This is a genomic window from Lactiplantibacillus dongliensis (genome assembly GCF_005405105.1).
Taxonomy (GTDB): domain Bacteria; phylum Bacillota; class Bacilli; order Lactobacillales; family Lactobacillaceae; genus Lactiplantibacillus; species Lactiplantibacillus dongliensis.
In genome coordinates this window covers 1-45,867 of record NZ_BJDK01000026.1, presented here as the reverse complement: position 1 = coordinate 45,867, position 45,867 = coordinate 1, and the positions used below count along the sequence as shown (strand labels likewise).

The 45,867-nt window shown below is 46.3% G+C and carries 44 protein-coding genes; 28 read left to right on the top strand and 16 right to left on the bottom strand.

The window, feature by feature from the left end; translation table 11 throughout:
- Positions 1–383: 383 nt before the first annotated feature.
- Positions 384–935, bottom strand: a complete 552-nt coding sequence (locus FFM80_RS10455) for a GNAT family N-acetyltransferase (RefSeq protein WP_137640742.1) — start codon at positions 933–935, stop codon at positions 384–386.
- Positions 936–1,221: 286 nt separating this feature from the next.
- Between FFM80_RS10455 and FFM80_RS10450 the strand changes: the two genes are divergently transcribed.
- Together FFM80_RS10450 and FFM80_RS10445 are read left to right on the top strand one after the other, a co-directional pair.
- Positions 1,222–2,073 carry a metallophosphoesterase family protein gene (locus FFM80_RS10450; protein WP_137640741.1) on the top strand — a complete coding sequence of 284 codons (852 nt, stop codon included), beginning with the start codon at positions 1,222–1,224 and terminating at the stop codon, positions 2,071–2,073.
- Between the two features lie 58 nt (positions 2,074–2,131).
- Positions 2,132–2,359 (top strand): PLD nuclease N-terminal domain-containing protein, encoded by a 228-nt coding sequence (locus FFM80_RS10445; RefSeq protein ID WP_137640740.1) that lies wholly within the window; start codon positions 2,132–2,134, stop codon positions 2,357–2,359.
- A gap of 49 nt (positions 2,360–2,408) precedes the next feature.
- Here FFM80_RS10445 and FFM80_RS10440 read toward each other — a convergent pair whose 3' ends face one another.
- Genes FFM80_RS10440 through FFM80_RS10430 form a run of 3 tightly spaced genes read right to left on the bottom strand, consistent with a single transcriptional unit; the run spans position 2,409 to position 5,199 of the window.
- On the bottom strand, positions 2,409–3,407 hold the full coding sequence (locus FFM80_RS10440) for a FecCD family ABC transporter permease (protein WP_137640739.1): 999 nt from the start codon (positions 3,405–3,407) through the stop codon (positions 2,409–2,411).
- Positions 3,404–4,402 (bottom strand): FecCD family ABC transporter permease, encoded by a 999-nt coding sequence (locus tag FFM80_RS10435; protein ID WP_137640738.1) that lies wholly within the window; start codon positions 4,400–4,402, stop codon positions 3,404–3,406. Before FFM80_RS10435 ends, FFM80_RS10440 begins: the two co-directional genes overlap by 4 nt.
- Complete coding sequence (locus tag FFM80_RS10430; protein WP_137640737.1) at positions 4,399–5,199, bottom strand: ABC transporter ATP-binding protein; 801 nt, start codon at positions 5,197–5,199, stop codon at positions 4,399–4,401. Before FFM80_RS10430 ends, FFM80_RS10435 begins: the two co-directional genes overlap by 4 nt.
- 250 nt (positions 5,200–5,449) lie before the next feature.
- Here FFM80_RS10430 and FFM80_RS10425 point away from each other — a divergent pair, with 250 nt between their 5' ends.
- Positions 5,450–6,388: an ABC transporter substrate-binding protein gene (locus tag FFM80_RS10425; RefSeq protein WP_137640736.1), complete on the top strand. Its 939-nt coding sequence runs from the start codon at positions 5,450–5,452 to the stop codon at positions 6,386–6,388.
- A gap of 108 nt (positions 6,389–6,496) precedes the next feature.
- Here the strand turns inward: FFM80_RS10425 and FFM80_RS10420 are convergent, their stop codons facing one another.
- A complete protein-coding gene (locus tag FFM80_RS10420) occupies positions 6,497–6,979 on the bottom strand; it encodes a Fur family transcriptional regulator (protein ID WP_137635913.1) in 483 nt (160 codons plus the stop codon).
- A 190-nt stretch (positions 6,980–7,169) separates the two neighbouring features.
- On the opposite strand from FFM80_RS10420, the gene FFM80_RS10415 reads away from it, so the two are divergent.
- On the top strand, positions 7,170–7,850 hold the full coding sequence (locus FFM80_RS10415) for a hypothetical protein (RefSeq protein WP_137640735.1): 681 nt from the start codon (positions 7,170–7,172) through the stop codon (positions 7,848–7,850).
- Positions 7,851–8,399: 549 nt separating this feature from the next.
- On the opposite strand, the gene FFM80_RS10410 is transcribed toward FFM80_RS10415, so the two are convergent.
- The gene (locus FFM80_RS10410; RefSeq protein WP_223877340.1) at positions 8,400–9,650 is read right to left on the bottom strand and encodes a hypothetical protein; all 1,251 of its coding nucleotides are present in this window, start codon (positions 9,648–9,650) and stop codon (positions 8,400–8,402) included.
- Between the two features lie 307 nt (positions 9,651–9,957).
- Between FFM80_RS10410 and FFM80_RS10405 the strand changes: the two genes are divergently transcribed.
- The 9 genes from FFM80_RS10405 to FFM80_RS10365 all read left to right on the top strand — a co-directional run bounded on the left by FFM80_RS10405 (position 9,958) and on the right by FFM80_RS10365 (position 19,448).
- Positions 9,958–10,509, top strand: coding sequence for an NADPH-dependent FMN reductase (locus tag FFM80_RS10405; RefSeq protein ID WP_137640734.1), 552 nt, complete (start codon positions 9,958–9,960; stop codon positions 10,507–10,509).
- Between the two features lie 56 nt (positions 10,510–10,565).
- A complete protein-coding gene (locus FFM80_RS10400) occupies positions 10,566–10,808 on the top strand; it encodes a hypothetical protein (RefSeq protein WP_137640733.1) in 243 nt (80 codons plus the stop codon).
- Positions 10,809–10,907: 99 nt separating this feature from the next.
- Positions 10,908–11,567 (top strand): endonuclease III domain-containing protein, encoded by a 660-nt coding sequence (locus FFM80_RS10395; protein WP_137640732.1) that lies wholly within the window; start codon positions 10,908–10,910, stop codon positions 11,565–11,567.
- A gap of 392 nt (positions 11,568–11,959) precedes the next feature.
- Positions 11,960–13,609, top strand: coding sequence for an alpha,alpha-phosphotrehalase (treC, locus tag FFM80_RS10390; RefSeq protein ID WP_137640731.1), 1,650 nt, complete (start codon positions 11,960–11,962; stop codon positions 13,607–13,609).
- Between the two features lie 15 nt (positions 13,610–13,624).
- Positions 13,625–15,619, top strand: coding sequence for a PTS sugar transporter subunit IIABC (locus tag FFM80_RS10385; RefSeq protein ID WP_137640730.1), 1,995 nt, complete (start codon positions 13,625–13,627; stop codon positions 15,617–15,619).
- Between the two features lie 710 nt (positions 15,620–16,329).
- Positions 16,330–17,187 (top strand): SDR family oxidoreductase, encoded by an 858-nt coding sequence (locus FFM80_RS10380; protein WP_137640729.1) that lies wholly within the window; start codon positions 16,330–16,332, stop codon positions 17,185–17,187.
- Positions 17,188–17,284: 97 nt separating this feature from the next.
- Positions 17,285–17,731, top strand: coding sequence for a MerR family transcriptional regulator (locus tag FFM80_RS10375; RefSeq protein WP_137640728.1), 447 nt, complete (start codon positions 17,285–17,287; stop codon positions 17,729–17,731).
- 138 nt (positions 17,732–17,869) lie between these two features.
- Positions 17,870–18,631 (top strand): DeoR/GlpR family DNA-binding transcription regulator, encoded by a 762-nt coding sequence (locus FFM80_RS10370; protein ID WP_137640727.1) that lies wholly within the window; start codon positions 17,870–17,872, stop codon positions 18,629–18,631.
- A gap of 1 nt (position 18,632) precedes the next feature.
- A complete protein-coding gene (locus FFM80_RS10365; protein ID WP_137640726.1) occupies positions 18,633–19,448 on the top strand; it encodes a Cof-type HAD-IIB family hydrolase in 816 nt (271 codons plus the stop codon).
- Positions 19,449–19,700: 252 nt separating this feature from the next.
- Here the strand turns inward: FFM80_RS10365 and FFM80_RS10360 are convergent, their stop codons facing one another.
- Positions 19,701–20,138, bottom strand: coding sequence for a hypothetical protein (locus tag FFM80_RS10360; RefSeq protein ID WP_137640725.1), 438 nt, complete (start codon positions 20,136–20,138; stop codon positions 19,701–19,703).
- Positions 20,139–20,169: 31 nt separating this feature from the next.
- Entirely contained in the window at positions 20,170–21,615 is a 1,446-nt protein-coding gene (gene rlmD, locus FFM80_RS10355; protein WP_137640724.1) for a 23S rRNA (uracil(1939)-C(5))-methyltransferase RlmD, read from the bottom strand.
- A gap of 424 nt (positions 21,616–22,039) precedes the next feature.
- On the opposite strand from rlmD, the gene FFM80_RS10350 reads away from it, so the two are divergent.
- From FFM80_RS10350 to FFM80_RS10330, 5 genes are all read left to right on the top strand, one after another.
- Positions 22,040–22,690, top strand: coding sequence for an ABC transporter ATP-binding protein (locus tag FFM80_RS10350; RefSeq protein WP_137640723.1), 651 nt, complete (start codon positions 22,040–22,042; stop codon positions 22,688–22,690).
- On the top strand, positions 22,687–23,442 hold the full coding sequence (locus FFM80_RS10345; RefSeq protein ID WP_137640722.1) for an ABC transporter permease: 756 nt from the start codon (positions 22,687–22,689) through the stop codon (positions 23,440–23,442). The genes FFM80_RS10350 and FFM80_RS10345 overlap by 4 nt, the downstream gene beginning before the upstream one ends.
- A gap of 188 nt (positions 23,443–23,630) precedes the next feature.
- The gene (locus FFM80_RS10340; RefSeq protein ID WP_137640721.1) at positions 23,631–24,713 is read left to right on the top strand and encodes a YdcF family protein; all 1,083 of its coding nucleotides are present in this window, start codon (positions 23,631–23,633) and stop codon (positions 24,711–24,713) included.
- Positions 24,714–25,211: 498 nt separating this feature from the next.
- Positions 25,212–26,405 (top strand): GGDEF domain-containing protein, encoded by a 1,194-nt coding sequence (locus tag FFM80_RS10335; protein WP_223877339.1) that lies wholly within the window; start codon positions 25,212–25,214, stop codon positions 26,403–26,405.
- A gap of 146 nt (positions 26,406–26,551) precedes the next feature.
- The gene (locus tag FFM80_RS10330) at positions 26,552–27,730 is read left to right on the top strand and encodes a GGDEF domain-containing protein (protein WP_137640720.1); all 1,179 of its coding nucleotides are present in this window, start codon (positions 26,552–26,554) and stop codon (positions 27,728–27,730) included.
- An 85-nt stretch (positions 27,731–27,815) separates the two neighbouring features.
- Here FFM80_RS10330 and FFM80_RS10325 read toward each other — a convergent pair whose 3' ends face one another.
- The 7 genes from FFM80_RS10325 to FFM80_RS10295 all read right to left on the bottom strand — a co-directional run bounded on the left by FFM80_RS10325 (position 27,816) and on the right by FFM80_RS10295 (position 34,789).
- Positions 27,816–28,799, bottom strand: coding sequence for a DUF4097 family beta strand repeat-containing protein (locus FFM80_RS10325; protein ID WP_137640719.1), 984 nt, complete (start codon positions 28,797–28,799; stop codon positions 27,816–27,818).
- A complete protein-coding gene (locus FFM80_RS10320) occupies positions 28,783–29,421 on the bottom strand; it encodes a DUF1700 domain-containing protein (protein ID WP_137640718.1) in 639 nt (212 codons plus the stop codon). Before FFM80_RS10320 ends, FFM80_RS10325 begins: the two co-directional genes overlap by 17 nt.
- Entirely contained in the window at positions 29,418–29,735 is a 318-nt protein-coding gene (locus FFM80_RS10315; protein ID WP_137640717.1) for a PadR family transcriptional regulator, read from the bottom strand. Before FFM80_RS10315 ends, FFM80_RS10320 begins: the two co-directional genes overlap by 4 nt.
- A gap of 587 nt (positions 29,736–30,322) precedes the next feature.
- The gene (locus tag FFM80_RS10310) at positions 30,323–31,084 is read right to left on the bottom strand and encodes an amino acid ABC transporter ATP-binding protein (RefSeq protein WP_137640716.1); all 762 of its coding nucleotides are present in this window, start codon (positions 31,082–31,084) and stop codon (positions 30,323–30,325) included.
- 11 nt (positions 31,085–31,095) lie between these two features.
- Positions 31,096–31,794 carry an amino acid ABC transporter permease gene (locus FFM80_RS10305; protein ID WP_171001082.1) on the bottom strand — a complete coding sequence of 233 codons (699 nt, stop codon included), beginning with the start codon at positions 31,792–31,794 and terminating at the stop codon, positions 31,096–31,098.
- Positions 31,795–32,151: 357 nt separating this feature from the next.
- Positions 32,152–32,964, bottom strand: coding sequence for a transporter substrate-binding domain-containing protein (locus FFM80_RS10300; protein ID WP_137640714.1), 813 nt, complete (start codon positions 32,962–32,964; stop codon positions 32,152–32,154).
- A 592-nt stretch (positions 32,965–33,556) separates the two neighbouring features.
- Positions 33,557–34,789, bottom strand: a complete 1,233-nt coding sequence (locus tag FFM80_RS10295; RefSeq protein WP_137640713.1) for an aminotransferase-like domain-containing protein — start codon at positions 34,787–34,789, stop codon at positions 33,557–33,559.
- 135 nt (positions 34,790–34,924) lie between these two features.
- On the opposite strand from FFM80_RS10295, the gene FFM80_RS10290 reads away from it, so the two are divergent.
- Positions 34,925–35,824, top strand: a complete 900-nt coding sequence (locus tag FFM80_RS10290) for a LysR family transcriptional regulator (protein WP_137640712.1) — start codon at positions 34,925–34,927, stop codon at positions 35,822–35,824.
- Between the two features lie 96 nt (positions 35,825–35,920).
- Here FFM80_RS10290 and FFM80_RS10285 read toward each other — a convergent pair whose 3' ends face one another.
- Positions 35,921–36,763 carry an alpha/beta hydrolase gene (locus FFM80_RS10285; protein WP_137640711.1) on the bottom strand — a complete coding sequence of 281 codons (843 nt, stop codon included), beginning with the start codon at positions 36,761–36,763 and terminating at the stop codon, positions 35,921–35,923.
- A 663-nt stretch (positions 36,764–37,426) separates the two neighbouring features.
- On the opposite strand from FFM80_RS10285, the gene FFM80_RS10280 reads away from it, so the two are divergent.
- The 9 genes from FFM80_RS10280 to FFM80_RS10240 all read left to right on the top strand — a co-directional run bounded on the left by FFM80_RS10280 (position 37,427) and on the right by FFM80_RS10240 (position 45,750).
- On the top strand, positions 37,427–38,710 hold the full coding sequence (locus tag FFM80_RS10280) for a NupC/NupG family nucleoside CNT transporter (RefSeq protein ID WP_137640710.1): 1,284 nt from the start codon (positions 37,427–37,429) through the stop codon (positions 38,708–38,710).
- A gap of 354 nt (positions 38,711–39,064) precedes the next feature.
- A complete protein-coding gene (gene rsmG, locus FFM80_RS10275) occupies positions 39,065–39,799 on the top strand; it encodes a 16S rRNA (guanine(527)-N(7))-methyltransferase RsmG (RefSeq protein ID WP_137640709.1) in 735 nt (244 codons plus the stop codon).
- 18 nt (positions 39,800–39,817) lie between these two features.
- The gene (gene noc / locus FFM80_RS10270; RefSeq protein WP_137640708.1) at positions 39,818–40,669 is read left to right on the top strand and encodes a nucleoid occlusion protein; all 852 of its coding nucleotides are present in this window, start codon (positions 39,818–39,820) and stop codon (positions 40,667–40,669) included.
- A 2-nt stretch (positions 40,670–40,671) separates the two neighbouring features.
- Entirely contained in the window at positions 40,672–41,439 is a 768-nt protein-coding gene (locus FFM80_RS10265; RefSeq protein WP_137633849.1) for a ParA family protein, read from the top strand.
- Positions 41,429–42,316, top strand: coding sequence for a ParB/RepB/Spo0J family partition protein (locus FFM80_RS10260; RefSeq protein ID WP_137640707.1), 888 nt, complete (start codon positions 41,429–41,431; stop codon positions 42,314–42,316). Before FFM80_RS10265 ends, FFM80_RS10260 begins: the two co-directional genes overlap by 11 nt.
- Before the next feature lie 444 nt (positions 42,317–42,760).
- Positions 42,761–42,949 carry a DUF951 domain-containing protein gene (locus FFM80_RS10255; RefSeq protein WP_137633851.1) on the top strand — a complete coding sequence of 63 codons (189 nt, stop codon included), beginning with the start codon at positions 42,761–42,763 and terminating at the stop codon, positions 42,947–42,949.
- A 28-nt stretch (positions 42,950–42,977) separates the two neighbouring features.
- Complete coding sequence (gene ychF / locus FFM80_RS10250; protein ID WP_137640706.1) at positions 42,978–44,078, top strand: redox-regulated ATPase YchF; 1,101 nt, start codon at positions 42,978–42,980, stop codon at positions 44,076–44,078.
- Between the two features lie 20 nt (positions 44,079–44,098).
- Positions 44,099–44,821 carry a DUF1129 domain-containing protein gene (locus FFM80_RS10245; RefSeq protein WP_223877338.1) on the top strand — a complete coding sequence of 241 codons (723 nt, stop codon included), beginning with the start codon at positions 44,099–44,101 and terminating at the stop codon, positions 44,819–44,821.
- A gap of 449 nt (positions 44,822–45,270) precedes the next feature.
- On the top strand, positions 45,271–45,750 hold the full coding sequence (locus tag FFM80_RS10240) for a hypothetical protein (protein WP_137640704.1): 480 nt from the start codon (positions 45,271–45,273) through the stop codon (positions 45,748–45,750).
- Positions 45,751–45,867 lie beyond the last annotated feature (117 nt).

Genomic DNA, 45,867 nt, shown 5'->3' with positions numbered 1-45,867 from the left:
GCTGAAACGTGCTCACTCAGACTGCCAGTTCCGCTTGCTACGCTAAGCCAACCACTCGGAAAGTTCACCGAGTACTTGTCTTAACTAGGCAATGCTCACTGGCAACCCGTCTGAGTGACCACTCTACAAAAAAAGCCACCACATCAGGGGATGCAGTGGTCAAGGAGTAGGAAACATCAAAGTGGGGGCTTTGATGAACCCCATTCATAAGGCTTGGGGGAGTCTATGAATGAAAGTGATCGCACCGGCATTATGGCAGCAACACCGGCTGTGATCTAAAAACTAAAGAATATTAAGGATTGATAGTCAGTTTGACACTTTCTATCAATCTGCGACTATTATAATTGCAAACGCTACCGGCTGCAACTAATTGCGCTGATTGATTAGTTAAATTTTATGCGTGGTTGGAAATCTTCGGCAAATAGCCCCATGCTATATAGGTCTAGACGTTGGCCGTCACGCTTGATAGCACGCTGATTCGTGCCTTCAAATTCGAAGCCGCTATTCTGATAAACAGAAATTGCCGCTTGGTTAGTTGAAATGACGTCCAAACAAACCTTGTATAGATTTAACTCATTAAAACCATAATTAAGCATCAAATTTAAGGCTTCGGTACCATAACCATGCCCCCGGTCGTCGGCATCCCCAATCGCCAGCCCCAACTGACAAATTTGGTTGTGCCAGTCGATGTTGAATAATGTCACAAATCCTAACAGACGGTCGTCATCCAAAGCCCGAATGTGAAAGTAAAATTCAGTATCCTGGTTCAGGTTACGGTAAGTTTGTTCCAAGGCTTCCCCGGATAGTGGCCGGGCTGGCAAGGTATCCAGATTACGGACGAACGTCCCATCCGTATACCAATCGCTAATCTCATCGAAATCTTCTGGCTGCGGCACGGTCAAAGCGACGCGTGGGCCAACAAAAATATTTTTCAAAATAATCCCTCACTTGTTTTACTAATTAGACCTATCATAGCCCACTCAGTTTTAAATCGCTACTAGTAATGATTGCCACGCTGGTTGGGCTAGAATCGGTTAAAACGTGGTAGCTACGGTTAGAAATCAACTGGTAGATGGCAAGTTTAACTAATCTTGGTTATCTTTAGATTAGCAAAACGTAAAATTTACAATTATTTTACAGGATAGCTTGTTAAAAATTTACGTCCGATTAGTATGCTGAAGTTAACCATTTGGTGAATCCTAGAGTAGAGAAGTGATTATGGTGCAACGTTTGCATATTGTTCAAATTTCAGATACCCACTTAACCCCGCATGGCGACGTGCCGGCGCATCAGCAGCAGACTGATCCGTGGTCCAAACTAACGGCAATTATCCAAGATATTCGAACGTTGCCGTATGAACCAGACTTGATCGTGTTTACGGGGGACTTGATGCATGGCGGTTCTGCGGATGACTATCAGCGGCTACATGGTGTCGTGCATATGATGAAGGCCGAGTTCAACTGCCATGTCCGGGTCTTACTCGGTAATCATGATAATCGCCAAGCCTTTTATGATGGGTATCTACCAGCCGATCCGGGACCGTATTATGCTAATCGGATGCGGATTGGTAATAATGATTTTTACTTTTTAGATTCCAAAGTCAGCGGTTATGAAGCTGGTTGGGTGTCCGCGTCACAACTACAATGGCTGGGGAAACATTTACGCCAGGCTCCCACGAAACGCGCCTTTATCTTCTTACATCATCCGCTCGATGGACCGACGATGAGTAATATGCATTACGCGATTTTACAGAACACTTCCGAATTGTTATCAGTTTTGCGCGGTCACAATATCGGGGGCGTCTTTGCCGGGCACGTCCACTTTCCGACCGAATATTTGATTGGCGACCATGTGCTCAATGTGGTAGCCGGTTCGGCGGCGTACGATATTGATTGCACCGATCCACAATTACATGAAGTTCGCGAGAGCAGCAGTTATCAGATTATTACGGTTGATCGAGGTCAAGTCGGGGTTACGGTGCGGCAATTATTGCAGCTGCCAGCCGTGATTGATACGATCCAAGTGCCCTCAATCAAGTTCTTAACGAAACGGCCACCGGAAATCTTCGCTTGATAGCGTTTACAACATGAACGGCGTATAATGGTAGCTATCAGATGAGGGGGTCGATAACATGGCAACACATTGTCGTTTCCAGCACCATGCCAAGTTGTCACGGCGCGTTCGGCAACGAATTGCACCATTTGCGGCGTTTGAATTTACAGCGACTAGTATTGCGATTGCAGACATTCTGCGTGCTAAGTCAGTCCGGCGTGGACATAAGTTGGGCTGGTTGTTATTAACGTTTGTGCAACCGATTGGCCCGTGGCTTTATTTTGCCTTTGGCCAGACCCGTGACTAGTCTCCTATCAAAAAAACGATTTTGGTTAACTTTAGCCAAAATCGTTTTTTTAATGCGAGCGAATTAACATATAGATAAAGTATGGCGCTCCAATCAAGGCCACTAGCACCCCAACTGGCAATTCAGTCGTTGTGGTAATGAGTTTACCGACCGTATCGGCGGCTAGTAACAGACAACTACCCAAGACGGCCGCCAGTGGTAATTGAAAGTGTTGGCGTGATCCGATTAAACGGCGCGCTAAGTTGGGCGTAATCAACCCAATGAAGCTGATGCCACCACTAATGGCGACGCTCACCCCAGCCAGCATGGCGGCGACACCGATCAATAATAATTGCTGATGCTTTAAGTTAACGCCGAGGGCTTGGGCGCGTTCATTACCAAGGTTGAACGCATCCAGTACGGGCAGTTGCCAGGCAATCAGGCCTAAGCCAATGAGCAGCCATGGCAGGGCCCAACCGATGTAGGCCCAATTGGTGCCCCACAGACTACCAGCGAGCCAATTCATGACGAATTGGTAATTATCTGGGGATAGTTTCAAGGTCATTAGGACCATCACCGCTGAGAAGCAACCAGATAAGGCCACGCCGATTAGCAGCAGGCGTTTTGGAGGAATCCCTTGGGTGGGCTTATAAGCTAGGAGAAAGACCAATAGGGTGCTTAGCCACGCCCCAATTAAGGCAATAATTGGCAGACGCATGCCTAAGCTGGTAGCGCCCCCAGCAGTGACCATCAAAGCCATGACGGCCAGACCAGCGCCATTGTTAATGCCCAGTAGGCTAGAATCAGCCATGGGGTTTTGCGTGACGGTTTGGATAACACTACCAGCGACGGCTAAAGCGCAACCGACTAATAGGGCCAAGACAATTCGTGGTAAGCGAAAGTTAAGCAGGACTAACGTTTGGGTCGCGGTACCATGGCCAGTGAGCCAAGCGAGTAAGGCTTGCGGCCCTAGCGCCATACTACCGGTGTTGAGATTAATGATGATTAAGATTAGGGTCAATCCCAAGAGCCCAAGCATCCAACTGGTGAAACGACTGGTTTTACTCATAAGTTGCCGGGCTCCTTTCGGGCTAAATAAATGAAGAAGGGCACCCCAATCAATGAAATCACAATCCCAAACGGGGTTTCTTGCGGCGGATTAATTAAACGAGCAATTAAATCTGCGCTAACGGTTAAAGTCGCGCCCAGTAGTAGCGTTAGTGGCATGATATGGCGATAGTTGGTGCCAATCAGCCAGCGGGCAATGTGGGGGACCATTAAGCCGACAAAGGTAATCGTGCCCACCAAGGCAACGGAAATACCGGATAAGATAACGACACAACCTAAGGCGCCTAAACGTAATAACGGCAGACTTTTACCTAAGCTTTGAACGGCATCGTCGGTTAAGTAGCCTAAGTTTAGTTGTGGTGCCAGGAGTAAGGTCAATACCAGACCAATGAGCAGAATTGGTCCTAAGACCCGTAATTGTGACCAACTGACTGCACCGAGGCCACCGAAGTACCAAAAAGCCAAGTCTTGTTTTAATTGTGAGACGAGCGCTAAGCCTTCACTTAATGCGGTGAATAACCCGCTAATTGCAATCCCAGCGAGGACTAAGGTCGTTGGATTGAGCTGGACTTGCTTCAGCGAACTAATGGCGAAGATCAAGCCGGCACTGATGGCCGCACCCACAACGGCCCCAATCGTTGTTTGTAAGGTCGAAAGCTTGGGGAAAAAGGCCAAGCATAACGTCAACATTAAGCCGGCCCCCGCATTGATACCCAGTAAGCCAGAATCGGCCAGCGGATTTTTGGTGACACTTTGCATCAAGGCCCCGCTACCAGCTAAACCAGCACCAATTAAAGCAGCGCCCAAGACCCGCGGCAGGCGAATGGTGCGGATGATTTGTTGGTCTAAACTCTGCGGATGCGTCGACCTTAATGCTTGCCAGACCGTGTTGAAGGACACCTGATCTGCGCCCCAACGTAAACTGGCGAGAGTGACGAGAATTAAGAGTACGCCACTCAAACATAAAAGGCTGGTGACCCGAGTCATTGATTTCATACGGAATCACCTACCGTTGGCGCGCAATGATTATACGTGAGAATCAGCGGGGTCCCGTGATAGTCGACGAGTTCGGCATCAATTTGGAAAATGTGCCGTAAATTAGCGGCTGTCATAACCGTATTTACATCACCTTGAATCTGGACCTGACCAGCTTTGATGGCGATGAGTTGATCGGAAAAACGAGCCGCGTGGTTCAAGTCGTGCAAAGCCATGATAATCGTCCGATGAGCTTGTTGGTTTAATTGCTTAATTAACACCATTACATCGAGTTGGTGAGTTAAGTCTAAGTAAGTCGTGGGCTCATCTAAAATAATGGTTTCGGTATCTTGAGCAATTGCCATCGCAATCCAAGCCCGTTGGCGTTGTCCACCAGATAAGGTGCTCAGCGCGCGGTGCCGTAAGTCTTGTAACTTAGCTTGGGTTAAGGCCCATTCGATTTTTTGATGGTCGGTCGCCGTTAAGCCAGCTAGTGGCCGGCGATAAGGCAGTCGGCCAAAGCTAACAAGTTCATCGACAGTCAGGTCACTAGCCGTGGCATTCGTTTGCGGTAAGACGGCAAGTTTTTTAGCTAAGGCTTTAGCTTTGATTGTTTGAATGTTTTGCTGGTCGAGCAAAATGGCTCCAGTCGTGGGAGTCAATAAGTGGGCTAAAGCCCGAATAATGGTTGATTTACCACTACCGTTGGGACCAATCAACGTGGTGATCTTGCCTTTGGGGATCTGAATGGAGAGCTGATCCACAATCGTCTTTTGCGCATAGCCGATACTGACGGCTTTAGTTTCAATTAAATTCAAAACGACTGGTCCTTTCTAAGAAAATAGGGTTGATACGGTTGCTAGTTAAAATTGCTGCCTGCCAGTTGGTTTCTAAAATGCTGGCACGCTGTGGGCCATCTTGAAGCCCAGCCCGGTTTTCAAAACTGAGGTAAAAGGCAGGGGTGCTTTCCACGCACGTATAGTTATCTTAAATGTTTTTGTTGACAATTGATAGCGATTTCAATGATAATTTAGCTAGTTTTGAGATTGAGACTGGGAGGAAGAAAATTTGAAACGTTGGCGAAGTGTGAAGGTGGCCGTGGTGTTAGGCCTAGTTTGTGTAGGATTATTGAGTGCCTGTGGGAGCCCAAAGTCGACGTCCAGTGCGGCAAATGGCACGCGGACGTTAACGGATACCCTGCAGCATCAAGTTAAGGTCCCTAGTCAACCTAAGCGGGTGATTGGGAGTTATTTGGAAGATGAACTGGTGGCCTTGGGGATTAAGCCCGTGGTACAGTGGTCCGTAAAAAACGGCAGTGGCACGCAAGCTTATTTGAAAAAACAGCTTAAAGGCGTCCCGTTGATTGATTATTCGTTGCCGTATGAAGCGGTGACCAAAGCGCAGCCCGATTTGATTCTAATGGGGACCAGTAGTGCGGTCGCTAACGGCAAGTACGCGCAATATAACAAGATTGCGCCGACGTATGTGGTGAAGAATGGTCCCAAGGTCACGTGGCGGGCGACCTTTATGGACGTTGCTAAAGCGGTTAATCGGACAAGTAAGGCTAAGACGGTCTTAAGACAGTATGATCAGAAAGTTAAACAAGCCCGCCAACAACTTAAAACTAACGGCCGACATTCAGTCGCTGTTTTGTGGGTGACCAATAATACGGCCTATATGGTTAGTGACAAGTCCGCTAGTGGCGCCTTATTATATGGCGATTTAAAGTTGGGGGAACCCAGCCTAGTGAAGCAAGTCTCAAAGACGGCGACCGCTGATTGGTCCGCGGTTTCATTGGAGAAGCTAGCTAAACTCAAAGCCGATGATATCTTCTTAGTGAATAGTCAAAAGAGTGCATCTTTATTCAAGGATCCATTATGGGAAAATATTAAAGCCGTTAAACAGCAGCATCTGTATCAATATGGCGATGCCAGCAGTTGGCAGTATTCGGGGCCAATTGCGTATTCACAAATGATTGAGATGGTGCTAAAAGCGTTATCAGCTTAGCTCGGCAACTTTGCTAACATCTTATCCTAGGTCTATTAAACAATTTTGTGCCCAATAGAAAAGCCATCCAGTAATTGTGCCTGGATGGCTTTTTAGCGTGCGATTTGACTAGTCGACATGCGATAAGTTTAAGCGACGGAGTTCCGCCGTTCGCGTGACGCCGAGTTTCTTTTGACAATCAGGGCATAGGCCGTAGACTTCCATATTATGACTTGTTACTAAATAGCCAGAAAGTTCGGCGGCTTTAGCTTCAACACCGGAGAGATCCGGTTCGAAGACATCAGTAATCTTACCGCAGTTTTCACAGACAACGTGATAGTGCGGGCGCCCGAAGAAGTCATAATGCGTTCCGGCGTCACCATTCTGCAGTTCGATGACGATCCCTAAATCAACAAATAGTTTTAAAGTGTTATAAACGGTTGCCAGGCTTAGATTAGGTAATTGGGTATCTAAGGCTTGGTAGATCGTTTCAACGGATGGATGATTGTGATGGGTGACCAGATACGTCAAGATGATCTGACGTTGTGGGGTGACCCGAATCTTATGGTCTTTGAGTTCTTGAATTGCTTGGGTTAACATATCTGCTGCCACGATGCGGTTCCTCCTTTACCGATTTATTCACCCTTATTAAACCACACTTTTTAGAAGGATTCCAATTTAGAAACGTTACCAAATTAAACTTTTGACAAAATTAAATAACGACTTCGGTATTTGGGGTTGCGATGTGCCGTTGAAAGTCGGTAAACTAGCGTCGTAATAACGGTGATTGGGAGGGATTAAGATGACACAATCAATTGTACCAGCATTGCCAGCAGCCCGGATTCAATATGAGCGCTGGTATCAGTTAGGTTTACAGGCGGTCTTGACCGCAACGACTAGGTTGAAACAAATTCAGGCTGCCAGTGTAACGAGTCAGATTAGTGCCTTTCCACGGTTTACGATTTTTTGCGCTGTTCAGTGTGGCAACGACCGGGTTACGGCAATTAAGCAAGCCGCATTGGCCTTAAAAGTCGTGCCGATTGAAGTTGATATTAGTCATGATCAAGTAGCCTTGACCTTTGGGCTGAACTGGCTACAAGCTGGGCTACCGGTCTGGCAACCGACTGATGCGCGCGTCTTGCATTTGTATGATGGGCTGCTGACGAATCTGCTAGGAACGCCATTTCAACCGATCACTGCGATGCAAGTTACAGTTAATGATTTGGCTACGGCTCGATTGCAACCTAGCACGCAAGCCCCGGCTCGGATTGGCGTTCAACCGAACTTTCATAATTATGGTGTTGACTTAGCTGCGGGTGGCTTATTGAGCGTTGTCGTTGCGCCAGCCTTACAGTGGCAATCCAGACCCAATGGCTTACTCCAAGCACAAGGCTATGCCGGTGACGAAGCCGAAGAATTGTGTGGTCAGCCTAACAATCATAAGATCATTCCGTTTCCAAAAGGATCGCGTGCATGTTCTTGAAAATAAGACTACGTTTGGCAATAGCGTTGACAGTGTGCCTAGAAAAAACGCCATTCTATATAGTCAATGTCCTTGGTGCTAGTTGGAATTGCCGGCTACCAGTTGGTTCCTAAAACGCGGAATGCCATGGGCCATTTTGAAGTAAGTCCGGTCTTCAAAACTGGTCTTGGCCTAAGTCCGAGCAGACCACTCGCACTAAGGCCAACGACACGGCTGAGCATTTTAGTAACCTATCTCTCGACTAAATGACTGAACTTAAAATAATCAATCGTTAATTTTTTAATACTCGTTAGTTAACGCCGGGCGGGCCAGAATTGGCTCAGTGGTGTCGTTTATCTTAGTCGGTGATTTTCCGACTTAGATAAAGCCCGGCTTGGAAGACCGATTTTTGGCTTCCAAACGCGGCCACCACGTTCCAGCCGATTCTGGACCAACCAGAGTGGCAATTTAAACCAACTAGCACCAAGCGGTTTAGAATGGTTTTAGACGATTGAGATAATTAAAGCAGCTCACTTGATTTCATCATCCGGTGAGCTGCTTTTAATGGGCTTATTTTTCTTCAGTTGCTGCACTGAGCTTGTTAGCGACGATGGCCGTTTGTGACCAAACTAAGAGTTGGGCTTGAATATTTTCTAGAATTTTCATGCCAAGCTGATAATCGCGTTCGGAACCGATGCTGTTAAAGCTTAACGTACAAGTTCCGGCAAAGGTACTAGCGGCGATCTCCATAGCGGGGGTCGGTCGAAAGGCCCCTGAGAAAACACAGTTGACCACGTTGAGCCCGTGGAACTGTAGCTTTGCTTGGTCAACGACACCAAAGTTCGTATACGTCAACGGCTGATGCGCCAGCCAACGATTGGCCACTTTACGCATGACCCCGACTGGCATCGCATGATTCATCTTTTGCAAGTTGGTCAGCCGGTATAAGAAAGCGGCATGGGCGCGTTCCGTTGCTAGCAAGTCGTGCACATGCTGAACCAGTGCTGTAAAGGGAGCATCGACATCGACTTTGATATTCAAATAAACGGTGCCGGTCAAATTCGCAATCCGGGTGACATTGGCTTCTGCTGCCGTGAAGTGGCGGAAGTTAATGGGACAAGGCAAGGTGATGGTGGTGTGCCCAGTTAAGACCTGCAATGCTTTGGCGTAGGCTGCTAAGATGGCTTCACTAATGCCGACATCTTGAGCCTTGGCAACTTGTCGTACGCGCATAAATTGCTTGCTTGTTAACATGATATGACCGATGTGGCGCAGGTTGATGCCTTGATAGTGCGGTAGTTGCACTGTGTTCAACGGTAAATCCGCGTGGGCGTGGGGCCGGCGAAATTGGCGTTGCAACTTGGTGATCACGGGACGTAATCGACGTTCATTGCTGATAGCCGCCAGATCATCATGGTTATATGCCTGAGCCAGTAAGTATAGGTATTCTTTAAACCCGATGCCATCGGTGAGGAGATGGCTCATAAATGCTTGTAAAACATCATATTGATCGTGATGGATAATAAACAGTTGGAGCTGTGGTCCGGTGGTTAAATTAAAATCAAAATTTTCTGGACTGTAAGGACTTTGGGCCTCGACTACGAGGTTATCCACTTGTTGCGAGGTGACTTCAAAGCGGTTATGGTCAGCTTGATACTGGGCAAAAATCTCGGGGACGATTTGCGCAGAAGCTAAGACCGCAGCTTTAAGTCGTTCGACATCGATTTTACTAGAAAAGACGATTCGCGACCGCATTAAAGGCACGGTGGTATCTGTCATGAGCATATTCACAAAGTCTAGTACTTCACCACGATAATACACGTTAAAACCCCCGATCCAATTCTCTATCAGCTAGTATAACAGACTGGTTATGCGGGGGATGGGTGGGATACTTAGCTTTGAAAAAAGTTAAGAAACATGCTGACTTTTGTGAGTGGAGTTGTTCGGAGCTAGTTGAGATTACCGCCGACCGATTAGGTGCTAAAACGCTGGCACACTAGGGGGCATTTTGAAGTGAAAACTTGTCAGCGAGCTTGAAAAAATTAACTCAAACTTGTAACCGGTTCCGCCTGAGGGTAAAAAAAGGCGTATACTAAAAGTAAATACATTTAAAGGAGCTTTAATTAACATGAAAATTGTGGCCCTCGTCGGTAGTATCCGACATGCATCCTATAATCAGAAATTAGCGGAGTTTGTTCAAAAGCGGTATAGTGACCAGTTCGATATGACGATCCCAGCTTTGCGAGAGTTGCCCTTTTATGACCAAGATATTGAACTTGAAGCACCCCAAACGGTAACGGCCCTCAAAAAGGCTGTTATGCAGGCAGATGGGGTCATTTTTGTAACGCCCGAATATAACCATAGTATTCCCGGCGTGCTAGAAAATGCGATTGATTGGTTATCACGGGTTGAGCATCCCTTAAAAGGTAAACCAGTGATGATTTTAGGTGCGACAATGGGTCCGCTGGGGACAGTGCGCGCACAGGGGACTTTGCGGCAAATCTTGGATTCACCAGGTGTGGCCGCCCGAGTTTTGCCAGGCAACGAATATTTAATGGGAGCTGTCCAGAATAAGTTTGATAATGCGGGCCAGTTAACAGATCAAGCATCGATTGATTGGTTGGATCACTGCATGAAGAATTATCTGAGCTTTGCCCAAGCGTTAGCTACTGAAAAGTAAGCCAACTCGCCGCTAATGACGACGATTAATCTTAATTAATTTGAGGAGCGGAAACTATGAACAGAGAACGTAAGTTGATTTATGTGATTTTGAATGATGAAGATGTCGATTATGAACTTGAAGAACAAGATACCCAATATGTGGTTTATATTCGTCGTCAAAAAGGTGATTCACGGGAATTGAACTTGGTCAGCAAAGAAATTAAGCAATTATTCGATGACGCTGACTTGAACTATGATGAAAGCGTTAAGTCCGATGATAAGAAAGCGGATATCGTCTTAACGGTTCAACGCAGCTAGTTTGCGGAATTGGTTTCGACTAATTCAAATAGTTGAAAAATCAAAGGGTCAGACATACGATGTGTGTCTTGGCTCTTTTTGTTTATAGGAGGGAAAACGATGACTATCGATGATTTATATCAAGCGCTGCTCACTGATCTGGGACCGCGGCATTGGCTAGAACCCGGCGTGCCACCGGCGGAAACGCCTTGGGAGATCTTATGGGGCGGTGTATTGGTTCAAAATACGAATTGGCGCAATGTTGACTATGCATTAGCGAACTTAAAAGCAGCGACGCAATTTGAACCGCAACAACTTTTGGCATTGTCAACGGCGGCGTTAACTGCACTAGTCAAACCCGCGGGCTTTTATACGCGCAAGGTGCCGACGTTACAAGGCTTGGCGGCTTGGGCAGGGCAGTATGACTTTAAGCTAACGACCATGCGGCAATTACCAGCTGCGCAATTGCGACGGGAGTTAAAGGCGTTAAAAGGGATCGGTGATGAAACGGCGGATTACTTTTCGATGTATGTGTTTGATAAGCCAACCATCATTGTTGATACCTACTTACGGCGATTATTTGCTTGGTTGGGCCAAGACTTGCCTAGCAGTTATCTGAAGGCACAAGCTTTAATTGAAGGTGCTTGGACGTATGATTTTGCCCATGCGCGGGAGTTACACGCGTTAATTGTGGATTATGGCAAGCAAGTTAAGACGACCGCTTCGTTTGAGGCGTCGACGTTAGCTGGTCAGCACTTACAGTTATTGCCACAACGTTAGGACTAAAGGTTTTAATAACAACAGTATCAAAGATAGTGGGGTAGAAATGGATTGAAAATTTCTGCGCCGCTATTTTTATAGTCTAACAGTACCCCTAAAAGCGGCCTATTTTCTTGAATTAAGGGTTAGTTAAAGTTGTTGTCTGCCGGTTAGGTCCTAAACTGACTGGCCCTAAGTTCTAGCCGATTCTGAATCAACCAAACTAATGTTAGGCAATTAACCTAATAAATCAGTTCGTTTAGTGTAGATATGAACGAACAAATTATCAATTTTTATTTGACTGATTGTTAGTAGCCGGTTATGATTATCACGAGTAAATGAAAGCGGTTTATTTTTATAACCGCTAAAAACTAAGGTTAGGTTTAAGTCAGTCAGGTTTGGAGGGGAATGTGGTGCGACTTTCAAAAAAAGTAATCTATCAGATTTACCCGAAGTCATTTTATGACAGCAATGGGGATGGCATCGGGGATTTGCGTGGCATCATTGAGAAAATTCCGTACTTAGCACGTTTGAATATCGATATGATTTGGTTCAATCCGTTCTTTGTTTCGCCACAGCATGACAATGGGTATGATATTGAGGATTACTATCAAATCGATCCATTGTTTGGCACGATGGCCGATTTCGATGAGTTGGTGCAAGGACTACGGGCGGTTGGCATCGATGTGATGCTTGACATGGTCTTTAATCACACGTCGACTCAGCACGAGTGGTTCCAAAAAGCGTTAGCCGGTGATTCAACGTATCAGCAATATTATTATCTGCGACCGGGTAAGGCGAATGGCGAACCACCAACTAATTGGCAGTCGAAATTTGGCGGTTCAGCTTGGGCACCTTTTGGTGATACGGATCAGTATTATTTACATTTGTACGATCCGTCCCAGGCCGACTTGGATTGGCATAATCCCGCTGTTCGGCAAGCGGCAGTAGATATTGTCAATTATTGGCAACACAAAGGGGTCCGTGGCTTTCGGTTTGATGTGATTAATGTGATTGGCAAGGACCAGCAATTAGTGGATGCCCCACCGGACATTAGTAGCAAGTTCTTGTACACGGATCGCCCGATTGTGCACGACTATTTACGTGAGTTAAATGCCGCTAGTTTTGGCCAGCATGCGCATGATATTACGGTCGGTGAACTGTCATCAGCGACTTTAGCCAATAGCGTGGCCTACACGAAACCGGAAAATCATGAATTATCGATGGTCTTCAATTTTCATCATTTAAAGACTGATTATGACCATGGGAATAAGTGGACAGACCGGCCCTTTGACTTTATGGCGTTGAAGAAGATTATCAATGACTGGGCGCAAGGCATGGCGGATGCTGGCGGTTGGCAAGCGTTATTTTGGAATAATCACGACCAACCGCGGGCCGTTAATCGGTTCGGCGACGTGGATCATTATCGTGTTAAGTCAGCGGAGATGCTGGCGACCGTGATGCATTTATTGCGAGGCACGCCGTTTATCTATATGGGCGAAGAGATTGGGATGACGGACCCGCATTATCATCAGATTGATGACTATGTGGATGTTGAGTCACACAATGCGTACCGCGCGTTGCGCGCACAAGGTCATTCGGATCGGGCGGCTTTTCACTTGGTACATGTGAAATCCCGCGATAACGCGCGGACACCAATGCAGTGGACGGCTGAGCCCACGACGGCCGGATTTACGGCGGGGACGCCGTGGCTACGACCCACGAATCAAGCGGCTATTAATGTCGCTGCTGAACTTGATCATGGTGAGATTTTTAATTATTATCAGCGTTTAATTCAGTTACGGAAGACTTATGATGTGATTTCTGATGGGGATTATCAACCATTATTGCTAGATCATCCCCAAGTGTTGGCTTATTTACGGGGGACTGACACCCAAGAATTAGCTGTTTTGAATAATTTTTATGGCCGTAAGACGACGGTTGAGATTCCAGCCGAGTTTATCGGCGCCCACGTGCTGATTTCAAACTATCAGCGGGAGGTCGCGGGCAACGCTGTCATCTTACAACCTTATCAATCAATTGCCTTATTACGCGACAAATAAAGGGGGAGCATCGCGATGAAACAAGTGCAATTATTATCACCCGTCACGGGCCAATTAATCGCTTTAAGTGACGTGCAAGATCCAGTCTTTTCACAAGGCATGATGGGCCAAGGCTTCGGCGTGGAACCGGACAATGGCCAAGTGGTCGCACCCGTTAGCGGGAAAATTACGATGGTAGCGGCAACGCTCCATGCGATTGGGTTTACGACTAAGGATGGTTTGGAAGTGCTCGTTCATTTGGGAATCGATACCGTTGAACTAAAGGACAATCCGCCATTCAAGATTAACGTCCAAGTCGGCGACGAGGTTCAAGCTGGCGATGAGATTGGCCGGATGGACTTAGCGGCCATCAAGGCGGCCGGTAAGCAAAAGACGGTGATTCTAGCCGTCACGAACAGTGCTGATAAAGTGGATGCGATTAACGCCAAGATTGGGATTGTCAAAGCTGGCGCCATTGGGGCCGATGTGGACCTCAAAGAGGCCGCAGCCGCTACCAAACAACCCGTTGCGGCTAGTGGCAATAAGTACGATCAGTTAGCGACCCAAATTATCAATAATATCGGTGGTGTGGCGAACGTTAAGAGTGTGATTCATTGTATTACGCGGGTTCGCTTCTATCTGAAAGATGAAGCGAAAGCCAACGATGATACGATTCGCGACTTAAAAGGTGTGATCGACGTGGCTAAAGCCGGGGGCCAATATCAAGTGGTCATTGGTCCGGCTGTTAACGATGTCTATGATGCCGTGGTTAAGCAACTCGGTCCTGGTTTCGGTGACGACGATGCCTCGATGGTTGCCATGGAAAAAGAAGCCAACAAAGCCGCTTGGCAAAAGATGACGCCTTGGCAAAAGGTTAAACATAGCTTTAGTGCGTTGATTGGGGTCATTACCGGGTCCATGATTCCAGTAATCGGTTTGTTAGCTGCTTCCGGGATCTTAAAAGGGGTCTTAGCATTACTGACTTCCTTCAAGATCGTGTCAGCGACCGCGCCAACTTACGTGATTATTAATGCGATGGGTGACTCAGTCTTCTACTTCCTACCAATCTTTGTCGGATTTACGGCCGCTAAGAAGCTGGGATCCGACCCGATTATCATGGGGATTGTCGGTGGGGTACTGACGTATCCAGCGATTGTTGCGATTGCCACAACTGGAAAAGTAACGAGTCATTTGCTCGGTATGGGCATTAACGCGGACTTCTTTGGTCTGCCAGTGCACGTGGCCTCTTACACTTACTCCATCTTCCCAATGATTGCCGGGGCTTGGTTAGCTAGCAAGTTGGAACCATGGCTCAAACGGGTGATTCCAACCGTCTTACGGATGATTTTTGTGCCATTGCTTGAAGTTGTCATTATTTCTGGCGCTATCTTACTCTTCTTAGGACCAATTATCACGGCTTTGTCAGGGGCATTAGCCGCCGGAATTGTGAAGATTTACCAACTCAGTCCGGCTATTTCTGGCTTGATTATTGGGGGCTTCTACCAAGTCTTGGTTATTTTCGGCTTACATTGGGCGATTATTCCAATCGTGGCCAACGATATTGCGACGACGGGTCACAGTTACTTGAACGCCATTGTTTCCGCAACCATGGTTGCCCAAGGTGGGGCCGTCTTAGCCATTGCGATGAAGTCCAAAGTTGCCAGCATGAAAGAATTAGCATGGCCAGCAACGATTTCAGCCTTTTGCGGGGTTACTGAACCTGCGATGTACGGGATTAACTTGAAGTATGGCCGGGCCTTTGTCACTGCCAGCATCGGGGGCGCCGTTGGGGGCTTCTTGACTGGTTTGATGAATGTTAATATGTGGGGCTTTGCCGGGTCATTAATTGGCTTTACGTCCTTCGTCAATCCTAAGGGTATCGACTTTAGTTTCTGGGGCTTCTTGATTGCCTCATTGGTTGATATTATTGTGGCTTTCACCTTAACGTACATGTTCGGCTTCTCGGACGCGGATGTTAAGAACGTGAAGACTGCACCAAAGAAGAAGCATCTTGGTGAACAAGCTGCTTAATAGTAAAGCTTGATTAAAGCCGCTACCAATTGGTGGCGGCTTTTGTTGTGGCTCAAGGATTAGGTTGGTTTAAAGTTGCCACTCTGGTTGGGCCAGAATCGGCTGGAACGTGGTGGCCGCGTTTGCGAGCCAAAGGGCGGTCTCGCAAGCCGGGCTTGTGCTAAGTCGCCATAACCCAGGCAACTAAGCACAACGACACCACTGAGCCAATTCTGGCCCGCCCGGTGTTAATTACCGGGTAATTGTAAATGGATGATGTTGTATTAGTAAGTTGACTTTGCGCCAGCCCGTTGTTGGAATTTACCGGCAGGATTGTCAGGGGACTTCCTGGTTGGTAGACGACGGTTTTAGATATGATTTGATATTAATAATGGATTGCTCAAATATAGAATGTCGTCAAACAGATGTGGGTGTTGGTGGTGATTATTAATAATTTAGTTCGTTGGAAGTTTCGTGAGTTTAGCCGTGAGGTTGGTTTCTAAAATGCTCAGCCGTGTCGTTGGCCTTAGTGCGAGTGGTCTGCTCGGACTTAGGCCAAGGACAGCTTTGAAGACCGTTCTTTGGCTTCAAAATGGCCCACGGCGTTCCAGCATTTTAGAAACCAACCGGTAGGCGGCAAGTAACAACTCACAATGTGTGTTCCCTTGACAAAATCTCAATCACAAGGTTTAATGTAACTAATGAAGTTACAAGAGGGAGCGACTGATAAAATGAAAATTACCATTACCGGGGCGACTGGACATTTAGGCACGCAGATTGTTAAAGCGTTGACTAAGCTAGTATCAGCACAAACCTTGAATTTAGGCGTGCATACGCCAAGTAAAGCAGCGACGTTTGCGGCGCAGGGGATGACGGTCACCGCGATGGACTATCATGATCAAGCAAGCTTGCGGCCAGTGTTGGCGGATAGCGATGTCTTTATTTATGTGCCTAGTAAGAGTCACGATAGTTATAGTCGGGTCAGTGAATTTGAAAATGTGATTGCGGCGGCGGAAGCGAGTCGGGTTAAGCATATTTTAGTGATGGGCTTTATTGCGGACCAGGTTAATAATCCGTTTGCGTTATCAGCCTTTTATGGGTATGTACCGCGGCGGCTGGCAGCATCCAGCTTGCATTATACGATTATCCGCAATGCGCTGTATGCTGATCCGTTGGTCCCGTACCTGCCGGAATTAATTGAACGCCAGCATGTGATCTATCCCATGGGAGATCAAGCGTTGAGCTTTATTAGCCAGGCGGACAGTGCGGCGGCGTTTGCTAAAGTTGCCACGACCCCGGATTTATTAATTGATGGTCGCATTTATACGTTGACGCAATCCCAAGCGTATACGATGCCGGAATTGGCGGCGGTCTTAACGCAAGTTAGCGGTCATCAGATTGGGTATCAACCAGTGACTTTGGCCGAATTTGCGACGATGTATAACCAAGGCAATGAAGGTCACATGCTGGCGTCAATGTATGCCGGTGGGGCGTTGGGCTTGTTGTCAGCGGTAAGTGATGACTATGCGACGATTATGGGTCACCCCGCCCAGTCATTGCCCGCGTTCTTACAAACTAACTGGGCTTAAGCCAGTGATTGTTTGAAAATTCAGGTCGTCTGGCCCGCCCCTATCGGATTCCATGCTATAATTTAAAGGATAAATGATGTAGGAAGGGGGCATCAGGATGGCTGAAGCAGCAACGGGGGATTTTCGGGAGCTATTTCATCGGGGTCAATTAACCATTGGGATTAGCGAGCTTAGTAAAATGACTGGTGTCTCGCCACGACAGCTACGATACTGGCAAAAAAAAGGGTACATTATTCCGAAGAATCAGGATGAACCTGGTCGGGCACGGATATATACATTGAAAATGGTCATTAAAGCCGCTGCGATGAGTAATCTGCTGCAAACGGGCTATACGTTGAAAGCCGCCGCGGCGCAAGTTGATGAACGGATGCGACCGGCGCAAACGATGTATCATGTTTTATTTGATCGGTATCAAGGCTTTCAAGTCAATGACGATGGCGAGATTATTGTGGATTTAGGGACGTTTGACCCGGATCCCACTCAGGACCTATTTGCAAAGTTAGTCGATGAACGGCCGGTATTTATTTTAAAACCCAAAGCTTAAGTTTTAACCGATATTCGCGGGGATATCGGTTTTTTTACGGCTTGAATACTTACTACTTAGTTTTTAATACTTATAAATGCTTGAAAAACGCTTAAATTCAAATTATACTGAAGTCAAATAAAGCAGGGGGGCTTAGCGATGCAACCAAAACAACGACAACAGCACTTATTAAAATTGCTAGATCAACGACGACAACTGAGTGTGGCGGATGTGATGAGCCAATTGCAAGTTTCCCGTGATACCGCGCGGCGTGATATTGTCGCGGTCACACAACAGGGTTTAGCCCAACGGATTCACGGTGGGCTACAGGTCTTGAATTTCGGGGTCGGTATTCCTAGTTATCAAGACCGGCTACAACAGTTTACCGAGATTAAAACGGCACTGGCTAAACGGGTCTTACCATTGATTCAACCGGATCAATATTTATTTATCGATGTTTCCACGACCTTACTTAAGTTGACACAACTATTGACGATGCCAGCAACGATTTATACGCATTCGCTTGATAACGCGATTAGCTTGGCGACGAAACCGGCTATCGACTTGCATGTTTTGGGCGGTCAGTTGAATCAACATAATCGGTTTATGGCGGGACCGGCTGGACTAGGCGAATTACAGACGGTGGCTTTTGACCAAGTAATCGTTGGCGCCGCAACGGTAACTGCCCAAGGCTTGTTTTATCGCGATGCAGCCGATGCAGCGTTGAAACGCCAAGCACTAAGTCAAACCAAACGAGGAATCTTAGTGTGTGAACATCGCAAGTTCGGTCAAGCAGCCCATTACTGCGGTGGGCGCCTAACACAAATACAAGTCGTCGTGACGGATGAACCACTGACACCGGCTGAACAAGCCTGGTTCGAGCCGCAGACGACGTTAATTAGCTTAACGGAGGATAAGTAAAATGACGCAACCAAAATTGATTTTAAGTGATATTGATGGAACCTTATTAACTGATGAAGCGACGATTTTGCCTGCCACCATTACGGGCGTTCAAGCCGCTGTGCAGCAAGGCGCGACGATGGTCTTGGCCTCGGCCCGCTCACCCAAAGGTATGTGGGGATTAGCACAGCAACTCGGCATCGATTCAACGATGATTGCGTATAATGGTGCGTTAACGGCCAAGACGACGGCGGATGATCAGCTACAAGTCTTTGAAGAACGCCCGATTAAGCCGACGTTAACACAACAAATTCAAGCGTTAATTGCCGAACAGTGGCCGCAAGCCTCGATTAATATTTACAGTAATAATCAGTGGTTGGTGAGTCAGCTGGGAGCGTGGGAGCAACAAGAAGCAGCCGGCATTGGTTATCAGCCACAAGTTACGGCCTTGGCGCCTTGGTTAGCGCAAGCAAAAGCCCCGGTCCACAAAATGTTAGTGATGGCTGACCCAAGTGTGATTACGGCAATTGACCAGCACTTACAGGCACCGGCTTTTAACGGCATCGACGCGTATCGGTCAAAGGATACTTACTTGGAGATTGTGGCCACCGGGGTGTCTAAGGCGGTGGCCTTAGAGACGTTGATCGCTGATGATCAGCTGTCATCGGCTGACGCGATTGCGTTTGGCGATAACTTTAATGACTTGGCGATGCTAGAACTTGTTGGTGTCGGGGTTGCGATGGGGAATGCCCCTAAAGCCGTGCAACAGGGCGCTGACCTGGTGACGACCGACAATAACCATAATGGGATTCAACAAGTGCTAAATCGGTATTTTTAGTCGTAAAAGACGGTTCGCGTTAGGTTAAATTGCCGCCTACCGGTTGAATGCTAAAATGCTAAGTTAAAAGTATGCAATCATTAATTTATGACTGCCCGTTAATTAACGCCGGTCGGGCCCAAATTGGCTCAGCGCGGCCACCACGTTCCAGCCAATGCTGTCCCAACCAGAGTGGCAAGTTAAATCTAACTAACACCAATAAAAAAGGTCATTACAAGCCTCCGCAATGGATGGTTGTAATGACCTTTTAGATTAACGAAATTGAGTTAGTAGCCGTTGGGCCGCACGACCGTTAAACTGATTGGTTTGGAGTCGCTGGAAGACTTGGGTCATGATCTGGCGCAGTTGATCGTCGGTCAAGCCCTGTTCCGCCAAGGTGTTGATGACGGCTTGTAATAAGTCTAAGGGTAAGATTGGCCGTTTTTCAGGGAACTGATCGAAAAAGGCTTGCACGGCCTTATCATGCAATTGCCAATATAACGGATTTTGAACGTCGTCAAAAATCGTTAATAACTGGTCAAGTGCGGGTGATAACGGAATGTTTTTGGCAATTAGAGTGGTCAGCATCCCATCACGAGCAGGAATTCGAACGTCGGCCACATAATCTTTTAACAATAAGAAGTGCGTTTTAAACGGTGGCCGTAAGGTGAAGGTCATCGCCAAGGCAATCTGGCTATTCGTTACTGCCATTAAAAAACCTCCTTGTAAAAATCAACAATGTTTAATGACGCTTAGTGAACCGCACGACCGCTTCACAACGGGCGGTTTGTGGGAACATGTCGATTGACTGAATATAGTCGACTTGGTAGCCGCGGGTTAATTCACGCAAGTCTTGCGCTAAGGTCGATGGGTTACATGAGATGTAGACCAACTTTTCGGGGGCATTTTGCAAGATGGCATTGATCAAGACGTCATCTAAGCCAGTCCGTGGTGGATCAACAATCATGGCATCCGGATCAAAGCCGGCTGCTAACCATTGTGGTAACAAGGTCTCAGCTTCACCGACTTCGTATTTTGCATTGGTGATTCCGTTGCGTTTAGCATTTTCGTTGGCATCCATGACAGCGGCTGGAATGGTATCCATGCCGCGGACTTCCTTGGCAACATCGGCTAAGGACAACCCAATCGTCCCAACCCCGGAATAAGCATCGACTAACGTTTCATTAGGCGCTAAGTCCAGCGCTTCGCGGGCAAGACGGTACAATTTCTTCGTTTGTTCGGGATTCAACTGGAAGAAGGCCCGGGCTGATAAATCAAAGGCTAAGCCATCGAGTTCTTCAGTGATGGTTGGCTTACCAGCTAGTAAAGTTGTTTGGTCACCCCAAATCAAAGAAGTCTTATCAACATTCACGTTTTGCATCACGGAGACGACCATTGGTAACTTTTCGGCAATCTTCATGAGTAATTGATGTTTCTTTGGGAACTTGGGTGTATGCGTGATAAAGACTAGTTGGACTTCGCCAGTGGCGGCCGCAGCCCGAACGACGACGGTTTTAACGATCCCAGAGTTGTGTTCTTCATCATAGATGGGGACATTTAGTTCTTCTAGCCATTGGACAACTTGGCGCATCACGGTCATCGTAACCGGCATCTGGACAGAGCAAGTTGGTAAGTCGACTAAGTCATGGCTGTTTTCCTTATATAGCCCAGCAGCGACGTGACCATCAATGACCCGTACTTGGAATTGCGCTTTATTGCGGTATTCATAAGGGTCGGTCATGCCAATCGTTGGCCGGACATCGTAATGTTGATAACCGGTTGGCCGGTATTTTTCTAAGGCTTGGCGAATCAAGTCTTGTTTGAACTTGAGTTGAGCTGGATAGTCGAGATGTTCGAGTTCGAAACCACCGACTTCACCGGCGTAAGCATCACGGGGGTCGACCCGGTCAGGACTAGGCTTCCGTAATGTCCGAATCTTCGCTTCTAAGTAGCGGGGATGAACCGCGGTAACTTCAGCGACGACCACTTCTTCCGGTAAGGCGCCTTTGACGAACGTGATGACGTGTTTGTAGTAGCCAATCCCTTCGCCATTAATGCCGAGTCGTTTGATGGTCAATGGAAAGCGTTGACCTAGAGTGACGTCCGTTTGAACCTTTTCAGCGGGTTGGCGTTGGGTACGGTACCGGCCACCACGCTGCTGATTTGGATAATGATTAGATTGTGTCATTTTAGTTTAACTAACCTCGTTTTCTGTGAACTGAGTTCAAACCATTATAGCATGGCGGCGGCTGGCACGTCGCAACTATCATGGTGAATGCTGTTAAGATCAATGTAGGTAATAGTATGATTGGTGCTAGTTGAACTTGCCGCCTGCCGGTTGGTTCCTAGAACGCTGGCACGCCATGTGTCATTTGGAAGCCCAATCTTCAAAACTGTCGTTTATCTTGGTCGATGATTTTCCGACTTAGATAAAGCCCGACTTTCGAGACCGTTCTGTGGCTCGAAAACGTGGTCACCACGTTCCAGCCGATTCTGGGCCAACCAGAGTAGCAGCTTGATCTAACTAGCACCAAACACAAGTAATAATAGTTCTAAACTGACTCGCTTTCATGCTAAAATAAGACTAATAAAATCCAATGGAGGAAGTCGCGATGACGACATTAATGCGCCTGCACCATGTGAATTATCAAGTTGGTGATAAGTTAATCCTAAATGATATTAATTTAACCGTGCCGGCCCAAGCGCAATTAACGGTGACCGGCCCATCTGGCGGTGGTAAAAGCACGTTGTTGCGCGTGATGGCGGGTATGATTTCTAAAACTAGTGGTGACTTGCAGTTTGAGGGGCAACCGATTGAAAGCTATGAACCGACTGCGTATCGCCGGCAAGTCTCGTATTGTTTCCAGCAACCGACGCTCTTTGGTCAGACGGTCGCAGATAATCTGGCGTTTCCGTACCAGATTCGTAAACTGCCAATGGATCAACGGCATGTTGAAGCGGCATTAGAATATGTGGGACTATCTGCCAATCTATTGACCGAGGCCATCGATGACTTGTCTGGTGGTGAACGACAACGGGTCGCGCTGATTCGTAATATTTTATTTTTGCCTAAAATTTTACTACTGGATGAAGTCACCGCTGGTTTGGATGCGGATAATAAGGCGATCATTCACCGTTGGCTGACGCATCTGAATCGTGACCGGCAAGTGACGACGATCATGATTACGCATGATGCCGAAGAAATTCAAGCCGCGCAGCAGTTAGTCCGGGTTACGGATGGCCAATTGGAGGTGCCAGCATGAATTTAGCAGTGAACAATACTTCGTTATTCTTAGCCGCGTTTTTAGTTTTGGTGGCTTTGGCGATTAGTTTGTGGCAGCAGTTGGGGCTGGACCGCGATATTGTGATTGGGGTTGTGCGGGCGGTCATCCAGTTGTTTGTGGTTGGGTACGTCTTGAAGTATATTTTCCGCGTTAATCATTTCTGGCTGACACTGGCAATGATCATGTTTATTGTTTTTAACGCTGCTTGGAACGCGAAAAAGCGTGGGGCTGGGATTGATCATGCCTTACCGATTTCGTTTGTGGCAATTTTCGTGAGTACCGGAGTGACTTTAAGCGTACTCGTGTTATCAGGCGCCATTAAGTTTATACCATCGCAGATGATTCCCATTTCGGGGATGATTGCCTCAAATGCGATGGTGGCGATTGGCTTAGCTTATCGCAGCTTGAAGACCCAGTTCCATGACCAGCGTCAGGGGGTATTGGAACGTTTGGCCTTGGGGGCTGGCTTGATGGACGCATCGATTGCGATTGTGCGTGAAGCCATTCGAACGGGGATGGCACCGACAATTGATTCAGCGAAGACGGTCGGGTTAGTGAGCTTGCCGGGGATGATGTCCGGGCTGATCTTTGCGGGGGTTGATCCGGTTCGGGCGATTAAGTACCAGATCATGGTGACATTTATGTTGATGTCAGCGACTAGCTTAGGGGCGATTATTGCGTGTTACTTGGCTTATCGCAACTTTTATAATGCCCAAAAGCAACTTAAGTGATTGGAGACAAATTATCGCTCAGGGGTGGTCGCTTATTTTAGTCGTAAACCGATCGGCCACCACGTTTCAGCTGGCTTCTGGGCCAACCAGAGTGGCGGATTAGACCGACTAGTATTAGTTAGGCGTCCAGGCGATGTATAGCATGGGTTAACTATGCTATGATAGAAAAGATTTTAGGGGGGCTGGCTTTGACTAATAGTGCAGTATGGGTACCGATACCAGCCGTGGCTTACTGGGCCTGGCTGGTACCAATCACATTTGGTATCATCTTCGGCTGGCGGTATCAGCATGATAAAGTTCGCTTAAGTAACGGCATTTGGTTTTCGCTATTTTTCTATTCATTAATGGCGTTACTGGCGATGACGATTTTAGGGACGAATAATCACCCGTTAATCATTATTAGCGTGGCGATTTTTGTGGTATTGATGATGGCGATTGGCTTGGTTTTTGCGTTACAGGCCTTCTTGCTGTTGTGGAATGCGTGGATTGTGTGGAAGCGTGAGAGTCATACGTTAGCGAATATGCTGACGTTATTTTTAGGCTTAGCCATTTTATTGCTACCATTCTTTGCGAATCTGATTGGTAACTTACCGAAACCGGTCAGTTATTTCATGACGACTTTTCCAACGATGGTCGTGATGTACGTTGCTTTTTGGTTTTACAATTATTTAACGATGCTCGTGATTTATCAATTCAACTTCCCACGGTATCGCCAAGACTACATCATTGTGTTGGGCGCCGGGTTATTAAATGGTGATCAGGTCTCCCCGTTATTGGCGCAACGTATTAATCGCGGCTTGCGGTTTTATCAGAAGCAGCAACGGAAGACTGGCCATCCGGCAATCATGATCTTTTCTGGTGGTCAAGGGGGCGACGAAACGGTTCCCGAAGGTCAGGCGATGCTGCAATATGCGCGGGAACATGGCTTACCGGCAACGGCAGGCTGGGCGGAAACTAAGTCGACGACAACGTTAGAGAATATGCAGTTTAGCAAGCAATTGATTGATCGTGGCACTATTAAACGGCCACGAACCATTTTTGTCACCAATAATTACCATACTTTTCGGGCCGGAATATTCGCTAAACAAGCTGGACTCAGAGCCGATGGGATTGGGGCCCGGACAGCGAGATTCTTCTTACCGGATGCCATTATTCGGGAGTATATTGCGATTTTCGCACGGCATAAATGGTGGCATGCGGCCGCGGTAGGCGCGTTGTTACTGCTATCGTTGCTGTATGTTTGGCTAGATGTGTATCATGGGGCGATGTAGTTAGAAGCAGTGTTTGAAAGGTGAATCCCAGGTAGTTAGCTGGTTGGGGTTCTCATTTTGGACACTGCTTTTTTGCTGGCTAATTATCCAGTTGTTTGCGGATTGGCATCCAGTTGGTGTTAGTTGAATGAAATGGCCACGCTGGTTGGGCCAACATCAATTAACGGATTAATGATTAATTGTTTTCAACTTAGCCCCCCACCGGCAGGCACCAAGTTTCACTCGCACTAAACGGTTATGAATATGCCCGGCGACCCTTTAAAGATGCAAAAAAAGTTTTGGCCGAGTGAAACGGTCAAAATGAAGATGATATTGAACAATTTAAAGCCTTGACTAGCAAGCGGTTTGATAACATTTGCGTGTAACATTTGATAATTAAATTTATCTAAAAGGGGGTTAATCCCCGGCCACTAGCGGAATTGACCCTAACCATTTGACGCGTATTAATGGTAAGATAAAGTGAAAACGTTAAATGGCTTAATGGGTGGGGTGAGTAACATGCCAGTAATGGATTTAATCGAACAATTTACGACCGATTTTATTAATATTCGAGCGGTGATTATTGCATTGATTATGGTCGGTCTAATTACGAGTATGACGGCGATGACTTATATCTTGGAACAGCGAGCGTTTAAGTTACGACGCCCCAAGTTTACCCATCTGATTCATGGCATTGAAGCTGCCAGTGTGATTGTCAGCATTATCTTGTTACGCCAAGTTTTCTGGGTGATGAACTCAGGCGATGTATTGAGTTGGGGCTATGCCACGGCTCAATTGACGGTGCTGTTATTTAGTCTATATATGATGCAAAACCTAGCCGTTGAGCTAGTCAATATTGTGATGCCGATCTTTTTCTATGGTCAGGGCATGTATATGGGGCGTGGTTGGCAGTATGTGGCGGTCTTTATTACGATGAGCCTATTACTAACCGGGTCGATTATTTATGTTAGTCATCATCAAGCCTCAGCGCTGGACGCGACTTGGAAGTATCTAGCACTGCAGATTGTTTACGGTGGAACTTGGTGTTTCATTATCTGGTCAGTGCATCCGTTCGATATGTGGTACACCTTAACAGTCCTAGTGGTCTTTACTATTTATATGGCGGTGATTCGGTTCTTCGTCACCCGTGTCAGTAATTTTGTTGATCGGTTTACGCGTTTAGATCAGGCCGTCAATTACGATGAATTGACTGGGATTCGTAATCGGGCGAGCTTTGACACCGCGAGTGTTGATGTGTTCGGCTTTTACGAGAAACATCCGAATGTGCCGATTACGATGGTCATGTTTGATATTGATCATTTCAAACGTTTTAACGATCAATATGGTCATATGACGGGTGATGCCGTGTTAAAACATGTGGCGCAGCATTTCCAACATGAATTGGCGAAACAAACCTCGCGGGGCGAAGTCTTTCGTTACGGCGGTGAAGAGTTTGTCATTATTTTCCGAGGTGTCGATGCGCAAAAAGCTCGGCAGATTGTGACGACGATTCGCAACTCGCTGCAGGCGGAACCGTTAGTCTATAATGATCAAGCTTTGACGATTACAGTCTCGCTAGGTATCTCAGCCTTGAAAGCACAAGATTCAGACTTTGATAGCTGGTTCAAACGAGTTGATCACTATTTGTATCAATCGAAAGAGGCCGGGCGGAATCGCCTGACTATCGAGGGTGCCACGATGGCATTGAAGTAGTCCAAGGGCCCGCTAATCCGGCCCTTTTTCCAGCTTAATTAGTGGATTAAACGAATTAAAATTTTTATAAATGAGTATCACCATTAGGGTTAAATAATGGTATGCTTAAAAACGTTTTTAGAACGTGAGTGTTGGTAGGTGAATCCATGTACTTATTGGAAAATTTTTTAAGCGATGTTTTTAATATTAAATCAATTATCATGGCGCTAATTACGGTGGGGCTAATTGCGATTATGATGGTCCTGACTTATATGCTTGCCCCGCGGTCGACTAAATTGCCACGACGCTATCGACTAGTAATCGACTTGGTTGAAGCCGGCGTAGTCATCGGTGGGGTCGTTTTATTGCGCCAAACGTTCTGGGTACTGAATGCTGGCAACGTTTTGAGCTGGGGCTATGCGATTGCTCAATTGATGATCCTACTCTTTAGTTTGTACGCCATGCAAAATATTGCCGTAACCTTGGTCAATCTGGCGATGCCGGTGTTCTTCTACGGTCAGGCGCTGTATATGGGCGCAAGCTGGCAGTGGTGGTGGCTGTTTGCCCTGATGCTCTTAGTGTTAGTTGGGGTGATTGGCTATATTAGTCATCATCAAGCGTTGGTTTTAAAGTCGGAATGGCGATTCTTAGGGTTACAACTACTCTACGGTTTGGCGTGGTGTTTGATCATTTGGTCGGTCCGGCCATTTCGGCTATTTTACATCGTTAATGTGTTAGTGATCTTTATTATCTATATGTGGATCATCCGGTTCTTTGTCACACGGGTTAATCGCGTGATCGCGCATTTTGCGAGCCTAGATCAAGCGGCTAATTATGATGAGCTGACCGGGGTTCGTAACCGAGCCAACTTTGATACTACGACGGTCGGGGTCTTTGGCGTCTATCAGCGGCACCCCGCGATGCCGATTACGATGGCAATGTTTGACATTGACCATTTCAAATACTTCAATGACGACTATGGCCATCTGGCGGGTGATGCGGTGTTAAAGCATGTTGCGCAGCATTTTAATCAGGAATTGTTACGGCAGACTAATCATGGCGAGCTATTTCGCTATGGTGGTGAAGAGTTTGTCATTATCTTTGAAAACACTGAACCCTTAGAAGCCCAACGGATTGTGACGGCAATTCGGGATACCTTACAACATGAACCAGTTAACCTCAATGGTAAGAAGCTGAATGTCACGGTCTCAATCGGGATTTCCGCGTTACAGACCACGGATTTAAACTTCGATAGTTGGTTCAAACGGGTTGATCATTATTTATACTTGGCTAAAGAAGCTGGCCGTGATCGCATTACGGTCGAAGGTGACACCCAGAAATTATAATTCAGTTAATAAAAGAACGCTCGCAACGGTTTAAATCGTTGTGAACGTTCTTTTTGGTATTGTAAAGTTAGCTAGAATGGCGCCATTAGGAAGCACTGACGTTAATATTACCATCGTCAGTTTTAAGCTGGTATTGAACGGTGGCATTTGGACGGTAAGTCATCTTTTGCTGATCATCGCCACTGCGCTTTTGATTGAAGATATTGAGCGTGCCATCACTCGTGCGAGCTTGAATCCCGACCTGACGAGTGGTTTGGACATGAATATTGCCATCGTTGGTTGTCGCAGTGAGTAACTTGGTTAGTTGATTATTGCTGAGCGTGATATTGCCATCGGTTGTCTCAATCTTTGCTTGCTTGAACCGGTTATGGTGAACGGACAAGTTCCCCGTCGTAGTCCGTAGTTTAGCCTGTTTGAAGGTTGAATGTGCCAGCGTGATATTACCGTCATTCGTGTCGATCGTTGATGGTCCATCAGCGAATTGGCTGTGCGTAATGTTGACGTTAGTGGTGCTGGTACTTAGCCTTAAGCTTGGCGCTGTCACTTGGTTAAGCTGTGCATTGTCCGCTGATAAAGTGAGCGGCTTTTTGGCGGTCACTTGATTCAAGCTGACGTGACCGGTACTGGTTAGCTGTAACTGTTGAACGGTAAGGTGGCTTAATTGCAAGTCGGTTTGAGCAGACGTTGTTTTGATGCGCGTTAAGGTCGTCTTGTTGGGGACGGTAATTTCAATCCGATTGGCATTGTCACTGAGCATAAAGCCGACCATTTCTGGGACCCGTGGTGACTTGATGGTAATGTGGCCGTTCGTGTTGGTAACGACTGGCTTGACTCTAGCGGCGCTGATTTTAATGCTGGCGGTGTTGCCACGAACGACGATCACATCGGCGTCTGCGCCTAAGGTTAATGACTTAAGCTTGTTTGGATAATACGTTTTGTGATAGTGATGCATCACATGGAACCCTTTGTCCCAATAAACGGATTGAATCCCGTTATTTGCAATCCCGAAGATGACGAGAATCAGGCCGAGGATTAAGAAAATAACGCCTAATTTAACGGTTTTTTTCATGATGACGACCTCCTATTTCTGCTCGATTGCGTTTAACGAAGCGGTGATAGAGTCGTTGGGTAATCGTGGCGACACCTTGGATAATCAGGCCAACGAACCAAACGACTAATGGGAGAACTAATAACTCAAGCCCAATGGTGGCGAGTCCCGCCCCTAAGTAAAATAAGCTGACCCATAATGATTGCGTGAATAAGCCCACCCCGGCAGTGATCGCAATCAATGCCATGATGGTTACAGCGGCAATAATCGCTAAAACTGACAGGCCAATGGCGATGACGGCCACGAATAAGGCAAACATCACAGCCAAAATGGCAAGTAAGGCGGGGATCGTAATGGGTGTGGATAGAATCGCTAATCCTACGAGCCAAATACTACGAACGTTAGCTTTGGAACGTTGCTGATGCGTTGAAGTGCTGTTCAGGTTTTCGTTAAAGCGAATTGAATAATCTGCCAGAATTTTACGGGCTAATTGCTTGGGTGTCCCTAATTCCGCGACACAAGCATCAAATGAGTCGATGCCGGCGTCGAGTAAATATTCACGATAAAATTCTAAGACTTCATCGCGTTCATCTGATTGCAATTGCACGAGCAGGGCGGCAAATTTATCTAAGTAGTCTGTCATGATGGTGCGTCCCCCTTTAATAACGTATTAATAGCTTGAAAATAAGTCTGCCAATCGTGCTGTACGTTGGTCAACTGATCGGTACCGGCCGCGGTTAGTTGGTAATAACGGCGATTTCGGCCTTGATAGGCTTGGTCGTAAGTTGTGACCCAGCCATTCTTCTTTAACCGGCGTAAGACCGGGTAAAGTGTGGATTCTGAGACAGAGATGGAAGCTTGCAACTTTTGGGTGAGGGCATAACCGTAATAATCTTCCGTTTGCAGCAACGCTAACACGCAACCGTCAAGCAGTTCTGAGCTGATTTGAATGGCCATCACTATTCCTCCTGTCATATTATACGTCATATAGTATTGTATGACCTAAAGTATAATAAGTTTATTAATGAATGTCAATTTATATATTAATGTGTTTAGTGCTAGTTGGCTTAACTTGCCACTCTGGTTGGGCCAGAATCGGCTGGAACGTGGTGGCCGCGTTTTCGAGCCACAGTACGGTCTCGAAAGCCGGGCTTTATCTAAGTCGGAAAATCACCGACTAAGATAAACGACACCACTGAGCCAATTCTGGCCCGCCCGGCGTTAGTTAACGGGAATTAATGATTATCTATTATCGACCTCAAATTTAGCCGAGAGGTTGGTTCCTAAAACGCTCGGCCGTGTCGTTGGTCTTAGTGCGAGTGATCTGCTCGGACTTAGGCCAAGGCCAGTTTTGAAGACCAGGCTTTGGCTTCAAAATGGTCCATGGCGTTCTAGCATTTTAGAAACCAACCGGCAGGCGGCAATTTCAACTGGCGCTAAGCGTAAATTAATGGTTGATTATTTTTAAATCTTGAGGATCGTTATTGGCTTCAAAATGGTAATCGGACCAAAAAAACGCCCACCAAATAGGTGAGCGTTGTGGTTTAGTTATTAGCTTTGTCAGAGATGGTGGTGAATGTCATCGCGGCTAAGAAGTCAGCAATCCGCTGGGTCGGCTGTTTGAAGAACTCAGCCGGTGTGCCATCGAATAAGATCTTGCCGGCTTCAACAAATAAAATCTTATCAGCGACGGAACGGGCGAACTCTAAGTTATGTGTCACGATAATCATCGAATCTTTTTCCTGGGCGAGTTCTAGTAAGACACGTAGGACCCCCGCTTCTAACTCGGGATCTAGAGCGCTAGTAGGTTCGTCTAACAAGATGTATTCTGGATTCATAGCTAATGAGCGGGCAATAGCCACGCGTTGCTGCTGGCCACCGGAAAGTTGGCTAGGATAAGCTTCAGCTTTATCGGCTAAGCCAACTTTAGTTAAGAGTTCCAACGCCGTCTTTTTAGCGACAGCGGGAGTTTGCTTTAAGACTTGAACTGGACCTTCCATCACGTTTTTAACAACTGTTAAATGTGGGAAGAGGTTGTAGCCTTGAAAGACCATCCCCGTTTTACGGCGTAACGTTAAGATGTCTTTGCTACTTAACGGTTTTGTAAAATCAATAAGTTGGTCGTTAAAGGTATAACGGCCGCTTTCAGGTCGCTCTAATAAGTTGAGCGAGCGTAATAAGGTTGATTTACCGGAACCGGAAGGCCCGACAATGACCGTGGTTTGTTGTTCTTTAAATTCGGTATTGATATCAATTAAGGCTTGATGATCGCCGAACGTTTTATTAACATGTTCTAATTTAATCACGGGAACCCCTCCTAATTGGCCGTTTTAATGTAACGCGAGCTCCGTTTCTCTAAGTAGCCTTGTAGCCAACTGAGAATTGAGCAGAGGATCGCATACAGTGCCGCGACTAACGTATACATCACTAGCGGCTGGTAGTTTTCGGCCGCAATCTGTTGACTGACTTCAAACATTTCGATGATCGTAATCGAGGCCGCCAAAGAGGTATCTTTCACTAAGCTGATAAAGCTGTTGGATAACGGTGGTAACGAGACTCGCGCCGCTTGGGGCAGGATAATTCGGCGCAAGACTTGCGGTTTTGTCATGCCAATCGAGTAGGCGGCTTCCCATTGGCCTTCAGGAATCGACAGGATCGAAGCCCGAATGGTTTCAGCACAGTAAGCCCCAGTGTTAAGTGAGAAAGTCATAATCCCAGCGGTCCAGGGGTCTAATTGAATACCGTTGGGGAAGACCCCTTTGATTTTGAGATACGGTAACCCAAAATAGACGATGAATAATTGGACTAATAGCGGGGTACTGCGGAACAGCCAAACGTAGAAATAAGCAATTGCTTTGAGGATTGAGAACCAACCGTGGCGTGGTGATAGCTTCACTAAAGCCGTCAAGACCGCTAAGATTAAGCCAATAATAAAGGATACAATTGCAATGGGAATCGTGTATTTAAGCCCCGCTAAAGCAATTTGCGGGATCGCTGTGACAATGATATGCCAGATAGAATTCATAAGTGTAAAGGGCCTCCTATAACGCGTAATGGGTCATACTATGTACGCTTGATGTTAGTTGAAATTGCCGCCTGCCAGTTGGATGCTAAATGGCTGAGCTGAAAATCACTAATTGTTAATTTTTTAAGTGCTGTTAGTTAACGTCGGGCGGCCCAGCATTGGCTCAGTGGTGTCGTTTATCTTGGTCGGTGATTTTCCGACTTAGATAACCCCCGGCTTGGAAGACCGACCTTTGGCTTCCAAACGCGGTCACCACGTTCCAGCCGATGCTGGGCCAACCAGAGTGACATTTTAATCCAACTAGCACCAAACGTATACTATGTATCCCGTCAAATTGACGGGCGTAAATTATTCTTTGGTAACATCGCCACCAAAATAGTGCTTCGATAGCTTAGTCAAAGTACCATCTTTTTTCAATTCATTAATGGCTTTAGTAATCTGTTTTTGTAATTTGGCATGTTTCTTAGTGACAATGGCGCCAATCTTTTGACTGGCAATGGCATCACCACTGTCGATTAACTTGATGCTGGCATTGGGCTTTTGTTTTAAGTAAGCATAGAATGCTTCACGTGAGTTAATCGTGCCGTCCACGCGGCCTTGATTGACCAGATCAATGGATTGTTGGAAACCATCAGTTGGGGTAATTGTTGCGCCTAAACGCTTGGCATCTTTGGCATTGTTAGTCGTGGTAGCTTCCGCAACCTTCTTGCCTTTGATATCGGTAATCTTTTTGATCGATTTGTTAGACTTTTTAACCGCTAATTGTGATTTAGAGTAGATGTAAGGTGTTGAGAACAGGTATTTTTGTTTCCGTGCCTTGTTTTCTGCGATATTGTTGAACACGACATCATATTTATTAACGTCTAAACCAGCGATTAAAGAATCGAACTTAGTGGGGACAAACTTAACTTTTAAGCCCATCTTTTTAGCGACATCGCGCGCTAGATCGACTTCGTATCCAGTTAATTTACCGTCTTTACGGTAGCTATAAGGTTGGAAGGTACCCTCCAACCCGACCGTTAACGTGCCGGAAGTTTGTAAGTCTAAATTCGACTTAGCGGCACTACTTTTACTGCTTGAGTTATTCCCGCAAGCCGTTAAGACCACGGCTAAAGCGACCCCGAATAACGCAATACTTAATTTTTTAACTAAACGTTTCATAAAGTAAGAACACTCCCTAATTTTTTTGACACCTACCTATCATAAATGAAAAGTCACTAACTGACAAAAAATAAGTGCTTATATTAATGGTTGTCTAGTTATTAATTGGGTCGCTTGTGCTAGTCAAAATTATCGTCTGCCGGTTGGTTGCTAAAATGTTGGAACGCTGTGGGCTATTTTGAAGCCAAGCTGGGTCTTCAAAACTGATCTTGGTCTAAGTTCAAGAAGCCACTTGCACTGAGATCAACGGCACGGCTAAGGTAACTAATTAAAAATAACGTACATAGACAACCCATCTGATAATTAACGCCGGGCGGCCAGCATTGGCTCAGTGGTGTCGTTTATCTTAGTCGTGGTTTTCGACTTAGATAAAGCCCGGCTTTCGAGACCGTTCTGTGGCTCGAAAACGTGGCCACCACGTTCCAGCCGGTGCTGGGCCAACCAGAGTGGCAAGTTTGATCTGATAAGCGCTAATCATGGATTAAGTCTATTTTATCGGAGCCGGCCAGTGACCGCAATGTTAGATAACCACTTTTGCCAATAGACGCAAAAAAGAGTTTGGCGGTTAAGCCAAACTCTGATTACAGACTGTTTAGAATTGAATCGCTGTTTTTAATGGTACTACCGGTGCCACGGCCTGGTTAGCTTGGAGTAAAACCCCGAGCCGCTTGATTCCGGCAGTAATGGTGACGGGGTCTAAGCTGGTAAAGTTCAAGCGGAAGCCATTTTTAACGGTCCGGCTCGCGAATTGGCAAGCGGCTGGGACATAAGCCACATGTGCTTGCGGGAGTACTTGAGTTTCTAATAATTGTTTAGCATCAATGTCGCTGGGTAAAGTGACCCAAATGAAGAAGCCACCAGCTGGACGTGTATACGTGATGTTTTTGGGGAAGTACCGGTCTAAGGCGGCTAACATGGCATCGCGCTTGAGACGATAGGCGGCGTTAATCGTGGCGATATGCGCGTCGATGTCATGCTGATCCAAATAACTATTGATCGCTTGCAAGGTGACATTTGGTGATTGCACATCAATCGCTGATTTCAAGCCAATTAATTCCGCCATGATTGGTTGGTCAGCCACGATCCAACCGGTCCGTAAAGCGGGTGATAAAATCTTTGAGAAGCTAGAAATAAAGACGACCCGGCCTTCAGTATCGTAGTGTTTAATCGCTGGGACTGATTTACCGCTATAACGGAGGTCACGATAAGGACTGTCTTCCAAAATAATCACGTCATATTGGTTCGCCAAGGAGACCATCGCTTGCCGACGTTTCGCAGATAACGTGGTGCCGGTCGGGTTGTGGAAATCTGGAATCGTATAAATGAGTTTGATTTCTGGATGGGCCTGTAAGGTTTTGCGCAAGGCTCGGATATTCATTCCGTTTTGGTCAACCGGGACTTCATAATAAGTCGGTTCGTACGTATCAAAGGCAGCGAGGGCCCCCATGTAAGTTGGGCCTTCTACAACCATCGCGTCACCGTGGTTTAATAATAGTTTAGCCACCAGATCAATCGCTTGTTGGCCACCTTGTGTCAACATGATGTTATCGGCGGTTGCCGTGACGCCGGCATGTGATGCCATGCGGTCAGCTAACTTTTGCCGTAAGTTTTGTGGGCCTTCCGTTGCTGAATACTGGAAGATTGCTGGTCCTTGCTGGTCGATCGCGGTTTGGTAAGCTTGTTTTAAGTCAGCATCCGGAAAGCGACGAATGTCGGGGAAACCGCCCGCAAAGGAAATGTTTTCTGGATTTGCACTATTCTTGAAGATTTCATCTAAGTCGGATGTATCGTTAGCTAATACCCGGTTTGCAAATAATTCTTTCATAATCAATGCCCCCACATTCTGTTAAGTCCTAATTAATTTCTTGATGACCATATGATATGATGGAGGGGGTATTTAGTAAAGCTCAACTTTTTCAATTATAAATGAAATTCATTCACCTAAGGAGTAAAGACAGCGATGGCTAATTTTGCGTATGAAGTATTTGCCACGGTGGTGGCCCAGAAAACCTTCTATCAAGCGGCAGCGACCTTGAATGTCACGCCCAGTGCAGTCAGTCACTCGGTTAATCAATTAGAAAAGGACTTGGGGTTCCCGTTGTTTATTCGTAACCGTTCGGGCGTTGAACTAACCAGTGATGGCCGCCAAGTCTTACCGTATGTGCAAGAAATCTTGAATACGGAGAGTAATTTACGCCAAGTTGCGGATAACATCCAAGGCTTGCATTCTGGTTCAGTTCGGATTGGGGGCTTTAGCAGTGTTTGTATCAATTGGTTGCCCCGAATTATTCGACGCTTCAATCATGAATATCCTGATATTGAGATTTCAGTATTTCAAGGCAATTTTAATGAAATTACGAAATGGGCCAAGATTGGGACGATTGATATTGGCTTCACCGCCATGCCCGTTAATGAGAACTTATTAGTGCATTCACTAATTAATGATCCCATCTATTGTGTAACGCCGGCTGGCTTTGTGCCTGAAAATGGCGAGTACATTACGATTGATGATGTCGCTGACCAAAACTTTATCTTGCAACAAAGTGACTACGATCGGGATACGAAGTTAGCGCTGGACCATTATCATGTCACCAATAACTTCCTGCGTTTCTCGATTGATGATCAATCGATTATTTCAATGGTGGAGTCCGGGTTAGGAATGGGCATTCTGCCGAAACTTGCCTTAAAGAAACTAACCGGGGATGTTAACACGTACCCATTTGCGGAACCTTATAACCGTGAGATTGCGCTAGTGGCGAATAAAACGCAGTCAACCGCGCCCTCGACCGCGATGATGATTCGCTCAATTAAGCAGTTCTTAGTCGATGAGTATGGCGATGAGATGCTCTGGCAGGCGTAGGGTTTGAGGTTGAGAGTGTAAAAATAAGGATTCAGAAAATCGCATTGATTTCTGAATCCTTATTTTAGGCTTAATAGCTTAAGTGATGTTTGGGTGTTAGTTAATCGAATCTTGAATGAGATTGGCTAGACGCCAGCTACTGAATAATCGTGCGTGACTGGCTCGCCAAGTATGCAGAATCCGATGTTGGTAGCGATTGACTTGATTTTTAAAGATGGCTTGACCAGCTAGTGCACTCTGAACCGGCACGACGCCATCGCCATGTTTGATCCCTTTAGCATTCCCGGCAATTAGCGTCACGTTGATTGCTGAGTGAATGCTTTTTCGCTGGGAGATGAGCCGTTTTAAGCGGGTCGTTTGCTTAGTTACATGAACCGCAGTCGCCGTATCGTTATTTTGTTTGCGACTGGTTCCATTGAACGGGGTCGCGATGGCAACGAAGTTTAATGGTGATAGGCCAGCCGTTGTGTGAGCGAGGTAGTTGGTCGCCGTTAAGCCGCCATCGCCGTATGCTAGTAAATTGTAATGTTTAAAAGCCAGCTGTTGTTTGGCGGTCGTTATAACGGTCGTCATCCAATGGGCCTGTTGGGTAGCAGTCCCCGTTGGCAAGTTGAGCTGTAAGTAGGGCCGATTATCGTGGGGCTGCAACTGCCCATGGAAAGTGACATGGCCAGTTTTAGTGACTTGAATTTGAATGGTGGATTGGCTGCCATCGTTTTGTTGCAGCCCAGCGACTAGTTGACGACTATTAGTTTGGCTAACATTATGCCCCAATAACAGCACGGTTGGCACGCGATTAGTTGAGGTAATGGTGACCGCGTTGACCGGGTGTTTAGGCTGACGCACTTGTCGCTGCCAGAGTAGCGTTCCACCAATGACAGCAATTAGGATTGTGAACCAGCCGGTCGTAATCAAGGCTTGTTTTGTGGTCGTCTTCATCGTGCTCGGTTACCTCGTTTCCAAATATGTAGACTTTTTAATGCTAATTAGCTTGGACTGGTCACTCTGGTTAAGCCAGAATTGGCTGGAACGTGGCGATTTTAACTAACATTAGGATGAAACTTACTTTAAATTTAGCTTAATTGGGTGTTAGTTGCAACTTGTGACGATAGTCGCCATTGGTGGCGCATACTGATTTTAGTGCTGAAGACAGCAAAAGACCCGACCAAAAGATTTGGCCGGGTCTCCTTAAAGGCAATCAGTCGACTGCTCCGTACAGGGCAGAGACTGATGCTTTAAGATTAGATATGGTACTCAAAAAGCATCACCCCCTTTCATTAATTGTCTGTAGCTTACACTGGTTTGCCAGTGGGGTCAATTAATTAGTTCGGTAACCGGTGAAACGTGCTATAATAACGTTCCTTGGCAGGGGCGCGGGGGTCTTAAGGATTCCACGAGCTTTAATTGGACCGGTTGACTTTTATAAGCTGACCGGTCTTTTATTTTGAGCTAGCCGGGCTTAATTCGTTTTTTAATGAAACGGGTCAGTTTTTATTTAAGAAGGCTCCCTCCCGTTAATTATTTATGGTATCTTAATAAAGGTAGTTTTTTCTTAATATTTTATTGGGTTGCTAACATTTATAGGGAAGAGGGATTATTCACATGGTCTTTAACTTGGTAGTTAATATTATTGGGATTGTGGTCTTTATCGCAATCGCCTACTTATTCTCCAAGCAAAAGCACGCCATTCATTGGCGTTCAGTTGGTATCATGTTAGTTTTGGAAGTTATTTTAGCATGGTTCCTAACCGGTTCACAAGTTGGGGTCGACGCGGTTAAAGCGGCGGCTGACGGGTTTACTTGGCTCGTGGACGTATCGTATGACGGGATTGGGTTTGCGTTGGCTAGTTGGGTTAACGTCAAACAAATGGACTTTGTTACCAGTTCATTATTACCAATTTTGTTGATTGTGCCATTATTCGATATTTTAACGTACATCGGCGTTTTGCCATGGATCATTAAATGGGTCGGCCGTGGGTTAGCTTATATCACTGGTCAACCAAAGTTCGAATCATTCTTCGTTGTTGAAATGATGTTTTTAGGAAACACCGAAGCGTTGGCGGTTTCCCAATTACAATTGAAGCAGATGAAAGCACAACGAAACTTGACGATTGCAATGATGTCAATGAGTTGTGTCACGGCTTCCATCTTAGGGGCTTATATCCAAATGATGCCTGGTCAATTTATTTTGACGGCGGTTCCAATGAACGTCTTGAATGCGGCGATTATTGCGGCTATCTTAAATCCAGTTGAAGTTAAGCCGGAAGAAGATACGATTGCAAAAATCAATGGTAGTAATGCGGTTGAAGAAAATACAACGACGACTGAAACTAGTGGTTCTGAAGACTTGGCTGATGCACAAGTTAAAGCTGCTAAGCCGGCCCGCGAACCATTCTTCTCTTTCTTAGGTGACTCAATTCTTGGGGCTGGTAAGTTAATTTTAATTATCGCCGCCAATGTTATTGCCTTCGTGGCTTTAGCCAAATTAATCGATAAATTATTAGGTTTGATCAATTCAAACTTATCACTTGAAAATATCTTTGGGATTGTCATGTTCCCATTCGCTTGGTTACTTGGCTTCAACGCCCACGACGCGTTCCAAATGGCGTCTTACATGGGGACTAAGTTAGTGACTAACGAATTCGTTGTCATGGGGGAAGTTACTAGTAAAGTTAGTGGCTTTGAACCCCATTTCAAGGCAGTCTTGACGGTCTTCTTAACCTCCTTTGCGAACTTCTCAACGGTCGGTATGATCATCGGGGCCTTCAAAGGAATCGTTAACCGTGAAAAGAATGACTTGATTTCACGGAACGTTGGTTACATGTTATTATCTGGGATTTTAGTTTCCCTCTTATCATCCGGGGTCGTTGGCCTATTCGTTTGGTAAGCTTTAAACGTTAAACATATGGTACGGCAATTCGAGGTGGTCATCTCGAATTGCCGTATTTTTGTTTGAGTCTGCCTGCCGTCTGCTGGTTGGTTGCTAAAATGCTCGGATTTAAGCCAAGCCGACCACTCGTACCGTGGCCAACCAGCGTGGCAGGTGCCAGCGAACTAGTATTTGTGTCGAACGCCTAAGTTGACTGAAAACCTAGCATTTCCAAGGGTTAACCGCGGTTAATAATGCGGGTATCAGCATTGATTTTAGCCCGATTTTAAGTTAAAGTTATGAGGTGACGTGAAACATTAGCGTTGTTTCACAACTGTCAGGATCTGAGAACCGTAATTTAAGGAGTTTTAAATGAATCCAGAAGAATTTAAACAGGCTTTGGCGGCCAAAGGGATTACCCTTGATGCTCACCAAATGGCCCAATTCGCAACTTACTACCGATTATTGATTGAGACTAACCGGCAATTCAACTTAACGACGATTACCGATGAAGCGGATGTTTATTTGAAACATTTCTATGACTCGATTACGCCGGCTTTTTACGTAGCGGCGTTACGGGAACAGCCGCTGACCATTTGTGATGTCGGTGCTGGCGCTGGTTTTCCATCGTTGCCACTGAAGATTGCCTTTCCAAAACTGCAAGTGACGATTGTCGATTCGTTGAATAAACGAATTAATTTCTTGAACGAGCTGATTACCGCGTTAGACTTAACGGGGGTTCAGACATTCCACGATCGCGCTGAAACCTTTGCGGGGAAAAAGTCCGTTCATCGGGAAAGCTACGATCTAGTGACTGCTCGCGCAGTAGCGCGCCTATCCGTACTGAGCGAACTTTGCTTGCCGTTGGTTAAGGTTGGTGGGCAGATGGTGGCGTTGAAGGCCGCTAATGCGCGGACTGAGACTGCAGAAGGCGATTATGCGGTGCAACAATTAGGTGGTCAATTAAGTGCTGATGAAGCCTTTACACTACCGGAAACGGGCGATGCGCGCCATATTGTGGTGATTGACAAGAAGCGGCCATCACCTAAACGCTATCCGCGTAAACCTGGGACGCCGGCGAAACAGCCGTTAACAGCGCCTGAATAATGTTGGGAGGTAATTCAAATGGCATTCTCCTTATTTGGCTCGAATCGCGATAAGCGTAATAAGGATACGGAAGCGGCAACGCAGCATCAACAAATCATTCGCGTGCCGGTTACCGCCATTATTCCGAACCGTTTTCAACCGCGCCAAGTCTTTGATGAAGCGGGAATTGCGGAATTAGCGGCTACGATTGCGGAACACGGGTTGTTGCAACCAATCGTGTTACGTGAGTACGCTGATAAGAAATATGAAATTATTGCTGGCGAACGCCGTTTCCGGGCCGTCACGTCCCTACATTGGGCGGATGTTCCGGCGATTATCCAGAAGATGGATGATGGTGAGACAGCGTCAATGGCGTTGATTGAAAATTTACAACGACAAGATTTGACCGTTATTGAAGAGGCCACGGCCTATCAGGAGCTAATGAAGCTCAATCACTTGACTCAGGCTGCGATGGCCAGTGAACTCGGTAAGAGTCAGTCATTTGTTGCTAACAAATTACGGTTATTGAAGTTGGCCCAACCGGTGCAACAAGCGTTGTTACAGCGACAGATTAGTGAACGGCATGGCCGGGCCTTATTGACCTTGACTACTGACCAGCAGTTAGATGTGTTGCAACAAATCTTAGCGCATGATTTAACGGTCAAAGCGACGGAGCAATTGGTTCAAAAGCTAAATAATCCGCCTAAACCAAAACGTAAACGACCACGGGGGTTAACGGGCGATACCCGGATCGCGGTCAATACGATTAAGCAGTCGATCAAAATGGTGACTGATGCTGGTCTGTCGGTGAAAACTCATGAGGAAGACACTGAAGACGGTTATCGGATCACGATTGAAATTCCGAAAAATAAACCAAGGGGTGGTAAGTAATTATGGGAACCGTTATTGCACTCGCTAACCAAAAAGGTGGCGTTGGCAAGACGACCACGAGCATCAACTTAGGTGCGGCGCTGGTCGATCAAGGCCAAAAAGTACTATTGATTGATACGGATGCTCAAGGCAATGCCACGAGTGGTCTGGGCATTCAAAAGTCAGCCATCGAACATGAAATTTATGATGTTTTAATTAATGATACCCCGATTAAAGAAACGATTATCCCAACAACTCACCAGGGCTTGGACATTGTGCCAGCGACGATTCAATTGTCAGGGGCTGAAATCGAACTAACGCCGATGATGGCTCGTGAGACGCGGCTACGTGATGCCATTGATGATGTTCGTGGCGATTACGATTTTATTCTAATCGACTGTCCACCTTCGCTGGGACTACTGACGATCAATGCGTTTACCGCTTGTGACTCCATCTTAATCCCAGTTCAAAGTGAATATTATGCATTGGAAGGGTTGAGCCAGTTACTGAATACCATTAAGTTGGTTCAAAAGCACTTTAACCGCCAATTAAAAATTGAAGGCGTGTTGTTAACCATGTACGATGCCCGGACGAACCTTGGCCAACAAGTCAATGCCGAAGTTCGCAAGTTCTTCAAGGATGCTGTCTATCAGACGATTATTCCTCGAAACGTTCGGTTGTCAGAAGCGCCGAGTCACGGCTTGTCGATTATCGATTACGATATTCGGTCCAAGGGTGCTCAAGTTTATTTAGCATTAGCAAAGGAAGTGTTGGCTGCACATGGCAAGTAAAGATCAAAATAAAGCATTGGGCCGGGGGATTGACGCCTTGTTTGCCGATGCTGATGAACCAACCAGTGAAGCAGCGGTGGTTGACCTAGCGTTAACTGATATTCGAGCTAACCCTTATCAGCCGCGCCATAAGTTCGACCAGGCGGCGCTAAAGGAACTCGCTAGTTCGATTGAAAAATCCGGCGTTTTCCAGCCGATTATCGTGCGGCAACCAGATGCTGAAATTAAGAAGTATGAATTAATTGCCGGTGAACGGCGCTTTCGGGCTTCGAAGCTCGCAAAGCAGACGACGATTCCAGCAATCGTGCGTGACGTTACCGAAGAACAAATGATGGAAGTTGCCGTGCTGGAAAACCTGCAGCGGGAAGACTTAACGCCATTAGAAGAAGCCGAAGCTTACGAGTCTTTAATGAAGAAGTTAAAGCTTACGCAAGCGGAAGTTTCCAAGCGTTTAGGCAAGAGTCGCCCGTATATCGCTAATTATTTGCGGTTGTTAGGGTTGCCAGCCGGGGTCAAGCAGTTGATCCAACGCGGTAAGTTATCGATGGGCCAAGCCCGGACGTTGTTATCTTTAAAAGATAAGTCGAAGTTAGCGCCGTTAGCGAAAAAGGCCGTTAAAGATAATTTGACCGTGCGTCAACTCGAACAAATCGTGGCGCGTTATAATGGAGATACGGCTAAACCAGCTAAGAAGGCTGCGGTTAAAAAGTCACCTTATATTCGGGCGAGCGAAGAACAACTGCAAGAAAAGTTTGGGACGGCCGTTTCGATTCAAACCAAAGCTAGCAAAAAAGATCAGGGTAAAATTGAGATTCCATACTTATCGAATGACGATTTAACCCGGATCTTGGAAATCTTGAAAATTGACTTAAATTAGTTACGCTTGGTGCTAGTTGAAATTGTCGCCTGCCGGTTGGGTTTTAAAATGCTGGAACGCCATGGGCCATTTGGAAGCCAAAGAGAGGTCTTCAAAACTGTCGTTGGCCTAAGTCCGAGCAAATCACTCGAACTAAGGCCAACGACACGGCTGAGCATTTTAGGAACCAACCTCTCGGCTAACTAACTGAACTTAAAATAAATCGTTAACTTTTTTATTCCCGTTAGCTAACGACGGGCGGCCCAGAATTGGCTCAGTGGTGTCGTTTATCTTAGTCGGTGATTTTCCGGCCTAGATAAAGCCCGGCTTGCGAGACCGAACTTTGGCTCGCAAACGTGGCCACCACGTTCCAGCCGATTCTGGGCCAACCAGAGTGACAGTTTAATCCAACTAGCGTGGCAAATGAGTACAAAAAATAAATTAATTGATGAAGGAGCGTTGCGCATGTATGATTTAGGTGATATTGTCGAAATGAAGAAAGCGCATCCGTGTGGGGTCAACCGTTGGGAGATTACCCGGATGGGCGCTGATATTAAGATCAAATGTACAGGTTGCGATCACATTGTCATGCTGACGCGCCGCGAATTTGATAAGAAGTTAAAAAAGGTTTTAGTTAAAAAAGCTGAAGCTTAATTATTAAAAGGAAGAGTGAATAACTGATATGGCACTTACAGCAGGTATCGTTGGCTTGCCCAACGTTGGTAAATCAACATTGTTCAACGCAATCACAAAGGCCGGCGCCGAAATGGCGAACTATCCATTTGCAACAATCGACCCGAACGTTGGGATGGTTGAGGTTCCCGACAAACGTTTAGACCGGATTCAAGAAATCATTCCGGCTAAGAAAGTTGTCCCAACGACGTTTGAATTTACCGATATTGCCGGGATCGTTAAAGGTGCCAGCAAGGGTGAAGGTCTTGGTAACAAATTCTTGGAAAACATTCGCCAAGTTGATGCCATTGTCCACGTTGTCCGGGCATTTGACGATGATAACATTACCCATGTGACTGGGAAGGTCGACCCACAAGATGATATCGAAACGATCAATTTGGAATTGAGCTTAGCTGACCTAGAAGCCGTTGATAAGCGCTTAGCAAAAGTGCAACGGGCTGCTAAAGGGAGCGACAAAGAAGCCAAGGCTGAATTAGCGGTACTAGAAAAGATCAAGCCGGCCTTAGAAGCTGGTCAACCAGTTCGGTCATTAGAATTTAACGAAGATGATCAAGCCATTGTACGCGGGTTATTCTTATTAACTTCTAAGCCAGTCTTATATGTTGCCAACATTGCTGAAGATGATATGGCTGATCCTGAAAACTCGAAGTATTATCAAGTCGTTGCCGACTATGCGAAAAAGGAAGGCGCCCAAGCCATTGGGGTTGCTGCGGAAACTGAAGAAGAAATCGCTGAATTAGATGATGCCGATAAAGCTGATTTCTTAGCCGCTGAAGGCGTTGAAGAACCCGGCTTGAATAAGCTAATTCGGGCTTCTTACAAGCTCTTAGGCCTCGAAACCTTCTTCACGGCTGGTGGCAAGGAGACCCGGGCATGGACCTTCAAACGCGGTACTAAGGCGCCTCAAGCTGCTGGGATTATCCATTCTGACTTTGAACGTGGGTTTATCCGGGCTGAAGTGATGTCTTATGATGCCTTGAATGAAGCCGGTAGTGAAGCCAAAGTTAAGGAAAATGGGAAGTTACGGCTTGAAGGTAAAGATTACGTCATGCAAGACGGGGATATTGTTGAATTCCGGTTCAACGTTTAATCATAAAGGAGGAACTGCTCGTGAGTGAAGCACCGAAACAGCCGCGCAATGCCCAAGCGGGGGCCAAACAGATTCAAGCGGCCGAACACCCATTACGGGATGCCAGTGAGTTAACGAAGCGTAATGATGAGTACATGCGCCAGATGCGCAAAGCTTTAAACGCGACGGACCTCACCGGTGATAAGAAAAAAGCTGCGTTGGATGAAATGCTGACAACACTATTGGCTGAACAACATAAAGGGACAACTGCGCGTCAATTATATGGGACCGTTCAAGAACGGGTTCAAGCGATTGTCGAAGGTCCTAAGAAGGATCCAGCGCAACAAGCACAAGCAAATTACTGGGTCACAGCCTTGGATAATGGGTTGATGTTATTCATGATCTTCTGCTTAATGTATGGGGCCATTGGTTTCTTTGGCAAGAACGGTACGAATGGTTCAGCCGGTGCCAACGGGATTACGGCCATCTTGGTCACTTCAATCGTTGGTGGACTCGGGGTTGCCAAGTTGTTCCAATACTTGCAACCAGCTAAGGGTAAGAAGAAAGTGCCAATGTGGCGCAAGATTTTCTGGTCAATCTTAGCTGTTATTGTGTGGATGATGATCTTTACAATGACGGCCGCCTTACCGAAGGGCATGAATCCAAGCTTGCCAGCAATTGTTTATCTAGCAATTGCGGCCATTGTCTTTGGGATTCGTTTATGGCTCAAACGTCGCTTTAATATTGCTAACAGCATGTTTTAAAGGTATTAAACACTTATTCTGTTGTGGGATAAGTGTTTTAATTTACGCTGAGTTAATTTTAGGTTGATCGTCTCCGTTGGCCAGCCGATTCGCGGTGGGGCAGACCTGCAGCCAAAAGGCGGTTTGCAAAGCGTTTGTTAGCCGTAATTCCGTCTAACAAGTCGGCTCAGTCACTGCGACGATGAGTGTGGGCTAATCAGAAAAGTTGGTATGGCACCATTTTATTCTAGGAACGTCGTCATGATGAGGAATGTGAGTTTGAAACTATTTTTGTGCTAATACTTACAGCATTTGAAGCCCAAGATTAAGGCACTCATCCAATCTGCATTTGGTTTGCGTCAGTCTACAGTTTTTATGACTACACGCAACTATCTATTGTATTTATCGGATGCTAAAGCTATGCTTAAATAAGTTTTAACTAAAAAACGATTATACGGGGAGCGTTTTTAATGAATAAACAAACGGGGTTTAAAGTATTAGTCTTAGCTGCAGTCCTTACCACGGGCGTAGCGACAGTGCCTACTAATGTCAGCGCAGCTAAGTGGCACAAAGGTACACCTAAGGTCATCCGTGGCACTTATCAAGGCAAGCGGACTTCAGCTGCTGAAGGCTTTGGCTATTTCTACAAGGTGACTAGTAAATCCTTCATCCAACAATACTCAAACATGTCACAAGAGAAGACCATTAAACTTAAGTACAAGAAGCTTAAGGGGCACACTTACCGACTAGTCGGTCATACAAAGAAGCGTGGGATGGTTCTTGGGGGTAAATTTGACTCTGTAGTTTACCAAAAAGGCCACAAACTTTCTCTAGATACCTACAAGTCTTACAAGAAATATGGCTATAAGTATTTAAACCGGCAAATTAAAAAGAATCCAGCTAAACTAACTAAAAAGCTCAAGAGTAACGGCCGGATCGTTAAGTATTAAAACCCAAAAGTCATTGTCAGGATACAAGAATACCTGCCAAGGCTATACTCCTCTATGGGTAGACAAGCAAATAATTAAAGCTTGTTTACTTAGAGAGGAGTTTTTGTATGGGGAGAA

Excerpts from the sequence above, each read along its gene's own strand:
- FFM80_RS10365 (WP_137640726.1), top strand. The coding sequence starts at position 18,633 with ATGACGCAACCAAAATTGATTTTAAGTGATATTGATGGAACCTTATTA.
- FFM80_RS10445 (WP_137640740.1), top strand. The coding sequence starts at position 2,132 with ATGGCAACACATTGTCGTTTCCAGCACCATGCCAAGTTGTCACGGCGC.
- FFM80_RS10240 (WP_137640704.1), top strand. The coding sequence starts at position 45,271 with ATGAATAAACAAACGGGGTTTAAAGTATTAGTCTTAGCTGCAGTCCTT.
- FFM80_RS10330 (WP_137640720.1), top strand. The coding sequence starts at position 26,552 with ATGTACTTATTGGAAAATTTTTTAAGCGATGTTTTTAATATTAAATCA.
- FFM80_RS10260 (WP_137640707.1), top strand. The coding sequence starts at position 41,429 with ATGGCAAGTAAAGATCAAAATAAAGCATTGGGCCGGGGGATTGACGCC.
- FFM80_RS10415 (WP_137640735.1), top strand. The coding sequence starts at position 7,170 with ATGACACAATCAATTGTACCAGCATTGCCAGCAGCCCGGATTCAATAT.
- FFM80_RS10295 (WP_137640713.1), bottom strand. The coding sequence starts at position 34,789 with ATGAAAGAATTATTTGCAAACCGGGTATTAGCTAACGATACATCCGAC.
- ychF (WP_137640706.1), top strand. The coding sequence starts at position 42,978 with ATGGCACTTACAGCAGGTATCGTTGGCTTGCCCAACGTTGGTAAATCA.
- FFM80_RS10255 (WP_137633851.1), top strand. The coding sequence starts at position 42,761 with ATGTATGATTTAGGTGATATTGTCGAAATGAAGAAAGCGCATCCGTGT.
- FFM80_RS10350 (WP_137640723.1), top strand. The coding sequence starts at position 22,040 with ATGACGACATTAATGCGCCTGCACCATGTGAATTATCAAGTTGGTGAT.
- FFM80_RS10380 (WP_137640729.1), top strand. The coding sequence starts at position 16,330 with ATGAAAATTACCATTACCGGGGCGACTGGACATTTAGGCACGCAGATT.
- FFM80_RS10440 (WP_137640739.1), bottom strand. The coding sequence starts at position 3,407 with ATGAGTAAAACCAGTCGTTTCACCAGTTGGATGCTTGGGCTCTTGGGA.
- FFM80_RS10315 (WP_137640717.1), bottom strand. The coding sequence starts at position 29,735 with ATGGCCATTCAAATCAGCTCAGAACTGCTTGACGGTTGCGTGTTAGCG.
- FFM80_RS10285 (WP_137640711.1), bottom strand. The coding sequence starts at position 36,763 with ATGAAGACGACCACAAAACAAGCCTTGATTACGACCGGCTGGTTCACA.
- FFM80_RS10405 (WP_137640734.1), top strand. The coding sequence starts at position 9,958 with ATGAAAATTGTGGCCCTCGTCGGTAGTATCCGACATGCATCCTATAAT.
- FFM80_RS10335 (WP_223877339.1), top strand. The coding sequence starts at position 25,212 with ATGCCAGTAATGGATTTAATCGAACAATTTACGACCGATTTTATTAAT.
- FFM80_RS10320 (WP_137640718.1), bottom strand. The coding sequence starts at position 29,421 with ATGACAGACTACTTAGATAAATTTGCCGCCCTGCTCGTGCAATTGCAA.
- rlmD (WP_137640724.1), bottom strand. The coding sequence starts at position 21,615 with ATGACACAATCTAATCATTATCCAAATCAGCAGCGTGGTGGCCGGTAC.
- FFM80_RS10435 (WP_137640738.1), bottom strand. The coding sequence starts at position 4,402 with ATGAAATCAATGACTCGGGTCACCAGCCTTTTATGTTTGAGTGGCGTA.
- FFM80_RS10375 (WP_137640728.1), top strand. The coding sequence starts at position 17,285 with ATGGCTGAAGCAGCAACGGGGGATTTTCGGGAGCTATTTCATCGGGGT.
- FFM80_RS10370 (WP_137640727.1), top strand. The coding sequence starts at position 17,870 with ATGCAACCAAAACAACGACAACAGCACTTATTAAAATTGCTAGATCAA.
- FFM80_RS10345 (WP_137640722.1), top strand. The coding sequence starts at position 22,687 with ATGAATTTAGCAGTGAACAATACTTCGTTATTCTTAGCCGCGTTTTTA.
- FFM80_RS10265 (WP_137633849.1), top strand. The coding sequence starts at position 40,672 with ATGGGAACCGTTATTGCACTCGCTAACCAAAAAGGTGGCGTTGGCAAG.
- noc (WP_137640708.1), top strand. The coding sequence starts at position 39,818 with ATGGCATTCTCCTTATTTGGCTCGAATCGCGATAAGCGTAATAAGGAT.
- FFM80_RS10400 (WP_137640733.1), top strand. The coding sequence starts at position 10,566 with ATGAACAGAGAACGTAAGTTGATTTATGTGATTTTGAATGATGAAGAT.
- FFM80_RS10385 (WP_137640730.1), top strand. The coding sequence starts at position 13,625 with ATGAAACAAGTGCAATTATTATCACCCGTCACGGGCCAATTAATCGCT.
- FFM80_RS10280 (WP_137640710.1), top strand. The coding sequence starts at position 37,427 with ATGGTCTTTAACTTGGTAGTTAATATTATTGGGATTGTGGTCTTTATC.
- FFM80_RS10325 (WP_137640719.1), bottom strand. The coding sequence starts at position 28,799 with ATGAAAAAAACCGTTAAATTAGGCGTTATTTTCTTAATCCTCGGCCTG.
- FFM80_RS10300 (WP_137640714.1), bottom strand. The coding sequence starts at position 32,964 with ATGAAACGTTTAGTTAAAAAATTAAGTATTGCGTTATTCGGGGTCGCT.
- rsmG (WP_137640709.1), top strand. The coding sequence starts at position 39,065 with ATGAATCCAGAAGAATTTAAACAGGCTTTGGCGGCCAAAGGGATTACC.
- FFM80_RS10395 (WP_137640732.1), top strand. The coding sequence starts at position 10,908 with ATGACTATCGATGATTTATATCAAGCGCTGCTCACTGATCTGGGACCG.
- FFM80_RS10360 (WP_137640725.1), bottom strand. The coding sequence starts at position 20,138 with ATGGCAGTAACGAATAGCCAGATTGCCTTGGCGATGACCTTCACCTTA.
- FFM80_RS10290 (WP_137640712.1), top strand. The coding sequence starts at position 34,925 with ATGGCTAATTTTGCGTATGAAGTATTTGCCACGGTGGTGGCCCAGAAA.